Source organism: Paenibacillus contaminans (genome assembly GCF_003285015.1).
GTDB lineage: Bacteria > Bacillota > Bacilli > Paenibacillales > NBRC-103111 > Paenibacillus_V > Paenibacillus_V contaminans.
In genome coordinates, this window is sequence record NZ_QMFB01000004.1 from 288,358 (window position 1) to 346,028 (window position 57,671).

Below are 57,671 nucleotides of genomic sequence, written 5' to 3' on the forward strand. Positions count from 1 at the left end.
TTTCGAGAAAACGCCCACTGATTCGCACTCATGTTTTTGTCGTATATTGTCCAGCTTGCCGGCATACAAAAAAACTGCACGGGAAAGATCCCGGCAGTCTGCGAAAGTGCTCGTATTTTATTTATCTTGGCGTTAATCTGTGGTAGTGATCCAAGGAGACCCGCCCGAGCAGCTCGCCCCCTGTGCTGAAACGGTGCAGCTCGTCCACGATGAAATCGCAGAGTCCCCGTTTCAGCAAGCCGTGGAACCCGCCGATATGCGGCAAGCATAGAACGTTCGGCAGGGTCAGCAGTTCATGATCTACAGGCAACGGCTCCTGGTCGTACACGTCAAAAGCGGCAAGTATGCGGCCTTTGCGGAGTTCCTCCAAGAGGGCCGTTTCCTTCACGATCGGGCCGCGGGCCGTATTGACGAAGAGTGCGCCATCCCGCAGCCGCTGCAGCTGCTCCTCCCCGATCATCCCTTGCGTACGAGGCGTCCAGGTATTATGGAGAGAAACAATGTCGCTGCGCTCGAATAGCTCATTCAACCCGCAGAGCTCTACGCCGAGCGCGTCCGCTTCCTTCTGCGTGCAATAACTGGAGCTCAGCAGGATTTGGGCGCTAAAAGGCTGCAGCATTCGGATCACCTGCCTGGAAATTTCGCCGAAGCCGACAAGACCGATCACTCTGCGCGTCACACCGAGAACCGTTTCTCGGTTATTGCCGCTCCACTGGCCCAGTTTAAGCCTGGCGCTGTAGCCCGCGAAGTTCCACGCACCGGCGAACATTAGACCTATAGCACATTCTGCAGTCGAATGCGCCAGCACTCGATTGGCCGAGGTGACGGCAATCGACGCGGAGAACACGTCCTCGCTGACAATGGACGCTACGCTGCCAGCCCCATGCCCGATAAACTTCAGCTTCTCGGCACGCGCGAGCACTTCCGGAGTGAAAAAGGGCGAACCCCAGGAAGTGATGCAAGCATCGTACTCGCCTATTCGATTAGCCAAATGATCACTTGTAAACCTTTCATTTATTGGAATAAAATCAACCTCTGAGAAGCTCAACAGCTTGCTCAGCACTGGCTCCTGCCAAAACATGCCGCGCAGTCCGGCATCGGCGATCGTCACTAACGTTTTCATGTGCAAACCTCATTTCTTAAGAGATTTAAGGATCATACGCATAAAGTCCGCATAGGCTGGAAAAATGATCGCAGGCTCCATGCCGGGAACCTGCAGTTCCTTCCGCCACTTGGTTTCCCACTCCAACGAATAATAACCTGTATAACCTGCACTTTCCAGCATGCCTACTATTGAAGCGACGGGGATCTTCCCTTCGCCAACCTTCGTATACTTCCAGTTCAGCTCCATCTGATCTTCGAAGGGAACGCCGTCCTTTATATGAATGTGAACGCACTGCGATCCCAGTAATGCAAGGGTGTCTGCAGGCGATTCCCCCTCTTCCAGAGGGTGGATCAGATCATAAATGACAGCGCAGTTCGGACGGTCCACATCATCCAGCAGCGTGCGTAGTGCCCGGCCCGTGGAAAACTCATTATGCGTTTCGATCCATACCTGCACGCCAGTTGTCGCCGCATAATCACAAGCTTGCCGGATGTACGCTACAAGCTCTGCATAGGGTATAGCCGGAACCTGTTCGTCTCTGCGGTTTCTGAAATAACCGAGGAATATCCGCACTCCGCTAGCCTTCAAATCTTGCGCCAAGGAAACCACCTTACAAAAATGCATAAGCTGCGCGGCATCCCCCTCGCTGCCTGTCAAACAAACGCCGGAACCGATATCAATAACGCGCAGCCCCGCTTCCTCCACTTTTCTCAGAACAGCGCTTCTCTCGTCCTTTGTCATCTCGACAGAGATCCCCCAAACATTCCCTTCCCTGAGCTCCAAACCTTGAAATCCGTATTGCTTCGCCATATCCACCGTCTCGTCCAAAGACCAGCCGTCACACGGGATTGTACTGAAGGCTAAACGCTGCATGCCGCTTTCCCCATTTCCGTAATGATAACTTAGATTCATTCCCATTATGGCAGGCCGGTTTCGCGAGCGCTTTTCTTTTTCCGCGAATTCTTTGTACATTTACGCGAAACCGACTGAACTTTTATGCGAACTGAATTCCGGAAGCTTCCCGCCGTCATGTGGGAACAGAAGCCATCCCTTTTCCACATATACTTTGAACAATGTTGCGAATCCGTGTACCATTATCAGTAGAGACGAAGAATTTATGATAATGGCGGTGGACATGATTGATGTCTGATTATCCGATCTATGCTTACCGAGACATGCTCGACGAGTCATTTCCTTTTAAAATCGAGATCCGCAGGCCGCACTCGATGAATCGCTCCCTTCACGCACACGAGCATTTGCAGTTGTGCTACCTATTGTCCGGCAGTTGCCTTCATTGGGCGGCAGGCCGGCAGTATGTGTTGACTAAGGGAGATCTCTTCTCGATCCCGCCCTTTCACGAACATCGGTTGGACCCCCGCGATGCGATGGATTTCGTCATGATTCAGGTGGATTTTATGCCCCATGCGATTCACGATAGTTTTCGGGATCTGGCGCACATTCAAACGTTTGTTGATTTCGCCTATATCAGACCTCTTATTTCTGAAGCCGATCTGATGCCCAAAATGACGCTTCCCCCTCCCACTCAATCCGTGGTCGAAAACCTGCTAAACGTTATTCTCACCGAATGGGAGGGACAAGAAGAAGGCTATCGGTTGGCAATCAAAGCGGAACTGCTGAAGCTTCTCGTCATTACCTGCAGGCAATATAAGCGCTATTCGCATACTCAAAGTCAGCAAGAGCGTCAAAAGGTAACCCACCATCGGAACGCTTTTTATAAAGCTATCAACTATATGGTGACACATTACAATGAGGATCTCCATTTGGAAGAGGTAGCGTCCAAAGCGTTGATGTCGCCCTCCTATTTCAGCTATATGTTGAAGCTGGTGAAAGGGAAATCCTATATTGAGCTTTTATCCGCCACTCGTATTCAAGCCTCAATGGAGCTCCTGGCAGGAACCGACCTCAATGTGACCGAGATTGCTTCCCGAGTGGGCTATAACCATGTAAGTTATTTCAATAAAACGTTCAAGAAACATACGGGCTTAACGCCCGGAGACTATCGCAAGCATCACATTTAGCGAAAATGTGCATTATATGGTTTTGACAAGAACTTTATCCCATAAACACAAGAAGCCGCTATTTACGCGGCATTTAATGAGATTAAGTTCTTGTCACCCGACAGCCGAGTTCATCGTCGACGACAAGAACAGCACAGCCTATGTATCGCGAAAAAAACGATAAAAATTGAGGTAAATCGAGTCCCTCTCATTCGGCAATGGTGAGCAATCCATGTCAATAATTTGAAGTATTGCTTGATCATAGAGATTTTTAATCACAACAGAATCCATACAAGCATCCCCCTATCTACAAAAAAGGAACGAAATCTTTCGTTCAATCTATATAAATTATGGTCTCATCCCATTTGTTCTACAAGGATACAAATAAACAAAGCAGGTTACGCGGACCTGCTCTGTTTATTTATCTTTATTAAGTTATTTATGTAACCAGCTTAACTCACATACATGGCGAGAAATCGCTTCTGTATTTCCTCAGGTTCCAAGATTTCAAGTGTGGTTGAGATCATCCAATAATGTCCGAATGGATCCTTCACACTTCCCGCTCGTTCACCGTAGAATTGATCGGCTATCGGATTAACGATTGTCGCTCCAGCTTCAACCGCCTGATGGATCAACTTATCTGCATCGTCGACCAAAAGATGGATACCGACCGTTGTGTTGCCTATCGTTTCCGCCCCTAAAATACCGTATTCGGGATATTCTCCAGCGAGCTGTATGAGAGCTCCGCCGATTGCAATTTCAGCATGAGCGACTTTGCCTTCCGGCTCCGTCAAGCGATATTTCTCTACGGCATCGAAAGCCTTCTTGTAGAACTCAATCGCCTCCGCAGTGTTCTTGATCCATAGAAACGGGGTTACATTAACCATTTACATCCACCTCTCTTTTTTCACAATTTTAACCGCCCCTCAAACGAGGGTATAGTAAAAAATTGACCCTTTAGTTATGGACCGCAACATGATTGTGATGCCTGACTTGCGCCGAGAAATAATCAGTAGGATTAAGACTGGAGAAAGCCTGAAAATCCTTAATAAAATGCATCTGATCATAATATCCGCAAGCGATAGCAACATCCAACCAATTGACGCACTTCGTGCGGTCTAATCTATTCAATACCTCCTGAAAACGACGAAGGCGACAGAAGAGCTTCGGCGTCAACCCCACTTCTTCTTTAAAAATCTGAATAAATCTCCGTTGACTTAAACCGATTTGATCGATCACATCCGAAAGGGGTCTTGTATGCGGCAAACGCATAAACTCGTTAAGTGCGAAGCTTACTGCCGGATGTCGTATCAGTGGTCGGGAAGCCAGCTTGATCAGATTTGCTTCAAGTATTCGAAACTTATCAACCACCGTTTGTGATTGAAGCAGCATCTCACGCAGATCATAGGCGCTTGCGCCCCACAGTGCATCCAAGGAAACATGCGTATTATGTAGTTCATTCACTGGCATTTTAAGAAATGGGGAAATGCCGCCCGGTTTGAAATGTATGCCCAAAACTGTGGTCTCTGCGGAAGTATCGATAATGAAATATTCGGAATGCGGCCCGCAAATAACAGAGCTGCCGTATGTCCGCAACGGGTCCTTATACTCTCGGTCGAACAATTTAATCTTATCGTCATGCAGGTTGATCACGAGTTCAATCGAACCATCAGGCAGCGAAAGCTCCTTCGAATGAGGTGGTGCATATCCTTCAAAATACCAGAAATAATCCACAAAACCTGACAATGGCGCTTTTGGCGTATACGTTCGTATCAGCATGGCATATGCGCGACTGGCTTTATGGACGTGAAGTCCGCGGAGTCGCTCCGTCCTTTCTTGGGGTACTTTGCGCGTTTGGCAAGCCGAAATCATGAAGTATCATCGTTGTTGATGGACGAATTTGAGTAGGGTAGCCAGCCGCCAACGCTTAGGTCCCCTGCTGTACGAAGTGAAAACCTGCTTTGCGAAGCTCAGGTATTGCCTTCATGACGCCCTCGGCGGTATCCTTCTCCGGGTGTGGTCTTGAGGTACGAGATCATCTAGTCGTATATACATCAATTATCTGCTGTTTCTTTAGCACGGGAAAGGTCACTTGAAAAAATGTAATCCCATTCTTCGCCTTTCAATCGATCCGCTAGAGCACGTGCTTGTTTTCTACCAATCTCATTAAGCGGCACGTCACTTTGACCTTGAACTCGCTTTTCAATATTCCAATCTGTAATACCATGCCTTATTAATCCAATATGTGTCATAGATAACCCCCCATGTTTTCAATTCCTTTTTTAGTAATAACAAACGAGAATAATAAGCTTATTTTCTAATTTTAACACTACATTGGCGTCAATTGATTTTCAACTAACCTCCGGTTAAGAAACGGCAGCCGATCATTCTCTGGCCGGCTTCCGTCATGTATTTATTGAGCTCTTGTATCCGATAGTTTAATCATTCCTTTTCGTAACCAGTGGACCCATTTCTTTCAGTGCAGTACGACCCCACTGCTCTATGAGCTTAAAGTAACTATCGGAGTCATGCATTTGTGAGGCAACATCGGCGATCGTCATGGTCCAAGCAACCTTGGGTTGTGGTATTGCATTCAATGGTCTTCGAATACCCTTGGTGCTCCCTGGTCCTATGGCCATATCTTGACGAATTAACTCCGTGGGGTAACCTTCCTCCAGATGCCTCCGTAATGCGGATTGCACCCAGACATACATATCATCGCTGTAGCCTTCATGTTGAACCATGTACGAGGCAACAGTTAGAAAGTGCACTTGCCCGTAGCTAGGATCAGTGAATTCAAGTGCCATAAATTCATTGAATATCGATTCGCATGTATTCTCCTGAGAAAGTTCAGCACCACACTTAGCACAAATATCCAATACGATTACCTCCTATGCATCGTTTATTCTTTGGCCTTATTCCTAGCATATTTTTGGACGTAACCATTTAAATCACGCAATAAAAGTAAGTGATCCTTCGAATTTTGATTCTCCTTGCAGTTCTCCAAACGTTCTACAACATCAATAATGAGAATTACCATATTCTCAAGCTCTTTTACTAAGTCCAATAAAGGAAGATGTTCCAGACTTATGGTATGTTACGCAGTCCAGCGCTTGTTGATTTTGTATTTTCATCAAAAATGGAAAACCGGCTTAAATACAAGGCGGTTTATTTAGCTATCGTACCCGTCCCACGGTTTTAAGGGTTTATCTCACGTAAACTCAGTCATTCGCAGGATTTCGTCACCTTGGAATGCATAGATCTTAGAAAATGAAGTCGACATCCCCGTCCGGTCCCCAAGTTGGGCATGGGAAGATAAAAGAAACGTACGCTTTGGAACTTTTCCCCAAGTTATTCGTTTACTGCACGCATTCTCCACAATCTCCCTGGTAGTTTACCATCCCACGGCTCTACGGGTCTATGCCCTTACATTCCTTCGTTACACTTATCCAAGGCGTGGAGACCGATAGCGTTTAGCTGATGGGTCTGAGCCCTTATCGGGTACGAACTCGGTCCTCCGTGCTTTCTTTGTAAAATCCCACGAATGAGTCAATATATGTGATCGTTTAATCAGTCTTATGCAGCTTGAATGCATGTAGGGGCAGCTTTTTCAGGAGAAAAAGTCTCTCCCCGCCCAACAATGCCGATGATGATTCGTGCCAGTTTTCCAAGCAGTGTAAATACCGACTGTTGCTTTTTCATTTGCTAGACTTGAACATTATGCACATGCAGTTGACGGAACACAGGATGATTTCCAACGAGTTGGAGCGTAGCCAGATACAGATATTTTAGCAGCGTAGCATCGCCCCTTTTAGAAAGCACAATCTGTCCCTTGTGTTTCCCCGAAGTACTCTCGGCCATAAAAAAAGCGGACTGCCGCTGCAATCTGCTTCATTTCACTATTGTCCCCGTTAACTTCATGCTAACATCAATTGCGTGGTTGCCTAGAAATAACATTCAAACCATCTGCTCTATACCCATTTGTTCGATCCGCCCGAAAGGTAAGCTGTACTGTTTCAGAGCTATTACCTTTTATGACTATTCCTTCTATCATGAATTCAGATACATGGTGATCCGACTTTATTATCGGTAGCACAAAGCATCTATGAAGAGAAAATCTGTTTGATACCCTTCTCTCAAGACGCTCATAATTTTAGGATGGAGTTCTAACATTAAAGCTTGTTGCACTAATTGACACTGAAACGTTGTATTGGATTCTGAGGACGATAGTGCAATAAACATCATCAGGCAGGTTTGCAGGAAAGCGGAACTTCGAGGAAATTGGATGATAACCCAGAAACAGAGTGAATAAACTTATGAAGAAGGATCTATTTATCTCCAATGAAAAGGAGTACGGTAATGAAATTCGGTGACATAAACCATCTGCTCTTTTCTGTATCGAACCGCACTAACGACTACTTAGTGAGCTGCCCTGGATGCTGTCAGCTTGATCTAACAGTATTGCCTTCGGTTTTTGATGATTGGCCGTAAATTGAACAAACCAAATAAATAATGAAGCATTTCTTTAAAGAAAGGATCAGCGTTGATGACACATCATATTAAAACCTTTGATACATAAGGGGTCATACTGTTTATAATGTTAAAATGACAATATATTATATTATTATTACAAGGTGCACAAATCACAGGACATAGATAAAACAATATCCGTCACCAGAAAGGTGACGGATATCTCTCGATTGCGAACTTTAAATCCAAGGCCTGCCTAGAAGCTGTTATGAAAGAGTTTATGCCGGATAAAGTCCCGTCAAATATGTAGAGCCGAGAAGCCCCCGACCTCTAAACTACCATACTCACGAAGTATATTCACGAAGTGAGGTAGACAACGAAATATCCACTTGTTTTCCCGAGCGATTCCCTTATCATGATGATTAAACGGAGGTGGCGCTGTATCGACAAAATCAAAGTGATGCTAGTCGAAGACGATATCGAATGGCAGCGCGGCATATGTGATTTTTTGGGCGGTCATCCGCAAATCGAGATCGTGTGCTGCGTCTCCAGCAGGAAAGAATGCCAGACTGCTCTTCAAAATACCGCAATCGACGTTGTGCTGATGGACATTATGCTTGGGGAACAGTCCGGAACCGGCCTCGATGCTGCATTGGACATTGCGTATGAGCATCTGGCGGTCAAGGTGATCATGCTCAGTTCGGTTGATTACGATGACGAAGTGTTTTATGAAGCGTTTTTGAGCGGGGCGTACGATTTTGTTTACAAGAACGACTTCGAGCAGTTGCCCAATGTCATTGCCGAATCGCTGGAAAACAAGACGTCCAAATACGGCAGCCGCTTACGAAAGCTTGTATTCGACAAGAAGAAAGAACTGCTCACCCCTCACGACTCCGAGCTGCTGCGGCTTATTGGGCAAGGGCGGACACAGCAAGAAATCTCACAAATGAACAGTGTCAGCCTAGCCGCCGTCAAGAAGCAGGTAGGCAGACTGCTGGAAAAGTTCAATTGGTCCGGCTCCAGCAAGGAATTGGCGGACAAATGCTTGAAGTGGGGCTTGCTAGACAAACCTTGATACGCCCCCTATAAATCACCATCCATTGCCCGTTCATCATGGCAGTTGATGGTGATTTTTCCATTTCACGCATTTTAATATCCGGTAGACAAAATATTGTCCACTAGCCAGGCGGCAGTCAGGATAGTAGGATATACCCATCGACATAATCTGTCAGCATATAACTTTAGACCCATTCGGAGCGTGATACGATCAAATGCCATACTACTATTTCAAGGAAATATGGACACCGCTCAAACTGCTTGGCATCAGTATTTTTAAGGACGAAGAGGACCGGATTTGGTATAAGCTATGGAAGTACAAGAGAAGGCAGTTGTAGATTGGCAACAGGAGGAACCCGCGAGGTGACCGGAAGCAAAGCGCATTCACAGCATGCTCCATAGCCATACGAGACCACAGCTCCCTGTGCTCGTATGGCCATTCCTATTTCCGGATATGTTTCGGTAAATAAACACAAACAGATTGCCCAATATGAACTTTTCATGGTAAAACAAGGGAGACACTTCTATATGACTTTTGCATCACGGCGCGCGAAAGCGGCGGGGGAGGGACGAAACGATGATCGCCGTGATCTATTTGCTTGTGTTTGGCATCATGGTGCCGATCAGCGTCTATTTGCTGGCCAAGCATCGCCGAAGCAACCTCGTTTTCTGGGGCGCCGTCACGCTTTTGTGTGCTGGCTTGGGCGGATTGCAAGTAGCGCTTGAACGTATTGCGATCCCCTACTTCGCAGACAACGGCATGCCACTGATCCGGGTAGAAACGCTCATATGGATATCCGATAAGCTGAACAACACGATTCACTCGGTTCCTTATTGGTCCATTCTCATCTTTTTTCTGAATTACGCCGGATTTTCGAACAAAATCCTCAACTTGATATTATCCATGCCGGTTTGGATCTCCATTTGGAACGATAAAATTGAAGGTATTACGGAGCCTGTGATGAATTATCCCTTTATTTTGTCATGGGGGGTTCCTTACGCCGGTTGCTCGGTTTTGCTGCTCCTCTATGTGCTGTTCAAGGAAAGAAATTGGCCGAAAGCTCCTCGCCATCTGGGAACCGCCGCCATCTACCTGTTGCCCGAAACCGCCCTGATCTTGTATCAAAGCGATGGCTGGTATACCCACTTAGACGCGAATCTGTTGATTTATCTCTCCATCCTGTTACTGTTCAGCTCCTTGTTGGTAGTCACCTTGTACCTTAACCATACATTCCTGGGCGTTAATCGCGAAAACATGTCCGGCAAAATACAAATCGGAACGAGAATGATGCAGCACGCATTCAAAAACTCCGCAGGCAAAGTCAAACTAAACGCGCTCAATCTACGAAACAGTCTGAAACGCGGAAACTATGAGGATGCCGAAAGGCAATTGGACTATTTGCTGTCAGCGAACGATCATCTGCTCGGCATGATGGATAAGCTGTCCTACACGATGAGGAACAAAATCACGCTGAAGCCAGAAACCCATGATTTGCTGAAGATTGCGGAGGAAGTCGCAGCCCCGTTCAGCTTGCAGACAAATATGATCTTCCTGATCCCTTCAACGTCCGTTTCGGTCCAGATCGACAAAGAGCTCGTTATCGAATGCTTGACGAACATTATCGACAATGCCCTGGAAGCAATGGACGGCTCCGGCAAGATCGAGATCGGATTGCTGTGCAGAAAAACAAAAGTCGCTCTATCCGTTACCGATTCGGGAAAAGGGATGGATCGGATACAGCTTGCCAGTATTGCGGAACCATTTTATTCCACTAAAACGAAATCCGGACGCAACTTCGGACTGGGCATGTACTATGTCAAGAAAGTCATGGATGCGCATAAAGGAAAGCTGCAAGTATCTAGCCAGTTAGGCAAAGGGACATGCGTTACGCTGGAGTTTCCGGTTCGCCAAAAACGGCAGATTGACAGCTAAGCGCTGCCACAGCCGGATTCTGAGTATCGATGCGGTAGCCGTCCCTTTGACCCTGTTCACCACTTTCTAGTCCTCCTAAAGTGGTGATAGGGTCTGTTTTTCGTTATAGAACAAATTCGTTAGGGAGCGTCAAGAAGTTTGTGTATTTGGTTTTAGGTAGGTTATCCATCGGAACGATGGATGATAAATGGTTCTCAGGGGGTGGGGGTACCCCCACCGAAATTTTGGATTACATTTCCATTTTCGTTTCGTTTGGATTGGTGGTTTCATAGCGTTCCCGATACAGTGCTAACGGCTTGAAGAAGTTTCTTTCAGATTCGAACTTTACTGCCCGTTACTTCAATGAACATCAAAAAAAGAGCTGCCCTTGCGGCAGCCCCACACTAGCGTTCTCCGTTAGTTGAATCATTGCTCATATCTTCAAGGCTTATTTCTTGTAAAAATTCATCATCACCAACTATTTCGAGTATTGGTTTATCAAAAGCCTGTTTTATGTGGTCAATGTTGGATAATAGTTCATCATAAGAATACCTGTTCATTACGTTCTTATCCCAAATCCAAGAAGTTGGTTTATTGTCATCGTCATAGTAAACTTCACATACGGCAAAGGATGTAAAATCATCATTCCATTTCTTTTTGATAACTCTATATCCCCAGGAACTCATTGTTCCATCCTCCTTATTTTTCTTTCAACTATCGTACCCGTTAGCACAATGAATGCACTATAGTTATCGTTTTATTTCTTTTTTAATGTTAGATATTTAATTACGCCATCTTTACTATCCGCATTAAAGAACACTTGGTTATCTCCCGCCTCATAATACAGATACCATCCGCTTTCAATGTCGTTTAATCCTTCTTGTATTGGCTCACCAATAACTTTTTTCAATTCATCAACTGTATATTTCACTGTATCTCCGCCTACTCGAATTGCGCTGACACTATTATCCGAATTACCAAAGAAATAATAATAATCAAACCATGCAGAATATTGCGTTTGCCAGCTTCCTGTTTTTTGAGGCTCCCCCCATTTTTGCATGACTTCATTTTTGGAGGACATAATTCCAAATTCAATTCCTTTGATTTTGCCTTCTGAAGCATAGGAAAGAAAGTCTTTATCCAAGGGGAGTTTTTTGCTTAAATTCGTTTGTTCAATTGAAATCGTTCTGGTCGTGTCCTCATATTTAACAAGAGCACCCATGGACTCAGCTACAAAACGAACAGGTACATATGCATGACCGTTATAGTTCAATACCGTATATTCACTGCCGATTTCTTTGTTTTGTCCATTCACTTCGAATTTCGCTGGAAATAAGTATGCTTGAATAGTGTCTGCGGCATATACAGCAGTCGTAGCTGTCAAACCAACTCCGCAAATTAGACCTAAAACAAACTTTTTCAAAATTCATCACCCCTTTTTTTATTACAATAATTTACAGACGAAGTGATTAGGTAGTAAGTTTCGCCATTTTTTCAATTTTTATCAACTCCACTTACACGCAGGTATTCCACATAACTGCCCGTATAGCGGAACAAGCTGCCAATAGTGCCGGCATCGTTACCCATTAGTTCAGTCCATGGTCATCATCAATCATCCATGAAAACTCTTTAGCAATTAAGTTTGCAATTTCAGATATCGATTGTTCTAAAATATCATCTATATACGCCACGTTCCATGCTCGGTATATAATCGGGTTCAGACGCCCCCAGTGCACGCGCATAGACAGGAAGCCATTGTACTGCGGATGCAGACTCGTCATCCACTATATTGACCGGTCCGGAAGGCCATCCAAGCGCGTGCACAGCCGCGTTCGCCGCATCCTCCACATGAATGAAGGAGCTGATCCCATCGGTTGCCGGCATTTCCTTTCGCAGCACTTGTTCAGCTATATGCCCGGTGCGCTCGTACCATGTTCCCGGCCCATAAAATATTCCATAACGAAGAATCACATACTCCGGTAATGCCGTAACGGTTTGTTCTAACGTAGCGACTGCGTCTACCATCCTAATCCGGGGCTCAGGTGCGTTCAAATCCAAAGGAATATTCTCGGTTGACGGCCCATCTCCCGGTTCGTAGACCCACGAAATGCTTTGCGCGACGATGCGAGTTACCCCTGCTGCCTGGGCAGCTTCGACCAGATTTCGAGTACCTTCCTTTCGGATCCTGGAAGTCTCGGAAAAGTTCATATCGCTTAAAGAAGTGAGTTGATGGATAACCGCATCCGGCCGCACTTCGGCCATTGCCGCAATGATGGCTTCCCGGTCAAACACATCGGCTAGTAAAACGTGAGCGCCCATACTTTTCATAACATGGGCATTACGCTCGCTGCGGGTTATTGTCACAACCTCATGACCTACCTGCAGCAGCCTCGGAAGAAGCTGCCGGCCTACTGCCCCGGATCCTCCTGCAACAAAGATTCTCATACACTTACCTCCTGTCTGTTTCACATTTTTGAAGATACCTGCCCCATCCTCATATCATAGAAGACAATGAAGAGGATACTTTTGTGACAATACAGTAAAAAGGCATCTAAGTGTGCCATTTATCGAATGCCAGTATCCTGCCCGTTCAATCAACTTGATCCCCCATTATCCGCAGGAATCGCCCCCTTTAATTTCCTAGACAACAAAAAACGCCCGGATGATCAGACGATCATCGGGCGTTTTTCCCCCTGTAAATCAGGTATAAATCGTTATTCCCACATTTGCCGCAGAGACCCGATATCCGCTGTCAGAGCGGCTCTCGCCTGTGCGGAAATTTGGTTCTGATGCGCCGTGTTGTTCATATGCTTCATGAAATCGTCCAAGCTTTTCAGTGCTTGCGTCGTCCGGCCGGCATCCCAATGATGGACGGCTTGCATCATATTGTTGCGAAGCTGCGAAGCAATGGCATGGCTGAGCTCGCCCACCGCCTCGTAGGCGTCAATGAGCTGCGTGATGGAAGCCGGGCTTGTCGCAACTTGAACGGTTACCGTTTCCTGTATCCGGTTGCCGGCATGATCCTCAACCCATATGCCGATCGTATGGGTACCCAATAAACCGGCCCAATTCAGCGGCATCCCTTCCTGATACGCTTGACCGTCGACTGTCATCCCTTGCGAAGCTAAGCCGGATAGGCCATCGGTCGCCTGAAGAGTCAGTACGACCGGACGGCTATCTTCTACAACAGCTCCATTCGACAACACTTCACCGCCTGCCAGCAGCGTGAATGCAGGGGCCGTCTTGTCGACGCCGATCTCAAGCGTCTGCTCCGCCTCCGCGTTTCCGGCCCGGTCGACCGAATGGTACCGCAGCGTATATCGTCCTTCGCCGGCGGTAATCGGAGCGCCGTATGGCGCGGTCTCCTCGCCTTCCATTCCGCCCTGGCCATACACGCTTTGCGTTACGGACCATCCGTAATGCGTGGACTCGATTCCGGAATGGGAATCGGCGGCGTTCAACGCAAGTTGAATATCCGAAACATACCAGTCCCCATTCCCCTTAACCCCTGTAACGAAGGGGACAGTAACGGGCGCATCGTTATCCACTTTGACGGAGATGGAACGCACGGGTTCCGTTCTCCCTTCCGCATCCTCGGAACGAAAAGACAACGTATGCTCGCCGCTTGCCTGGATGACGATCGGAGCGGTATACGAATTCCAGCTCTGCCCGCCATCCAGACTGTATGTTGTCCTCGCTTCAGACGAAGAAGAGCTGCCGTATACGTTCAACTGAACCGAAACGTCGCTTGTGTACCAGCCGTTATGCTGTTCCCCGGCAACGGAAGCCTCCGTTTGCAAAAGGAACGACTCGGACGGCAGAGGGATCACGAACGCTGCTCCTGCGGCAAAATCATAAATAAATCCTAAGCTGAGGTTTCCGCTGTTCGCATAAGAACGGATCGGCGTCAAATCGCCTATGTCGAGCCGGTAATCGCCGCCGCCGAGCGAGGATATGCCTTTAATCTCGTACGAAGCGTTACGGATGCCGTCATTGGCGATATAGAGCCATTTGCCTATAAGATCCTCCATCCGCAAACCGGACAAATCCATCCGGACGTCGATATGATTGGCAAGGCTCAACGTTTTCGTGAAATCCGTTACCGTTCCCGTCACTCTCCCCGGAGACATCTCCGGCGAAGCGCCGATCGGCGCAATATGCGAACCGTCATTGACGTAGCCATACACCTGCCTGCCGTCCTTCTCGGCATACATCCCAAAAAATCCTCTGAACTCGATTTTGTCGTCGATCGTGTACGTTATTTCAGGATTCATGGCGCTGACGATGTAATCCGTTCTGCCGTTGGTCAGCTCCACTTTGACCGCTTTAACTTCCATTTCGCCGGCTACCGGCACTCCGTTCGCTTTGACGACCAGTGGACTGATGCTCTTGACGAAACGCTGTCCTTTGTACGGCTCAATGACCGATACAAAATTGCTTTCCAGATTCGTTCCTGCACGGTGAGCCAACAGGTAGCGGAGACTTGGCGGATTGCCTGGCTTGTTTCGGGGCGGCAAACCGTTCGCCAACGCGATATCGTCGACCGGTCCAAGCATCGTCAGCCGCAAATGAACATCTGTTAGCGCGCCGGCTCCATTTCCGTACACATTCCACGTATCCTTGACATTCCAATCGACGCTGAACAGCTCGCCCGGGTCGGCATCGCGCTCGACATCCTTCAGCCAGTGATAGCCGCTTCCTGCATAAGCGGCTCCGGCTACGTCGTCAATACGCTGACCCAATTCCACATTCGGCCCGGCATAAGTGCCGGTCGGCTGCGGCGTTAAGGTCAACCCTTCGGTCACGACGGTTCCGTCCGCCGAATGGAAGCTGAACGTATGGTCGTTACCGCCCTTCACCCGGAACCAATCGACCGAATACGAATTTTCATTATCTACTTGGATTACCGCCGTTGTACGCCTGTACATTTCCGTCTGGGGGTATACACGCGGTGCTTCCACATCGACCAGCTTCACGTAGCCGGAATCGTCGTAATGAAGCGGCAGTCCGACAATTTGATTCCCTTGCTTCTTCGCGTCGACGACAACCGTATTATGGCTGACGGTATTATTCACCCATTGATGCCTATGCATATCATCATTGTCGGCAAACTCCGGATACCCGAGATCGGGAGCCAAGTCGAGTCCAAACGCATGCATCCCCAAGTTCAACGTATCCCGATGGCCGTGACCGGTATTTCGACCGTAGTACAGCCAAGTGTCGCGCAGGGTATTGCGCTGTTCCATGACCTTGTCGTATTCAAGCGCCGTCAGCAGCTTCAGCTCGGTAACGCCCATTTTGTACAGGCTAGCGAGCGGATTTTTGCCTTCGTTCTCGAAGGAAATGACATGTGTGCCTGCGGTCAGCGGCAGCTCGGCTAACAGCTCCATATCTTTGGATGACCCGAAGAAGTCGATCTTTTTCACCCATTGCCCATCCAGATACACGTTGTAAATCCCGTAAGAGGAAGCACGAAACGGTTTTAGCATCACATGATACCGATCATCCCGCTCTACCGCGAACGAGAAGCCTATCGATTGGCCGGGCGCTGAAGCCTCAAGCTGTACCGTCCCGGAAGCTTCAAACGTCTTGTAAGACGTGGAGGCTCCGGTCACATGCAATTGCGGGAACAAGTAGGAAATGCCATATTGACTCTTATCATTCGTCCCGCTGCGAAGTCCGGTGAATCCGTAACCCGTCAGGTTCGTGCTGCCCAGCTCCAACGGTCCCATCGTTTCGATCGCCGCCTCGATTTTCTGAGCGACCTGCCCAGGCTCCGCCGAGAAAATATCGCCATGAAGACCTGCCGTGCTGTTGTTGTTCAAAAAGTGTACGGCCTGTGCGAACAGCGGCTCTTCATACACTTCGAAAGCCCGGATCAGCTGCATTTTATCCAGTCCCGTCAAGCTAGGGTTTCCAGTGATCTCCGAGTCGCCGATTGAGGGCATATAGTTCTCGGACAGCAGAAGCGGAAGCATAGCGGAAAACATGCTGCGAAATTTTACGTTCTCGTATAAATCCGCTGCTGCAACCTTGTCATAGCCGTACAACACATCGGCCACCAGCAGGAAATTGCCCAGCCATAACCGGTTGTAGCCTGGCGCTGCTTCGTCCGGCTGGCCGTCACGGTCGACAGCGTTCACCAGCGAAGCCAGCAAATTGCCTCCCGTGACTCTGTAAGGATTCGTAACCAGTCCACCTGCCTGATTGTTAAAATCCAGCCACGTCTTCGTATCAGGCAGCGTATCAAGTACGACGGCGGCGACCGCCAAAGCGCTCTGGTGCATGCCTACATTTCCGCGAATTCGGGCGGTTTGGATACCCGGGTAAACCTGTCTGACGATGCCGCTCTCCACGTTTCGTCTGAGCCCCGTGCCGGAGGTTTTATAGGACAGCTTATACTGCTCGCCCTTTTGGCTCAAAAATGCAAGGACCTCCGCATCGTCCATCGCCGGGTAGAAGGCGTCATAGGCGCTGATAAAATCCTTCACAAGCGTAGTCTCCCAAATGGAGCCCACCGCCTTGCCTCCACCCGTTCCTTGTGCGGACTGCAAATAAATGGCCGGATTGTACGCGAAAGCGTCAAGCTCCGGATATACGTCGGCGATACGGTCGAGCAGAACGATGCCTGACCTTGCGTAACGTACGTCTCCCGAATAAATATAAGCGTCGCGCAAAGCGTTGATCGCTTTATGAATGAGGCCCGTAGAGTACCACAAATACCAATGCGTATAGTATGCGATAAACGTATAGCGGTTGCCGTTCTCATCTACCCATCCGTTGCCGTCGTCCACACCCCATGTCGGGCCTTTCTCCGGGTATAGCGTATTGACGAGCAAACTTTTGTTTGCTAGCTCCTGGCGAAAAATGCCACGTTCATCAAGACCGCTTTGGTAATACGCCCCGAAGTCGTTCGTAGGAAAGCGATAATTTTTACCGCTATCGTCTTTGGCGCTCGGATCGATCAGTTTCCACGGTTCGTTCACCGGGTCCGCAAGGTACGGATAATTGCCGTACTTGTCGATTTCCTTTCCGCTGACCGGACTGCCCAGCGCCTGATTGACGCCGTAGCTTCTCGGCAGCGATTGGGGCGGCACGAGGTTCCACAAAAAATCGTAGCTCATTGCCGCATAAGATTCAGCGGTGGCGACTGCGGTGTCCCTGAGATTGTGAGCCCAATCGTAACGCTCGATATTGTGGCGGGCATTCGCCAGCTTCTGCGGCGTATAGATGGTGGATCTCGTCTTATCGCTTGTCAGCGGATGGACGACTACGGTCATGTCGGCCGTGCGGGTAACGTTCCCCTGCTTGACCGTTACGGTCAGAACAGCTTCTCCTTCGGCCAGACCCTTGTAATAGCCTTTATACATGTCAATTGCGACGACGGACGGATTATCGCTCGAATAGGTAACCTCGGCGTAATTTAAGTCGGCGGGTGTCCCGTCCTGGTTTGTGCCTTTTACCGAAGCCTTGGCGTACTGGCTGACCCGGAAATCCGACGCTGCAGGTGCCAGCTCAACTGATTCGAGAGGTTTTATCGAAACGACAACGTCGAGGGAACCTTCCACCGTCACGCCATTGAACGTTACCGCGGCATGAATGACGGTGCTGCCCGGCTTAACGCCGGTCGTAACCCCATTCCGATCCACGGCTACTACCGTCTCATCCTCGCTTGAGTAGACTGCGACTGGATGGCTCAAATCGGCAGCTGACCCGTCGGACAATGTTCCGTAGAGCGAGATTGTTGCTTTATCGCTCATATACAATACGCTCGGATGGAGCGTCACTTCGACCTGCTGAAGATGGAGAGCGGTCACTTGGATGGTAGACGTCCGCACTTCGGTCTTGCCGCCGGCTCTAACGGTCGTGGTGATTACGGTCTTGCCTGCGGTATGAGCGGTAATTAAGCCATTCGCGCTCACCGACGCAACCTGCGGCTGGGAGCTTGAATATTCGAATACCCGTTCGGCTATCTCCGTTCCATCGGACATCGTTGCAGCTGCTTGCATCTGCGTCATTTCGTCAGGCAGCAGGAGCGACTTGGCGGGAGCGGCGGTAAGCTCCAGCGTGCTGTCCCCCGACATAGGGGTTAAAGTCAGCGATTGAACGTACATGGAATAATTGCTTCTCGGCGCGGCGCTGGGGTTTAGTCCGATCGCCTTGATCCGCAGCGTATGGGTTCCGGCGGTCAGAAATACCGTTTTGAGCTTGACCGTCGGTCCCATCAGGCTGCCGGGATCGTAAAAATCGTAGGTGCCCAGTTTCTCGCCGTCCAGCGAAAGCTCGCCGATCGCCGCGCTCTTGTACAGGTAGCCCTGGAAGGATACCAGGTAGTACGCGGGTTGATCGACCATCAGCGTAAAATCCCGGAACTGATTTTGAGCCGTTGCGGCTATATTCGCTCCGTAAGCGCTGTTTTTCCGGATCGGCGGTACGTCCTCGGCATTGCCCACCATGCTGATGCTTCCTTCCGGGGAGAACACTTCTTTGAAATCGTAAGTCGCCGGCTCAGGAACGCCGCTCGCCACATAGATCGTTGCCGTTCGGGAAGCGCTTCGGTTCCCGGCCTGCACAGTAGCGGTAATGACCGTCTCCCCCTCCGAAACAGCTGTGATCAGCCCATCCGGACTTACCGTAGCAACCTGCGGATCGGAGCTTGAAAATCCGTAGACGGTATCCGTCATCGCACTGTCGTCGGACATCGCGGCAGACACTTGCATTTGAGCCGTTTCATTCGGTAACAGTACCCGTTTCGACGGTGTGGCAGTCATTTCCAATGTGACCGGCGTCAAAATCAGCTTGTTGGCGTACATGGAAAAGTTGCTTCTCGGCGTGGCGTTGGCATTCAGCCCGATCGCCTTGATCCGCAATGTCTGGCTCCCAGCTCCCAGTTCAACCGTATCCAACTCGACGGTCGGCCCCATCAAGCTGCCAGGATCATAGAAATCGTAAGTTCCCAGCGTCGCGCCATTTAACTGGAGTTGGCCGATGGCCGCACTCTTATACAGGTAGCCTTGGAAGGATACTCGATAACGCCCCGCCTCCGCGACTTGGAACGTAAAGTCGCGGTACTGGTTTTTCGCCGTGGCCGCTATATTTACGCCGTAAGCGGCACTCTTCGCAAGACGCGGCGTATCCGTCAACTCGCCCGCCGCTTGTATGCTGTCCCCCGCCTCCTCCGGGAACACATCCTTGAAAAAATACTCGACCGGCCGGGCGCCTTCGGAACTTTCGCTCGTGCCCTCCGCCGAGGACAGCGCGGGAAGCGTCGTCATCAACAGGCTTACAATCACCATTAAGCTTATATGCCGCCATAACGGATTCCGACGGGGTTTGCTGTAATCCGAACGCATATGAATCCACCTCTCTTTTTATGGAATCCACCACCAACGTACATGTACGTTTAAAAGCAGAGTAAAACATACATGTACGTTTCAAAACACTGCCTGTCGCTTCGCCTCACTCATTACACTTGACTCTGCCGCACTGGAACATACATGTACGTTTCAGTGCGAAAGGCATGTCGCCCTCCTTTCCAGCTCGCGAATAAAGCGCTTCCATGTCAATAAAAATGTACTTCAAGCAACCTGCATCAACAAGGTCTTTTATTGGTCTTTATATACGGAACAGTTCGTCGATCCGTTCGCAAACTTGCTGCGGCTTCTTGATTCCGGCCCAGGCATAGTGCAGCTCGTTGGATATTTGCACAAGTTGCAACGGCTTCAGCCCCATGTCCCACAAAGTCGCGGCAAAAGGCAAAATCTCCCGAAACAAATTGTAGTTATACGGATGAATTTCCGGATTGAGCAAACTGTCATCCTCGGCCACCGACTTCAGCATCGGGATCGTGCATCCATTCTTTTTCAACAAAGTCTGGGCTTCCAGGCCCGTCATAAAATCGACCAATTGTTCAGCCAATGGAACGTTGGAACCTGAATTGTTGACGGCAATTCCGCTGCCCATAAGCAAGGCGCCCTTTTTTCTTTGGCCGAATGCAGGCAGCACCTTCCACTGAAGCTGTCGATTGCGGAATTGGTTCATGTAATAATATGTGGTAAGAATCATCGCGGCGTTCCCTTCGGCGAACAGCTTTTCCGCGAATCTCGGAACGCCATCGGAAAACATGGGAGACACCTTGTGCTTATAAATTAAATCCACGCAAAATTCCAATGCCTCTACAACACGCTCGTGAGTAAACGTCATTTGATTATGTTCACGGGACACCAATTGTCCTTCATTTTGCAACACAAAAAGTTGCCAGCGCTGCATCATAGTAGAGAAACAGAAACCGTATTGCTCGACCATCCCGTCCTGACCTTGCTTGGTGCATTGCAGAGCAATTTCGAGCAGATCGCTCCAGTTTCCCAGCTTCCGCTCCGGGTCTACGCCCGATTCGGCCCATAGTTTTTCATTGCATACCGCCACCACCGGCGAAAAAGCGAACGGCATCGCTCTTAGCTCCTCTCGAAGCGTGAACATGTCGAATACAGCCGGGTAACTGTGCTCCTGCACATCCCGTTCTTCCCTTCGAAAAAGCTTCAGCATGTCCAGCTTGCCGAACCGCTCAAGCGCGCGAATATGCGAATCCGACACATGGAATACATCCGGCCCGCTGTTCATCTCCAGCAGTTGGTTCAGGAATCCGACGTAGTCCCCTTCCGGAAGCGTCATCAATTTCACCCGGATATGAGGATTCCGAGATTCGAAAAGCCCGATTATCTCCTTGATAATCGGCAGTTCATGGGAAGACTCGAACCAGGACAAACAGATCGTTTCCGTTACCTGCTTCGTCTCTCGAGCCCTCACGCGGTTGCCGATCCCTGGAACTTTCTCTATGTACCCGTCTTTCACCAGCTGAGCTAGTGCGTTCCTCACGGAAAAACGGCTCAGATCGTACCGCTCGCTCAATGTATTTTCGGGCAAAGTATAATCGCCCGGCTTCAAGCTGCCGTCCATAATCGCTTCGCGAATATCGTTCTGCAAATCGCTGAATCTTTGTTCAAAAAACGCGCTTCTTCGTCGCAATCACTTTCACCTCTGATTTTATTGCATTGCTCCTAAATTATTACCTGAATCCGTGACCATGCTACACCGAGTCGTTTAAGAATTGCTCGTTTGTGCCCATCATATCAACACGTGAATGCATAATCAACAATTCTGACACAAATTCAAAATATTATCGAATTCCAAACGCGCCGCCGGGACTGGGTTAACTTCCTGCTGAACTACTATTATCCTTTCGACTGGAACAAGGTAGAAGTTCTTTACCAAGGACACTAAACGTGTTTAAAGACAAAGAAGACGGAAAGGATAAGTTGCTTATGGAAAGTCTAAAATTAAGCCTTCAAGAGAGTTTTAAAGTTCGATACGATGGACATGTTGAACTGTCTGTATTTGGATCTATTGAATCTTACTCAAGTCCATTTATTCAAATAGCTGATCTTTTTACCGGCTGTGTCGGATGAAAATTGAACTACCGGGAAACGAACAAGCATAAGGATCTATTAGCTGATTACTTTTTCGAAAAGTTTGAAATTAACAAAGAAACATTCCGGGCAAAAAATCAGATTTTGTAAGTATTCAAATCCCTTAGAAAAATACCATTTTGGCCCACATCAAATTGCCTCCACCCATTTCCAATTGTTCTTCGGGATGAGCCAGCTCTTGACACCTGATAACATTCTTGTTCGTGAATCACATCATCCTCTGCATCATACTTTTGTGTGTTCGGCAATCGGACTATATTCTTGTCACAAATCGGCATTCGGAACATATTCTTGTCATTCGTTTTTGACAAGAATATGTTCCGATAAAAAAGAAAACCCTCTATTTAAGCGGTATTTAATCGGACTATATTTTTGTCACCCGACAGTTTTTTTGTTGTATTTATTTTGATTCTTTTTTCACCTAAGGCTTGTGTCACAAACATTTTTGTTTAGTTTTTTCACTCCGCAGCCTACCATTGTGCATTGCCCTTCTGCCCATACTTCAATAAAACAAGCAGCCGAACATTCTAGCCGGCTGCTTTAGCTATCGTACCCGTTAGCGGAATGACCCAGTACTTAATTCGCAAATCAAGGTTGCCATATTTCCAACAGATTCCCTTCCAAATCAGTAAAACTAAAATTAGGTCCACAAGGTCTACCTTCTGGAATCTCGGTTACGATATTCACCCCGTTTTCCTTGAAACGATTGTACATTTCTTGGATACGAGGAGTAATGAAACAAGCTACGGGTTGTCGATATCCGTTGTCATATGTAAAGCCATAACTTCCTGCAGCTCGCGTTGCCCCTCCTCATCCTCCCATAAGAAAAATAGCGGGTACTTTTTGTCTCATACCGGCTTCTGGGAACTTGCCATTCTGGTCGGGAAATCTCAAAATAGCAATTTCCATCCCCAGGTTTCACTTGATTGTGGGCTGTTGGTTGACACCCCAAGATTTTTTGATACCACTTAATAGACTCTTAAACGTCATTCACCGGGATGTATATACACGTAATTCCGGTGATGTCCTCCATTTTTTCCTCCAATGTAATTTCTTCATTCAGAAGCCTTCGTCAAACAAACCGTCCGAAAGCTCACTTGGCTTATCCTAACATTAGAACACACCTACATCGTCCTAATCCCCTCCCCTAAACAAAGAAGACGCAGCTTTTAAAAAACATACAATCTACTGCTAGTTTCGTGTTTCATTTTTATGAGTGCGTTACACATCGAGTACACGGCTGTTTTGACCGTACGAGCTAAAATAGAACTGTCCCCAAAGGAAACGGCAACAAATAATAGCTGTCCCGCGCGTCTAATCAGAACATGGATATAAACTGCTTTGAACGGGATCAAACAAGTAAGCCTTGAAACGCAAAAGCGCCTTTCAATGAAATCATGTTCTTTGTCACCTGAATAGTCCGAGCGTGCGAGCAACTATCTTATGCGGAGCCTCAATTGGACATTTTCCAGCCTCCTGTTTGTTGCTGCAAATGCCAAAGCCGAGCGTACAAGCCTCGCTGTGCCAGCAAATCCGAATGGGTTCCTTGCTCAATGATACATCCGTTGTCTAACACGACAATGTTATCCGCGTTTTTTACCGTTTTCAGCCTGTGGGCAATCGCGATAACGGTTCTGCCCCTTACCAGCCGATCGATCGCCTGCTGAATTTCCGCTTCGTTCTCCGGATCGAGCGAAGCCGTGGCCTCGTCGAGCAGCACGATCGGCGCATTTTTCAGAATTGCTCGGGCGATGGAGATGCGCTGTTTTTCGCCGCCTGACAAAGTGCTGCCTCCCTCTCCGACTAATGTATCGTATCCGTTCGGCAGTTTTATGATGAAATCGTGACAGCGAGCTTGCCGCGCCGCTTCCTCCACTTCCTGCTGCGTGGCGTTGCTGCGGCCGAATCGGATATTGCCTGCGATCGTGTCCTGAAACAGATAGACGTCTTGAAATACCATGGACACTTTCCGCAGCAAGGCTTCCGGCTCCATTGCCCGTGCATCTTCGCCTCCAAGCAGCACCTTTCCGTCGCCGGGATCGTAGAACCGGGCAATAAGCCGGAGAACGGTGCTCTTGCCGCTGCCCGACGGACCAACCAGCGCAGTGAACGATCCTACCGGCAGCTTCAAGCTTACGTCCTTGATGACAGCCTTGTTTTGATATCCGAATGTCACGTTCTTGAATTCGATATCATGTCTTTCGGGTGGCATTCGATCGCCGGTCATTACGGGCTCCTGCAGCAATTGCACGATCCGCTCGCCCGCTTGCTCGTGATAACGGAACTCCGCATAATTGACCAATGCCGCTGTCAACGGGTCGAAAATCCGCGTCCCTACGATTAGAAACGAAACGAATACGATCACGTCGAGGCTGCCGCCTAACAGGAAGTGGACGCCGACCATGACCATAAACGTGAGGCCTGCGCGAATGAAGGCAATCGCACTCAATACAATGGGACCGAGCAATCCTTCGATCCGTATACTGTGTCTCATCAGTTCTTTGAACGAACGTTCCAGCCTAACGAACCGTTCGCCGGTTAAATTGTACGCCTTGATGACGCGTATGCCGTTCAAGTACTCCTGAAGACGGTTGGCGGCGGCGATCTTGGCCCGCATATGGGCGGCGCCGAGCTTACGCTGGATGCCGGAAGTAAGCAGCACAAGCGCAACCGCGAGCGGAAACGCCGCAAACAACGAAAGCGACATGCGCCAATCAAGAATCGCCAAGCCGGCCAAAGCAAGGATGGGCATCGTTAACGCGCCGATCATCTGCGGCACAAGATGGGAAATGCCATGCTCCACCATCGTAAAATCGCCCATCATCATGTTGGCCAGATCGCCCGGATCGCGTTTGTTCAAATAACCGAGCGGGAGCTTCCGCAAGTGCTCCGCAAGACGGGAGCGGCCATCCGCCGCAGCGCGGTAAGCGCCGCGAAATTGCGAACGGTATGCGGGAATTTCGCAGATATACAAGAGCAGCAGCGAAGCCGCCATACCTCCGCAAACCCACCAAAGCCTCGCCGTATCCAGCGTCCCACCGGTGTGGGCAAACGGCTCGAAAATAAGACGGGCCGCTTCCACCAGCAGCGCGAACGGAATAATCCCGCATAAATTCGCCAGCGTAGTGTACAAAACCGGCTTAACCAGCATTCGAGGGTTACCCGCCGTGATATTGCGAAGCATGTTCATCAGCTTTCCCCCCTTCCCTCTCCATACCGAGCTGCCACCGTTCCGCATCCGTGTATGCTCGCCACATTCTGGCATACAACCCGCCGGCAGCAACCAAATCCCGATGACTTCCACGTTCGAACAATTTCCCATCGTTCAAAACAAGAATTTGATCCGCATCGCGAATCGTTGAAAGCCTGTGAGCGATAACGATTACCGTCTTGCCTTCCATCAACACGTTCAACGCTAGCTGCATTTCATATTCGTTTTCTGGATCGGCAAATGCTGTTGCTTCGTCCAGAACGAGGACCGGAGCATTTTTGAGAATCGCCCGCGCTACGGCTATGCGCTGCTCCTCTCCTCCTGACAAATAAACGCCGCCCTCGCCGATCGGCGTATCGTAGCCGTTTGGGAGCTTGCTTATGAACCCGTGGCATTGAGCGGCTTGCGCCGCAGCGTATACGTCATCCCGTGAAGCGTCCGGCCGACCGACCGCAATATTGTTAAACACCGTATCGTAGAACAGGAACGTCTCTTGGAAAACGAACGCAACGGTATTCATCAAGTCAGGCGCCGCCATGTTCCGAACGTCCACCTTGCCGATTCGAATCGCCCCGTCCTTTACGTCCCAGAATCGCGGCACGAGATTGGCTACTGTCGATTTACCGGCTCCCGAGGGACCGACCAAAGCCGTCACCTGCCCCTGCGCAGCCGTAAACGAAATGCCGGACAACGCATCGCCGCTTGAAGAATCCGTCCCGTAAGAAAAGCAGACGTTATCAAAACAAACCTCGAATGTCTCCGGTCTTTGCGGATGCTCCGGCTCCGGTACGGGCGGCTCCGCGAAGATGCGATCGATACGCTCCACGCCTTCGTTAATATCCCGTAGCGTCGAAGCCATAAACATGATTTTGAACATCGGGGCGGAAACGCCCGGCGCCATGACTAGAAAGAACAGCAGGACCGAAGCGAAAGCGACGCTTCCCGGATCGCGGCTTAGCAGAAATACGCCGACCGGCAGCACGAATGCAGCAAACGAGCCGAGAATCACTTTAAAAATCAAGTAGCCGTTCTGGAACCGGTCGGTATACTTCGCGCAGTAGTCCCGGTAATGAATCATATCGGCATAAAATTTACGGAAAGAATGCACCGTCTGCCCGAATACTTTGACGGCGGGGATGCCGCGCACATATTGGACGGCCGAGCCATTCATCCGTTCCAGCGCATCGTAATACTGCCGGATGTTTTCCTTCGTCTTCGTTCCGGTCATCATCAGCATTTGGATCCCGATACCGAGCAGGATCGGTACGATGCAAGCCAGTGCCAGCCATACGTTCAAATACAACATAACCGTAATCATCAGCGCCGTCGTCACGATTACATGAACGAGATCGGGGAGCTGGTGGGCGACGAAGGTCTCTACCTTTTCTACGTTTTGTTCCAGCGTCTTTTTGACCGCTCCCGTGGAAGTGCCGTTCAGCCAGCCAAGCGGCAGCTTTCCGATATGGGATGAAAGCTTGACGCGCAAGCCGTACAAAATGCGGAATGCGGCCATATGCGACGCCAGCCCTCCCGCATACATCGTCAGCAAGCTGCCGATGAGCCCGAGCAAAGCAACCGTCCCCCACCGGATCATCATGGCGCCGTCGGCTTCGGCAGGGGCAGCGGCATGCTCCAGCAGCTCGCGTAAAATGAAATATACCGATGCATAAGGCACCAGAAGTCCGATGGCACTCAGACCCGATAGTAAACCGGAGACGGCCAGCAGGCCGCGTTTCTCCCCTGCGATTTGCAGCAAACGGGACACGCCTTTTTTTGAACTCATTCGATTCCCCGCCTTTCTCCGGAACAGGCGTTCCGGTTCGAAACTTATAACCAAGACATTTTCCGCTCCGCCGTTGTACGTGCCCTCGGTTTCGGAGCCTGATCGAAATATCCCATGTAGAGCATGCCTGCAATACGTTCATCGCTTCGAATGCCTATCTTCGTGCCAAATGACAGGTTTCCGCACAACGTGTCGTCGATCGACCAGATCATCCCGATTCCCTGCTCCCAACCGAGAAGCTGCAAGTTCTGTATGAGAGCGCAGGCTGCAGCAAAGTCTTCATCCAACTTCAGCTTGTTCTTCTCTTCCTTTACCACGACAAATAATATCGCAGGAATTTGAACTATTTTTTCTTTGTATACGTTTTTGATTTTACCCGGAATCCATTTATACCTTTTCCGCTCCGACAAGGCCTCGATGACCCAATCGGCCAGCTTCTCCTTCGATTCACGCACCGAAGCACCGATAAAGCGCCAAGGTTCCCGCAGTCCGTGGTTAGGCGCCCATACGGCGTCATTCAGCAGCTCAAGTATGGTTGACTCCGCCAATGGCTTGTCGTTAAAGCTGCGGATCGTCCTGCGATTCCGGATTACTTCCGATATGCTCATATTCAGCCCTCCCCTCTCTTCAATCGTAAAGTTTCAAAAAGGATAATCGTCCCATCCATCCGGCTTGATGGACGGCCGCAACCAGCATAGCCATCGTTAGCCAATATGCGGCCAGAAACAGCCAGTCGCGCAGAGCAAACGCATAGTTGCGGAAAAAGGTGCGAGTCCCGGTCGTGCCGAAACCGCGGGCATCCATCGCGTAAGCGGTACGTTCCGCACGGCGAATCGCTGCGGCCAGCAGCGGTACCATATACCGCCGCACTCGTTCCGGCAGGCTGCCGTTACGCCCCCTCCCCGACATGCCTCTCACCCGATGCGCCGCTTGGACCGCTTCAAGCTCACGGCGCAAATCGGGGATGAACCGGAATACGGCAAGCGTCGCGTAACCAAACCGATCGTTAAGCCTACACTGCTGGATCATCGCGCGGATAAGGTCGGAGGAGTCTGTCGTCATCACGAACACAAGCGTAACGCCGAACATCGCGAACAGCCGAAGCGCGGTCGCCGCACCGTATGCAGCGCCTGCTTCATACAGCTTCACAGCGCCAATCGTCAACCATACCGGCGAACCTTCCGTTACCCGAGAACTTGCCAGTAGCGAATAAGTCAGCGCGATGCCGAAGGAGATAACCAGCATCGGGATGCCGCTTCTTACGTATTGCAGCGGAGAAATGCCGCCCAGCACAATCATCAGCGCTCCGTTGACGGCAATAAAAGCAATCGGAATCCACGGGTCGGTGACCAGCGTCAACAAAAGAATCGCCGGCAGAACGGCGACCAGCTTGATAAGCGGATTCAACCGATGGAGCGGAGCACGACGATGCAAATACAATCCCTTCATCAATGCCGTTCTCCTCCCGCCGGGCTCATTCCTGGCGATCCCGGCCGGCGGCTCGTTCGCTGTTCCATTGTGATTGCGGTCTTAGCGCATTCAGGAGGAATCAAGTCGGCAAGCCGGCGGGAAAGCTCTACGGCCGGCGGCCGCTTCAATCCTCCTCGGGCAAGGAGCTGCGGGTCTGAAAACAACCTATCGACCGGACCGCTATAAAGTATCGCTCCACGGGACATTACCGCAGCGTATTCGGCATACTCGGCAACCAGCGTCATATCATGCGTAATCATCATGATGGTTCGACCAGCACTCTGCAGCTCCTTCAGCATCTCCATCAACTCGGCAGTATGGCGCCTATCCTGCCCGAAGGTAGGCTCATCCAGGATGAGGAGCTCCTGACCGACCGCGAGCATGACCGCTACGCTCAGCCTCCGTTTCTGTCCATGGCTGAGATGGAACGGGTGGGAATCCGCATAAGCGGACAAGCCGAAGCGCGACAACAGCCGTTCTACCGTAAGGACCACCTCATTCTTCGACATGCCCAAACTTTTCATCCCAAAAGCAATTTCATCCGAAACCCGCTCGGTCACAAACTGATGCTCAGGATTCTGAAAAACGTAGCCGATCCGATGGGCAAGCTCCTGCGCCGAATATTCCTTGCAATCACGTCCGTCGATATACATAACGCGAGGCCGTACCGGAAGCAAACCGATCAGATGCCTGGCCAACGTCGTTTTACCCGCTCCGTTTTCTCCGGCAAGCGCCCAGAACTCTCCTTTCCGCACTTGCAGGTCGAGCGGCTGCAGCCATCCGCTGCGGAGAGACGGGGAAGAAGTCGGACGGATGTCCAGCAGAATTGGCTGAGGCTCGGGAACGGATTTACCGGCAGACGGCGAGCAAAGTGCCGTGATCGTCCTTTCCATGTCTCCCGCTGGTTTCGAAAGTACGCCCCTCCGTAGCGTTTCGGCCAATTGCTCGATCGTTACCGGCCTGTCGTCGATCGGTATACCCGATCTACTCAGCTTTCTCGCTATTTCCACGGCTTTGGGAACCCAGACCCCAAGTCGCTCGAGTTCTTCCGCCCAATCGAAGAAAACTGTGCCCGGCGATCCGCTGCAAACCAGCTCCCCATTCCGGTCAATGACGGCAACACGATCGACAATCTCCATCAGTTCGTCCAGCTTGTGCTCGATCAGCACGATCGTATGCCGACCCGACGATTTCAATTCCCGCAATACTTCGAACACTTCCCCTGTTCCAGCCGGATCCAGATTGGAAGTCGGTTCGTCGAGCACGAGCACGGCCGGCTTCATCGCAAGAACGGAAGCCAGCGCCAGCCGTTGTTTTTGCCCACCGGAAAGATTGTCGACTTGCGAGCTACGATGAGCGGATAAACCTGTCGAACGCAGCGCTTCAGCGATTCGCCCCTCCATCTCTTCTGACGGTACGCCGGTATTCTCCAATCCGAAAGCGACTTCATCCTCTACACTACTCATGACGGCTTGCGCTTCCGGATCCTGAAACACCATCCCCACCGTTTTGGCCAGCTCCGCGGGTTCCGTTAACCGGGTATCGATACCGTCGATACGCACCGTGCCGCTCATCTCCCCGGCAATGGCGTGCGGAACGAGACCGCACAAGCAAAGCGCAAGGGTACTTTTTCCCGAACCGGAAGGACCTAGCAGCAATACGGTTTCCCCGTCCGCAATCGTCAAACTGAAGCCGTCGCCCATAACCTGCCGATTTCCCGGATACGTAAACGAAACCTTTTCCCATACGACCTTCATGCGTCATGTTCTCCTTCGATTCTAGGTTCTAGAGTGGGAATAACCAGACAGAAGCCCGGTCCGAAGCAGCGAATCGGTCAGACGCTTGCATAACCAGCCGCAAATCGCACCGCTGATTGCACTGGTCGCCAGAATAGCGATTTGGACAGGCAGGGCTAAACCGCCATAACCCGACGGACCGAATTCAAGCAGCGTGTAGACGATACTAAGTACGCACATCCCTATCGCCAAGATAGGGAACGAGTAATGCTTGTAACGGGTAAGGAAAAAGACGAGCTCGGTAAGCAGACCGTTCACCAATGCGCCGAATAAGATCATAATCCCGAATGGCGTCAGAGGTGTCATCACGATGCCTGCGATCGCTTGCGAGATAAAGCCGATCCCTGGCTTTCGTATGATCGACAGCGCCATGAACCCGGACATGAACCAGAAGCCGTTCAATAATCGGGCATAAACAGGTCCAACGGACGCTGAAGCAGCCATAAACGCGTAGGTGATGCCAAGCTGCACAAAAGCGAAAACGACCGCGATCATTCCGGCTACGAGAATATCCTTGGTGTTCCATCTTCCTTTTCTTCGATGTAAAAAGGCGCTTGTTACTTGCTTCGCGGTTGAGTATTCCTTCATGTTTCTTCCTCCAATTGTACGGAAAGTTTCTACATGAGAAAGATTATCATTACCATTGAAAAAAGTCCGCCAAAATACGTCGCTTTTCAGCCAATCGCGGGCGAAAAGCTTCCGAAAATAAAAAAAGAAACAACCTTATTCAAGTTGTTTCTTCGTGCACTTCGATACTTATTCGCCGTTCTTTCTCCACTCGCTCGGATTTAAGCCAAACTTCTCCCGAAATACCGAGGAGAAATGGCTCGGATTGGAATAACCCGTCGCAATGGCCGCTTCATATACGCTGACTTGTTCTTTTTCGAGCATAACGAGCGCACGCTCCATCCGCTTGTCGCGCAAATAGCCGAACACCGTCGTATCGAACAACTCCCGAAAACCCGCTTTCAGCTTGTATTCGCTGAGACCGGCCATCCGCGACAATTCGGGCAAGGTCGGTGGCTCGTCCATCCGCTCGACAAGCAGTTCTGCCGCAGCACGAACGGAATCCAGATCGGTTCGGCCGAGCCTCTTTCCTTTTCGTCGAGATAATTTGATATCGTCGAACAGATGCAGCTGCATATAAGCCGCAAGCAGCTCCATCGCTTTCCCTTCAAAGTACATGTTTCGCAGCGCCGGAACATAAGGGCAGTCCAACAGCTGACGAGCGCGCAGTTGGGCCGACGGCTCCATCGTTTGCTGAAATACGCGAATCGGTTCGGCAGCCATCAGCCGCTTCAACTCCATATTCATGTCGCCGCCAAAAGACTCGACCATCCCCAGAAATACAGACTCCTCCAGCCTGACTTCGCAAGCGAGCATGGCTTCCTCGCCTTCATAATTCATCTTTGCATCCAAATGCCGAGAAAAGGCAAGCTGGCTTTGATTGCCGCTTATGTGAAGGGGCTTGCCCGACATTTCGATATCGCTCTTCCCGCTAAACCAAAAGCTAAGTTCTACCATCGGGATATCGGATTGAAACCCGAGCGTTCTAGACTGATGCAGTCGGCAGTCCGCCACGACGAGTTCCATACCCGGTCGCAGCTTTGTCCGAACAATAGTCCCGCTACCGAAAGACTCGGGAATCCGTATCCGATCTGTAGAAGGAGGATTGTGGTCGTGAACATTCAGAATGTTCAAATAGCTGTTGTAATAACGGTGAAACTCCTCATGATTGTGCGCTTGTATCTAAGCACCTCCCGTAACACAGTGCAGTATCCCCTTTTCACAACCGTACTCCCCTAAACAGATCGGAGGAGAACTGCCGTATCCAGTCTACTTCGGGATTTATAACAATGATATTCATTCTCATTATATAAGATTACCGTACGAAAGAAAATGGACGATAGGGCAAAACTTGCATTTCTCCATTACAGTTGCATTTTGTGTGCTAGACTACTCTGTCCAGACGATCACCCTGCTCGCCATCCCAGCCGACAACCGATCAGTTGTTTCACTTACAAACCACAACGGCACCAGGATATAGCCTGGGTAGATAAATTCCAAGTCCCACAAAAAATTTCGAGTCGCATCCTAGATGCACCGTACCCATAAACCGCATCAAATTTTGTATAAATTGCATCCACGTCAGTTTGCCCTGGATAACAAATACAGAAAATACGGGGTGCTTAGGATCGTTATGACTATACCGGTTGGCACATCAGCGCCAAAGCTGATCGTACGTGTGATTGTATCAGCCAGCAGCACGACAACCGCGCCGATCAACCCTGATACCGGCAACACCCACTTGTGGTTGCTCCCCACCAGCCTGCGCGCCATATGCGGTGCGATCAGACCGACAAAGAAGAAGTTTCCGCCCAGCGATACGCTGCCCGATGCCAGTGCAATCGCCGCGATCGACAGTGACAGAAACTGCGGCTTGACAGCAACACCCAGACCCGTCGCCATCTGATTGCCAAAGTGGAGTGCGTTGAGCATTCGTGATTTATAGAAAATATACAGCGAAAATAACAGTACCCACGGAGCCAAAATCGCCAGATAACGCCACTCGACTCCCCACAAGCTGCCCGCACTCCAGCGCAGCACGAAATTAATCTGGTCCTGATCTAGTTTCATCGTTAACAGGAGTGTCACCGCGCCATAGCCGCTTCCGAGCGCCACACCGGTCAATATCAGACCTGTAGGAGAAAATACTTGTTCTCTTCTATACGCAATTAGAAAAATAAGCGCCGTCGCTGTAAGCCCGCCGATAAAGGCCAGAAGCGGGAGCGCGTATGCAGCGTACGACCCTACTGACGAAAACAATACAATATAGAGCAGCACAAACAAGCCGGAGCCGGCACTGATTCCGAGCGTACCAGGGCTTGCCATATCATTGCGCAGCAACGTCTGCATCACAGCACCGGAAAGGCTCATGCCGATTCCGACCAAAACAGCAAGTACGATCCGCGGCAACCGGAATTCCATCACTACAGTTTGCTGCCGCTCCGTCCCCTCTCCTAACAACACCTACAGCACTTCGAGCGGAGTCAAGCTGATTTTGCCAGAGTTGATGCTCAGCACGGAAAGGGCGGTCATAATTGCTGCCAGACTAATCAGAACATAAAGACTTCGTCGTATCTTCTTTGGTCAGTCATCAGACAGAAAAGCCGAGGTCTCCCCCGGCTTCTCTCTTATGAACACTTGCTATACCCGCAAGTACTGCATGTTTTGCAGCCTTCGGTGTTGATCAGCGATGCCGATCCGCAGGACGGGCAAAGATCCTTGCTCTGCCGCATCGCGATTGCTCCCGCCGCCATAGGCTTAACCGCCGGCTGCTCCTGAGGTGCTGCGAGCGCCGGAGCTTCGGCCGCCGCGGTGACGTACGGCTCGCTGCCGGATACTTCGATGTGCATCTCCAGTGCCTTGGCGACGGCGTCGGCGATCGATTCGACGCGGTTCGGGCCGAAGCCGATTGCGCCGGAGCCGCCGATGCCTTTCAAGTGCTTGACCAGAAGCTGCACTTTGTTGCCGTGATCGCCGTAGCGAAGGAAAAGCGAGCAAACACGGCCGAGCGCCTCGGACATCGCGAATACGTCGGAGCCGGCTTTTCCGACATTCAAGAAGATTTCGCACGGTGTGCCGTTCAAATCGTTAATCGTAATATACGCCATCCCGAACGGCGTGTTCAGCTTATAGGTCGCGCCGCGCAGTACGGACGGACGGCTTTTGTACTGTTTGTCGAACACCGGCTCGGCCGGAACCGCTTGGGTCGATGCCAGAACCTCCGCGGAATGCTCGGCGGCGAGCATCGCCGTACCGGCATTTTGCTCATCGGCAGCATTGTCGACTGGCGTTTCTGCCGCTTCCGTTTGCGCTTCCTTTGCGTCTTCTTTCTTCTCGGTCTGAAGCACCTGCACGTCCCTGCTGCCGTCGCGGTAAATCGTAACGCCCTTGCAGCCTAGATCGAAAGCAAGCTCATAAAGGCGCTTCGTCTCTTCAACCGTGAAATCCGCCGGGCAGTTGGCCGTCTTCGAGATCGAGCTGTCGACCCATTTTTGAATGGCGGCTTGTGCTCGAATATGATCTTCTGCGGACAAGTCCATCGCGGTCACGAAGTGCGGCGGCAGCGATTCGCCCGGATGCTTCTCCATCCATTCCTGTGCGATCGGCACGAATTGCTTGTCGAAGCCGAGACGGCTTTGACGGTAATATTCGAATGCAAAATACGGCTCGATACCGGTCGACGTGCCGACCATCGTTCCCGTGCTGCCTGTCGGCGCTTGCGTGATGACGGTGACGTTCCGCATGCCGTTGGCGCGAATCGCTTCGCCCACTTCCGGGAAGGCGTCGGTCATATGCTTCATGAAGCCGCTTTGCAGGAACGGCTCGGTCTCGAATTTCAGGAACGAACCTTTCTCCGCCGCTATTTCCGCCGATGCCAGATACGCTTCCTTGGCCATAAAGCCGTACAGCTTATCTAGGAATTCAAGCGATTCCGGGCTGCCGTAGCGCACCTCCAGCTTGATCATCAGCTCCGCCAGACCCATGGTACCTAACCCGACACGACGCTCGTTTTTCTGATTCCGCTCGTTCTCTTCAAAATGATACGGCGTTCTATCGATGACATTATCGAGGAAGCGCACCGAGTGACGCACGGTTTGCCCAAGTTCGTCCCATGCGACCTCGTGACGCTCAGCATCGTAAAACTTCGACAAGTTTACGGCCGAAAGGTTGCAAACGCCCCAAGGAGGCAGGCCTTGCTCGCCGCAGTTATGAACGACAAATCCGTTCGCGACTAGCGAATGCGTAACGGGCTCCGTAACATCGTATACGACGACTTCTTCGCCACCCTCTATTTGGACGACTTGCGAATGGAACTTTTCGCTTTTTCTCGACATTCTGGCGATCCGCTCCAGCGCTTCCTGCTTGCGGGAAACGAGGCCGAAACCGACTTGCTCTTTGAACGTCAACAAATTGTTGCCGCTTATGATGAGCTCATAAAACTCGTGCGACTCGTAAACCTTTACGTCGCCGTCCATCGTTTCATAAGTGAATAACGCTTGGTTTTGTTTGGTTCTTAAATAGATCTTTCCGTGGATGCCAAGATTGAGCAGTAGCTGCTGCACGTCTTGGAGCAGTTTTTTGGACGACGAAGCAAGGCGAACGGTACGATGCATCTCGTCGTTCTCGTAAACCGTTCCGTCTGCGCTGAACAGTCCCTGCAAGAAGGCGGCCACCGTTTCCTTGGTCGATGTAAAGATCGCGGCAGGCACTTCCTTCTCGAAAGCGCGCACTGCTTTAACACCGAGCTCCTTCAAACGTTCGACAAACGCTTTGCGCCACCAGTTTAATTGGAACGTCCCGTTCTCGCGTTCATAAACTTTCCCTTCGACTCCGGTGAGTTCTTTACCGATCTCGACCATCCGCGGGATGACCTCCGCATCGTCGCGTCCGAAAACCATGCCTACGTCCCCGCGCTTGGACAACCAGCCGTCGCCTGTCAACCAGCCCAAGTAGTGGCCCCATGCTTCGCCAAGCTCGTCGCGCGCCGCAAATCTGCCTTCGCCGGATTGAATGTAAACGTAATCGTCAGGCGTAAGGTCCTTCGCTTCTTTCCAGCCCTTATCCGTAAAAATGCGATGATCCCGCGTAACCTTCAGCTCCATGCCGTTATTCAGAGTGACGCGAACCGTCTTTTTGCGCCCCGTCGGAAACACCGTAGCCGTCCGCATAACCGTACCCGGCACCTCATAAGAACGGCCGTTAACAACCTGCATTTGGTTCACCAAACGCGAGTCGGTTGCAGTAAGAAAGGTTTGCCGTCCCATTTGCTTATATAAATCTTCGATCCGAATCAGTCCGAACTCGGTTGAAATTCGCGTATCCGGATGGAAGCACGGATTCGTCGCAATAATCGGATTGAAATACCAGCTATTAGACATCTCATTGTAATACTCCATAAAAACGACGCCGGGTTCGGCCGATTTCCATGCCGATTCGATGATCGTGTGCCAGACGTCGCGGGCGCGCACCGTTCTGACGACTTTAACCGGCTTGCCGAGCTCTTTCCACTTGTTCAGGTTGCCGTCCCAAAGCTCGTCGTACTCCGGATCGGTCGTGTCCGGGAAAACAAGATCCCAGTCTCCGTCTTCCTTGACCGCCTTCATAAAGGCATTGCTGACGCAAACCGACAAGTTCGCGTTCGTAATTTGCCCCATCGTTTGTTTGACGGTAATAAAATCCTGCACGTCAGGGTGCCAGTCGTTCATCATGAGCATCAAGGCCCCTCGCCGGCTTCCTCCCTGCTCGATCAAACCCGTGGCATAACTGAACAAGCCGCCCCAGGAAACGGCGCCGCTCGACGACCCGTTCACGCCGTGCACGATCGCCCTGCGCGGACGAAGCGACGAAAGGTTGATGCCGACACCGCCGCCGCGCGCCATAATTTCGGTCATTTCGGTCAGGGTGATCATAATTCCGCCGCGGCTGTCCTTCGGAGAAGGGATGACATAACAATTGAACAGCGTCAATTCGTCGCTGGCTCCAGCGCCGGCAGCGATACGTCCGCCCGGAACGAGCTTCCAATCGTCAAGCAGCCGGCGAAATTTATCCGTCCATTCCTGCTGCTTTTCGGGTGTCGCTTCTACCGATGCCATCGCTGCAGCCAGTCTGCTCCAAAGCTGCTCCGGCGTATATTCCTTATTAAGCGTCAGCTTTTCGATCGTCGATTCGACAATGTCGCCGCTGCGGAGTTTTACCTTTACGCGCTGCCCGTCGCGTTCGATCACTTCGCCGACTTCCTTGGCCGGAAACTTCGGGTCGTCCTTCGTCAGTACGAGCACGGTATCACCGACGACTGTATGTGTAGTATCCGGATTTTTCAGGGCATACCGGTCCAAAAATATTTTTTCGCTGAGTCCTTCAAGCCGAGTTCGTTGCGCCGTTTCCACTTGCATGACCTCCAATACGGGATTAAATGGTTTGTCTTCAATCATCCGCACATAACCATTATCTGTTATCGTTCACAGAAAAAACCGCCGGCAAGGATAAAATCGAATTCGAACGATCACGTCTTAGGACATAGCCGAATAACACCCGCTAAGCCATACGTAAATCGTCGAGGCTTGGGCATGTCAAGGCGAACGATTCCGCACTGCGGAGTTCGCTGTTCTGTGATGTCGATGAAGCCGAATCGACCCGAAAAGGCTTTGCCCGGCTGCTGCATCGAGAATGATGTAGTCTGCTTTCGTTAACAGAATCGGTTTGCGTGATTGATTCGAAGACTTACGGATACGAATTTCGAAAGCGGAACGGCTGCCTGCATGAGGAGTGGCAATGCTTCCGTTCATTACGAGTAGGGGTATATATTGGGTGTGAGTTCCATTATACAACACTATATATGGTGTATCTAATGAATAACAGAGCATTTTACCCGTATTTTGCTCAATAAAAGCACAATTGCTGTTTCTTTCGCTTTCGGTCTCTCTTTTTCGTGGACAGGCCTCTCTTGACTTCCTGCCTTTTGAAAGTTACAGCCTTCCGGCGCTATAATAGAGTCATCAAGCAACCGACCTTTAGCCGTTAAAGTTCTTACGTTGCGCTGCACGGCGCTGAATGTCCGTACCTCGTTCAAAACTAGCGTTGGAATAGGAGGAACCGTTCATGATGCTATACAAAAACCGAATCGTAAACGACCATGAAGTCGCTATTTCCCCGTTTGACCGCGGCTATTATTTCGGTGACGGCGTGTATGAGGTGTTTCGCTTTTATAACGGAGCCCTATTCGAAAAGGACGCGCATTACCGGCGGCTCGAACGGAGCGCCGAGCAGACGCGCATTCCGCTTCCTTATCCGATCGCCGATATCGACGGCAACCTCGCGCAGCTGCTTCGAGCGGAAAAAGTGACGGAAGGCATCATTTATTTGCAATTGACCAGAGGTGAAGCCCCTCGCGGACACGCTTTCCCGAAGCCGCCGGCGGAATCCGTTTTGCTGGCGTATTGCAGCGAGGTCGGAAGACCGCTTCAGGCTATACGAAACGGCATACGCGTCATCGTCCGCCCGGACATCCGCTGGCTGCGCTGCGATTTGAAGACGCTGAACCTGCTCCCCAACGTGTTGGCCAAGCAGGAAGCAGTCGAGCTGGGCGCTGAAGAAGTTTTTTTTCACCGCAGCGGCATCGTCACGGAAGCCAGCTCCTCGAACGTGATGCTCGTCAAGGACGATGTGCTTTACACGCATCCGGCCAATCATTTGATCTTGCATGGCATCACCCGCGCAGTTATCCTGAAGCTGGCATTCCGGCTTAATCTTTCGGTGCGTGAGGAGCCGTTCACGCTGGACGAGCTGCGGCATGCCGATGAAGTCTTTATAACGAGCACAACCGCGGAGGTCACGCCCGTTATCGAGCTGGACGGCGTCCCGGTCGCCGATGGCAAGCCCGGACCTGTAAGCCGCCGGCTGCAGGGAGCATTCGAAGAATATGTCGGAAGTTTAAATAAATAAACAACCAACCTCCCCCAAGGAACACGTTACTGCAGCGAAAAACTGCGCAAAAAGATCGTACTTTCCCCTGGCGGTACTAAATAACAACCGTCGATTGTGCAAACCAGCAAACAAAAAAGCTTTCAAAACCGCCTCAACAGCGGGTTTGAAAGCTTTTTTGTTTATCTTGGGGACCGGACGGACTATTCCGCCGCCCAAAATCATGCCTTATCGGCGAAGATTCCACTCGTCCGTCCCGTACTTCTCGGCGAGCAGCTGCGCGGCGAGCTCCTCCTCATACGCTGTCGGCGCGGATTGCTCAAGGGCGATGCCCATTCCTGTGGCGAAACCCGTGCGGAACGCAGCCTTTGCCTCTTCAAGCGTTGCCGGCGGCTGTCCGGTTACCGACCGCAAATCGTTGACGGCTACGGCCTTATCCTTGAACGAAGCCATCAGCCGCTCCTTCAGCGCCTCGCTGCGAAATTTCAGCACGGAAAAAAGCTGCTCCGTATCCAAATCAAGCAGGATCGAGCCGTGCTGCAGCACGACCCCTTTTTGCCTCATTTGCGCGCTGCCCGCCACTTTGCGACCCTCTACGACAAGCTCGTACCAAGACGGCGAATCGAAACACGCGGAGGAACCGATCGTCGCATACTTCTGCTTTTCCTCCTCGGACGCAAGCGTCACCATATGCGCATCGAGACCGAGCCCGCGAAACCCTTGCAGCAGCCCCTCGCTAAGCACGCGGTAAGCTTCCGTCACGGAGCTCGGCAGCCCCGGATAACTCTCCTCCACGATAATGCTGTACGTCAGCTCCTTATCGTGAAGCACCGCACGGCCTCCCGTCGGCCTGCGGACGAAGCCCAGTCCTTGCTTCGCAAGCTCCTCGAAGGACACCTCGGCTTCCGCCTTCTGAAAATATCCGATGCTGAGCGCAGCCGGCTCCCAGCCGTAAAAACGCACCGTCGGCGGCGCTTTGCCTTCGCTGTGCGCGATCAATATCGCTTCGTCGAGGGCCATATTCGCCGCCGCCGAACGTAAACCGGAATCGATAAACCGCCAAGTCACCATAAACGCAAACCTCGCTTTCTTCTTTTTCTATAGTAGTCGAGATCGCCATCTCCGTCAAAACGTCCGCATCCCGCTGGTAAAGTTATGAAATGCCGCCGTTTGGTTCATACTAACGACATACAGGCTGAAAATAGCGGCTCTACGAACGGCATGCTCAGTCGATAGCAGCACGCTGCAAAACAACAACAACAGAGCGGGAGGGATACGATGCGCAATTCTGAACCGACGGACGTCACTCGCCCGTTAAACGAGCGGCTGAACGTGCATTTTGACCGAAGCTGGCTGGAAGACCTGCAAACGCGCTCCGACAAAAACGGCCCATGGGACGATTGGACGCTGAGCCAGCTCGCACTGGAGGCGGAGCAGTCCCGTCAGGTCCGGAGCTTCGACGAGCTGCAGTGCTTGCTTCATACGCCGCAGCTTAAACCGATGGCGCATCAGATCGATACCGCCAAAAAAGTGCTGACCGAAATGCGCGGACGCGCCATTCTCGCCGATGAGGTCGGTCTCGGCAAGACGATCGAGGCAGGCCTTATTTTGAAGGAGTATATGGTCCGTGGGCTTGTGCAAAAAGCGCTCATCCTCGTGCCGGCGTCGCTGGTGCTGCAATGGGTGCGCGAGCTGAACCAGAAGCTCGGCATATTGGCCGTCGCTCAAAAGAAAGCGTATATGTGGACGCAGTGCGACGTCATCGTCGCCTCGATCGATACGGCCAAGCGCGATCCGCATCGCGATACCGTACTCGGCATCGACTACGACATGCTGATCGTAGACGAAGCGCATAAGCTCAAAAACAAAAAAACGACCAACTACCAGTTCGTCGGCCAGCTGCGCAAAAAATATTGTCTTTTACTCACCGCTACCCCCGTTCAAAACGATATGGACGAGTTGTATAATCTGATCACGATTTTGAAGCCCGGGCAATTGGGCGGACAAGGCAGCTTCCAGGCAAACTTCGTCGTGGACAAGCGGATTCCGAAAAACGAGCAGCTGCTGCAGGAGCATCTATCCAAGGTCATGATCCGCAACAGGCGGAGCGACGGCGGCATCTCGTTTACCAAACGCATCGTCAAAAACATTCCGCTCGACCTATCCCCCGAAGAGCAAGCTCTTTATGAAGGAGTCACGGATTTTGTCCGCGGCCGGTTCAAAGAGGCGGGAGGCGATTTGAGCAGCATTTTGTCGCTTGTGACGCTGCAGCGGGAAGTTTGCTCGAGCCGCGACGCCGTGTTCGTCACGCTCGTCAACCTGTTCAAGAAAACGGCCGAGGACTCCCCCGTCCGTCCGAAAATATGGGAGCTCGTCGAGCTGATCCGCAGCATTCAAGCTAACACGAAGGCGGAGAAAACGATGGAGCTGATCCGCGAAATCGGCGATAAAGCGATCGTTTTTACCGAATATCGGGCGTCCCAAGAGTATTTGCTGAAATATTTCCGCGAGCATAACATCGTCGCAGTCCCTTACCGCGGCGGCATGAACCGGGGCAAAAAAGACTGGATGATGGATTTGTTCCGCAACCGGGCCCAAGTGCTTATAGCGACGGAAGCTGGCGGGGAAGGCATCAACCTGCAGTTTTGCCACCATATGATCAATTTCGATCTGCCCTGGAATCCGATGCGGGTGGAGCAAAGAATCGGGCGCGTGCACAGGCTCGGTCAGACGGAAGACGTGCGGATTTACAATCTGTTTACGAAAGGCACGATCGAGGAGCATATTTTGGCGCTGCTTCATGAAAAAATCAATTTGTTCGAGCTCGTCATCGGCGGTCTGGACGTCATTTTGGAACGGTTCGAGCAGAAAACGTCGCTTGAAGCCCAGCTTCTGCGGCTTGCCGTGGAAGCGAAAGACGATCGGGATATCCGCAGCAAGCTTGATGAGCTCGGCCAGTCGTTCAAGACGATACGCGAAACTGTCGGGGACGAAACGGACGAAGCGCTCCCCCTCGCCGCAGTCGTGGACGCCGTCGGACAAAGCGTTCCGGTCTACGACACGGGCATCGCTTCGCAGCAAAGACGATAACTCTACCTATCAGAAGAGGTGACGACGGTTGAACGCTAAGCAGGTGCAAAAATATGTCATGCGCTTTTTGGAAGCGACCGGCTGCCAGATCATCGAGAAAGGAACCGCCCACGTCACGGTCAAGCTTTCGGTGGAAGCGGACAAAGCCCTGACGAACCGCCACTACTACTGGAGCTTCGTCGAGCGGACCGGCGCGCCGCCGGAGACGATGGCCTACACATTCGTGTTCGACCCGGAAAAAGAAGCGGCAGGCCCGGCACCGCAAACACAGCGGCAAGCGGCGGACGGCGCCGGGCCATCCGGCGGTGCAGCCTCCGCAGCAAATCGCGCCGCATCGGCGAGCGCCGCTTCCGCGACCGCCGGCGGATCGGCGTCTACAGCAAGCAACGCACCAACTGGCGCAGCAGGCTCTCCTGCGAACGGCCAGCAGCAGGACTCCATTCTCGGGCGTTACTTCGGCGTCGTCCCTTCCACACCGACAGGACGCATTCCCCGCGAGGAAGTCGCCTTCGGCAGCCGCAGGCTGGAGCAGCTATTCGCCGCAGCGCAAACTCGCGGCCGTTATGTCCGCTTGTTCGAGCAGCCGGCTTCGACCCGCCAAAGTGCGGCGAGAGCCGAGGATAACGCACAGCCGTCATATGCGGGCGGCGGCTCCGCCGACCCGGCAACGGGCCAGCCGACCTCCCTCCGGCAGCCTGCGGCGGCAGCGCGTACCGGCTCGCGCGTCCTTCAAGCCGCCTATTCGACCTGGTTCGGCGTCAATTTCAAGGTCGAGCTCGCCTGCGATTTGAAGCGCGACGAAATCCATACGCTCGGCATCGATCTCGCGACCGGAGAAATACATGACCATTTCATGCCGCTCATGGTTCAGAAGAAGCTGTCGCCGAAGCTTCCCGCTAATATTTTTCTGCAGCCGACCAAAATCGGCTTGAACAGAGCTGTTACGATACTGGAAAACACTTTGTTCTCCAAGCTTAAAGCGCTGGATCACGGCTGGGCGGATAAAGCCGACGAAAGACTGCAGGAGGAGCTGGCCAGAATCGACGACTACTACATCGACCTGCTTAAAGGCCTCGAAGCCGAGGCGAAGGAAGAAGCGGAAGCCCAATACCGCAAGCGCCAGCAGGAAATCGAATGGCAGCACCGGCCCCGCGTTCAGGTATCCGTCATTAATTGCGGTTTGTTTCATTTGGAAGCGGGTTCTCTTTCACGAGCCGACGCATCTCGCTAAAAGCCCACAAAAATAGCCGCTTAAATTACTGCGGCCGCCAACACATTCTAACAAACTTTTCAAGTCATATTCGTTACAATTAGTGCATAGAATGGAAGCCACAACATCGGCAGGTGAATCATGAAAAAGATCATGCTATGCTTGACGCTTCTCGCTCTCGGCTTGAGCGATTTCGTACTGCTCCCTCCCCGTCCTCAACACGGCCAACAGGTCAAAGCAGCCGAACCGGAACAGGCCGATAGAAACGACAAAGCCGCTTCAAGCAGCATCACAGCACCGGACGTTTCTTCGGCAAGTTCGACGGAAGCCGATTCCTCGGATCGTTCCAGTCAGCTTGACGAGCATATTCGGGATTGGATCGCCATGCTTGCTAAACAGCCTGCCTTCACGGAATGGAGCGATGCGGAGTATGAAACCTACCCGCTCGGTCCCGGTACGCACAGCTGGGTCGTTCTATTGATAAAAAACGGAAATGAAATCGGCTATTTGGTCGTTACCTCGGATAAAGACGGACAGCTTTCCTTATCCGAATACGGAGCCGGCGACAAACCGCTGTTCAGTTTGCAAACGCTGTATCAATCCATGATGCAGCGGGAAATCATATCGAATTATACGTTATCCGAATTCGCCGCGGAGCCGCTTTTGCAAAAGGAGCGTTATTATGAAGGCCCGCTGGAAAGCTTCTGGAAGGTGACGTTGCGTCACGATACGTTCTTCTTCGACGCCAAAACCGGCGAACGCATGCCCGTACTCGAAACGATTGCCGAGCGACAACATGCCGAACCTGCAGCTTATGGCGGTTTGACGGTGAAGCAAGCCGCGATCGAGGAGCAAACGGCCGTAACCCCCTTCGACCCGAACGAGAATCCGACATGGATAGCAGGAACTCCATTGTCGTTCACGACAATAGACGATCTAAAACGCGAGCTCGCACAAACCCAGGAGCTCACGTACAGCGCCAAGCTGCTTGGCGGGCAAGCGATTTATCCACTTGCGGTAACCGGCTTTACGATTTACTCTGGCGGCGTCGCCTATCTCGCAGTCGATCATGACGGCGACAGATACGTACCGTATCAGCATATGGCGGCGTTAGGGCATTTCTTCCGTTAGGTTTTTCTCCTCTCCTCCTATATTGGGGAAACTCCGGCCGCAATCACGATCGCGGCGGTGGGGTTTCCTTCTTTTTTCGTTTGCCGTCCGCCCACATTTTTAACGCAAAAGGAAGCATACCGAACCAGCGATGCTGCCATCTTTCCTTCATTTTGACGCCCCGCTCCTGTTTGCGGACTTCTTTCGGCTTATCCAAATATTCGGTTACCTGCTGGGCAATATATTTAACGAGCTCGTCTCCTTTGGCCAAGTAAAGCTCCCTCCTTTGCGTGCTGAAATCGCGTTTCATTGCTATGTCTGTACACAGTATTTCCCGAAACGCCTCGCTTCAACCTCGCCACGAAATGGAGAAAACCGCCTTGCGGCGGCTTTGGTGTTCGATATACGTTTGTTCGTTGGTAAACGCTGCAGTCCGATTTTGCCCACTTGAAATCGAGTACGGTCTCCTTTCCCCGCCTCTAGTCCGAAAACGCCTGCTTGCAGCGGGTATATTACTCGGCACATCGGTAAATCCATACTCCAAGCCGGTAAAATCGGACTCCAGCGTAGGGCGAATCCCGATTCCTTACTCCAAGCGGGCTAATTCGTACTACAGCATATCGAGGAGTCAGACGGTCCTTCACGTGCGAAGCATGACCGCCTGCGTACCGAAGGAGCATCATCCAAGAAATACTAATACAAAGACTTTCCCTTGAAGCCTTCGCTTCCTTGCGTCTATACTGGCAGCGAGCGAAAAATCACGGTCCGGTTGGTAGTCCGGATGCGCTGTAAACCCCATATCGGCGTCATATCCTTCCCCCTCGGGATGTCCATCGCTCCGTAAATCGTTACGGAGGGGAAATCATGAAGCTTACCATTTATTTTGCAGGAGAGTACTGGGTTGGCGTCGTCGAGGATCAAGCTGATGGAAAGCTGCGCGCTTGCCGCCATATTTTCGGCGCCGAGCCGCATGATGCGGAGGTTTTGGATTTTGTGAGGCACGCCATGCTGCCATGTCTGGATGCGACCAGCCAATCGGTAGCACAGGCCGATTCGTTTACGCGCAAAGTCAGCCCGAAGAGGCTCGCTCGTCAAGCGGCGGCCGAAACGGCGCGAAACGGCGTGTCGACATACGCGCAAGAAGCGCTCAAGAACGAGCTGGCGCACCGCAAACGCGTTCGTCAAGTGGAATCGCGCGAGGAACGCGAGCTGCAGCGGGAACGAAAACGCGAAATCGCGCGCCGGAAGGCGAAAGAAAAGCATCGCGGGCGATGAGCTTCTCTGCCGTGCCGGCCAGGCAGCGCTACTAACTTCCGTGAAAATAACCCCGCGCATGTGCCTAACTCCCTGCACGGTGGCCCGGTACGCGCCGGCAGTTTAACCTCATGCCTCCAAACAAAAACCGCCCCGTCAAGCATATACGCTTGACGGGGCGGTCTTATGATTCGCCGTTACATTTGTGCCGGCGCTTCGAGTCCGATGAGCCGCAGCCCGGAACGCAAAGTCGTTTGAACGCTTTTGAGCAGCGTCAGTCTCGCCTTCCGAACCGCTTCGTCTTCGACAAGAATGATACTGCTTCTATAGAAGCCGTTGAAGCTTTGCGCAAGATCGACCAAATAACGCGTCACGATCGACGGCTCCAGTTTTTCCATCGCCTGCTGCACCCGTTCAGGGAACAGATACAGCTGACGAGCAAGCTCGATCGCCTCCGGATTCGTCAACTGCGCCGCATCGATCGCCGAACCGTCAAAGCCGAGCTCGATGCTGTCGCTGCCGTTCGCTTTCCGCAGAACGCTGCAGGCGCGCGCATGAGCATATTGGACATAAGGGCCGGTTTCTCCGTCGAAGCTGAGCGCATCCTCCCACGAGAAGACGACGTCCTTGATCCGGTTCGCGCTTAAATCGTTAAATACGATCGCGCCGACGCCGACCTGACGGGCCACTTCTTCTTTGTCCGCGAGCTGCGGATTTTTCTCTTCGATAATAACGCGCGTTTTCTCGATCGCCTTGTGAAGAAGCTCCTCAAGCTTAACCACATTGCCCTTGCGCGTCGACAAGCTGGCGCCTTCCAGGCTGACTTGTCCGAACGCCACGTGCACAAGATCCTTCGACCATTCGTATCCCATCAGCTCGATGATTTTGAACCATTGCTGGAAATGCAGGTTTTGCGCGTAGCTTGTCACATAAATCGCTTTTTCAAAATCGTACGTTTGCTTCCGGTAAACCGCCGCCGTCACGTCGCGCGTATGATACAGCGTCGCGCCGTCTTTCTTCACCATAAGCGCCGGAGGCATGTTGTAATCGTCCAGTCTGACGAGCAGCGCCCCATCGTCCTCTACGAGCAGATTTTTCGCTTTAAGCTCCTCGATGACAGGCGCCATTTTATCATTGTAGAAGCTTTCGCCGGCATAAGAATCGAAACCTACGCCAAGCAGATCGTAAATTTTTTGGAACTCCTTCAGGCTGATTTCCACGAACCATTTCCACAGCTTGTTCGCTTCCTCGTCGCCCTGCTCCAGCTTGACGAACCAGCCGCGCGCCTCATCCTCAAGCTCCGGCGCTTTGTCCGCTTCCTCATGAAACTTCACATACAGCGCAAGCAGCTCCTCGATGCCGTTCGCTTCGACTTCCTGCGCGCCGCCCCATTTCTTGTAAGCGACGATCAGCTTGCCGAACTGCGTACCCCAGTCGCCGAGGTGATTGACGCCGACGCAATCATAACCGAGATAGGAAAAAATCCGGTACAGCGCATTGCCGATCATCGTCGAGCGCAAATGCCCGATATGGAACGGCTTCGCAATATTCGGCGAGGAAAAATCGATGACGATCTTTTTGCCTTGTCCGATATTTTGCGCTCCGTACCGCTCCCCGGAACCGATTACCTCCGATACGACCTCGCCTACGAAAAACGCTTTATTATAATAAACGTTGAAATACCCGGAAACCGACTCGATCCGCTCGACGGCCGGATGCTCCGGGAAAGCTGCTTTCAGCTGGTCGGCGATTTGCGCAGGCGCTTTCCGCATCGTTTTGCTCAGCTTGAAGCACGGCAGCGACAAATCCCCCATCTCGGGATTCGGCGGATATTCGAGCATGCCTACGATCGTCTCCAGCTCGACTCCTTCCATATGCGGCTTCAATTGCTCGGCAATCACTTGTTTAAAGTTAATCATAGCGTAAACGTTCCCCGTTTCATGTGTTCTATAGTTTTTGATATATGTAAACTATACGATCGCGCGTACCGGCATTTCTAAAACAAAGCACCCCGCTCCGGGGTGCTTTCGTAAATATAGCATATTACATTATATAGCGAAATTTTCTGAAAGTAAAGAAACCCGCTCTCCCCGCTGCTTAGCGGCGGTCAGACCACATGCTCCGCAATGACGCATATGCCCGGCACCGGCTTCAGATCGCCCTCAATTCTCTTCCGCTTTACCTGCCAGCAATCTGCTGTACAAGCGCATTGTCGACTCGAGCGGCGCGATGCTCAGCTCCTCTTTCAACAGGGCGGTAAACTGCTCGTAATGCTTGATCATCGAACCGCGGTCGCCCATGCGGGCATAGAGCGTAAGCATCATTTCATTGGCGTCGTCGAGAAAAGGCTCTTTTTGCAAGAGCTGCCGCAGATACATCAAAGCCGTTTGATACTTCCCGATCGACAAATAGTAGGACGAAATTTTTTTCAAAAGCAGCAGGTAAGCGAGCCTCAGCTCCTCCTGCTTGTCCATCGCCCAAACGTAACCTTCCATATAGTCGCCTTTATACAACCCCGCGGCATATTCCGCCTCGTTGATGTTCTCAGCGTCCACATCGGGCTCCTTCGCCGAAAATTTCTCAAAAAGCTCGGCGTCGCATACCATGCCCGTCATATCGAGACAGTAACAGTTGTTTTTAAATTCCAGCACGTTCGCATAGCCGCGGCTTTCGAACTTTTTCCGGTTCGTGTACACGCATGTGTGCAAAAAGGTTTTGGCGTATTCGGGTATCGCGTCGCTCCATAAATCGTCCATAATTTTTTCTTTGCGGATCCATGTATTCCTGTTATGGACGAAGTAGGCAAGAAGCTCGCGTTCTTTGGTCGTTCTCCATTTGAGGCTTCCCTCGTGCTCGTTCCCTAGCCGCCATTCGAAAGAACCGAAGCAGACGAAGCGTTCCTTTTTACGGTCCGGCTCCGTTTTTTTGCTGCGGTCCGCTTTTCTAGCGGTCAGACGCGTAATCGTTTTGTTCAGTCTCGTTTGCGTGATCGGCTTCAAAATATAATCGATAGCGCTAAGCTCGAATGCGTCCGTCGCATACTGGTTATAGGCGGTGGCAAACACGATTTCGACGCCCGGGCAGGCGCCCGCAAACAGCTCCGCCGCCTCCAGCCCGTTCCGTTCCGGCATCTCGATATCTAGAAATATCACATCGGGCCTCGTCTCGCCGATATGGAGCAGCGCTTCGTCCGCCGATGTATACGTGCCGACAAGCTCGATTTCGCTATAGACGGATAACAGAGTCTGCATAAGCTCGATCGCCGGCTCCTCATCGTCAATGATTATCGTACGCAGCATCGCAATCACCTCTTTTCCAGCTTCCAGCTGATTTTCGTCCCGACGCCGGGAACGCCTGAAATTTGCAGCCCTTCTCCGTATAAAGACAGCAGCCGCTTCTGGATGTTGGATAGGCCGACCCCTCTTGTAGCCGTGTTCCTGTAAATCGCCTCGATCGCCTCCGCAGTAATGCCGGGGCCGTTATCCTCGATGTCGATCATAATCATACTTCCGTCTATCCGGATGGAAATGGTTACGGTACCGCCTTCCGGTCTCTTCGTCGCGCCGTGTCTGACCGCATTCTCGACGATCGGCTGGATCGTGAGCGGCGGAACAAGAAATTGCATCTGCTCGTCGTAACTGCGCACGATTTGAAGCCGGCTGCCGAAGCGCGCCTGTTCAATATACAGATAAGAATCCACAAGCTCCAGCTCGCGACGGATCGGGATAAGACGCTCCAGATTTTGAAAATCGAAGCTGCCTCTTAAATACTGGCTTAACTCGCCGAGCAGCTGCTGCGCCTTCTCGACGTCCTTGTAGCTGACAGCCATTATCGTATTCAATGTGTTGAACAGAAAATGAGGCTTGATCTGCGCCTGCAAAAACGCCATTTCCAGCCTTACCCTTTCGCTTGCGGATCGTTTCATTTCCAGCAGCGTGCGAATGCGCACCTTCAGCTCGACGGCATCGACCGGCTTGCCGAGAAAATCGTTGATTCCCGCGTTATAGCCGGCGATCCGATCGTCCTGCCAATTCCGCGCGGTCAACATGACGATCGGCAGCGCCGACAGCGTGAACCGCTCCCGGATCAACCTGCTAAGCTCGTAGCCGGACATGCCCGGCATCATCAAATCGAGAATGACGAGGTCGATCTCCGGCCGCCGCCCGAGCTCCTGCATCGCTTCCGCCCCGCCCGGCACGGCCAGCACGGAGTAATTGTCCACGGACAGCAGGTTGACGAGCACCTGACGGTTCGCCGGATCGTCGTCGACGACGAGGATCGTATATTCTCCCGTCTGCTTCAGCTCGATTCGTTCGGACGCCCCCATGCCGTTCGCCGGCTTGATCCGTTCCGTCAAGCGTTTATCCATGCCCCCGCGCTTCTGGCTTCGCTCGCGCGAGCGGTCGATCGTCATCGTAAACGTAAAAGCGGCTCCCTTTCCTTCCTCGGAAGAAACCGAAATCGTACCGCCGTGGAGCTCGACCAGCCTTTTCGTGATGCTGAGCCCGAGACCCGTACCGCCGTATTCGCGGGCGATGTCGCCGCTGCCCTGCTCGAACGATTCGAAAATAAGCTTCTGCCTGTCCTGCGAAATGCCGATGCCCGTATCCGAAACCGTTATATGCAGCCAATCATTGTTCGCGGCCGCGGAAACGGTAATGTCCCCTTTATCCGTAAACTTCAGCGCATTGCCCAGAAGATTAAACATCATTTGCGAAAGCCGGTCTTCATCGGCCACAATGTAAAATTCGTCAGGCTCCAGAAGGTTGACGAACCGCACCGGCTTGTTTCCCGCCATGACGCGAAACATTTCGAACATGACCTGTACGAATGCATGAAGCTCGACCGGCTGCAGCTTAAGCGCGACATCCCCGTTTTTCAATTTTGAAAAATCGAGAATGTCGTTGATCAGATTGGCCATCCGCTTGCCGGTCGCCACGATCAAATCCATATTTTCGGCTTGCTTCGGATTAAGCGAACCCGCCGCCCCTTCAAGCAGCGATTGCGCGATGTTGATGACGCCGTGCAGCGGCGTTCTCATTTCATGCGACGTATTCGCTAGAAAATCATCCTTCACCTTGTCCATCGACAGAAGGCGTTCGGACAAACGCTCCACCGTCGAGAACGCGTTCGTAAATCGCCCGGATAACAGCAGCACCTGCGAGAACAGCAAAATCATCATGACGGCCGGCATCAGCCAAGGCTGCAGCTGAACGCCTATCAGATTGAAAAAATAAAGCACCATTATCGCGAGAATCGCCGCCGCGCTGACCATCATATACCCCGATCCTTCAAGCTTTCTGGCTGCTCCTTTCGCGAGCACGTATAACAGGTACAGAAGAATCACAATCGCAGCAAGGTATAATATATCGAGCTTCGAATAAATGCGCGCGGGCGTAACCAGCGTTAATACTGCCCAGCCGATCACGATCCCGTCAGCCGCTTTTTTTACGGCAGAATGAAAAATTTGCGAGAAAACGGACCGCGTATAACACAGGACATAATAGGTAGCTATCGCGCCGGACGAGTATTGAATTTTCGTAATCCACTCATAGGAAAGCGAAGGTAAAGCCATTACGATAAGCTTCTCTCCCTGACTGAATATATAGATGCTGCCCGTCAAGCAAAAAAGACCGAAATACAGCCATGACCGTTCCCGCGAGCGCATCTGAAACAGCGCAAGGAAATAAATGGCGAGCATAAATACGCTCATCCCCAAAATAAGATCAAGCGTCACGGACATTTCGCGCTGCTCCAAAATCTGCTTCTGCTCGCCCAGCCAGATCGGATGCGTTATTCCTCCTTTGGCCAGTCTAAAGTTGGCCACCTGCAGAACGATATCGAGCTCGCCGGCCTCCGTCGTAAAGAATCGGACGTATGGAACGTTTTTGGATACCGTGCTTTCGAGCGTCGTGCCCGGCTGCCCGGAGGAAGCCATTTCCTTACCGTTCACGTACAGCCGGTTCGACGTCTTAATATTCGTTGTTCGAATGCCAAGTTCCTTCTGCTCTCCGGGCGGCAAAAGGACACGCAATCGAAACGTACCGTACCCGATCGCCGACATATCCTTATCGCCCAAGTCGTAGCGGCCCCACAGCGACGGCACGCGGACGAAGCTCGAGCCTGACGCATCGCCGCTTAGCTCCGGTCCCGGACCGCCGGGTTCAGGCACAAGCAATTGCCCTGCGTGAAACGTCCATTCCCCGTTCAAGCGAACGGCGCCATCCGCCGCGAAATTCCATTCGGATAAATCCAGGATTCCTTTGGAAGCTTTAGGCGCATGACTGCTCACACCGCTTCCGGTAAAGAATATAAGGCCTGCCGTTAAGAGAACGATGCATATCATCGAGATAACCGGCGTTAGTTTGCTGCGCATCACATTATTCTCCTTCTATCAGTAAATCCGCAAGATACGGCTCATTGCCTTATTTCGATAGCCAAATCCCCCATTTCCATCATAAAAGGATAAAGCAAATTCGTATACCAGAAAAAAGTGCGTATCTATCGGCATCATATACCGAAATGCGACAAGAAGAAGGTAGCATATCCCGCTATGCAAATACTGAACAGGAGAACCGCTATAAAACGCAAAAGCTCTGACTTCGTCTCCAAAAAAACAGGGCTGCCCCAGGTCTATTTTGACCTTCCGGGACAACCCTAAATCCAAATTATGATTCCAATAAGCTTTGACCGATATATTGTCCTTCCCGCAATCCTCCGGGGCATGCGAACAGCCCGCTGGCCACATGAGAGGTATATTCGTTTAGGGCATCCTTGGACTGCATTAACTTAAGCATCGGCACGAGCTGCTCTTCCGGATTTTTCTGGAAGCTTATAAATAGCAGGCCTGCGTTCACGTTCCCCGTTCGAGGATCGATGCCGTCCGAATAGGAATAACCTCTTCGGTGAATGAGACGGCCCGCCTCCTTCGCCAGCCGCACATGAGCCGTTGCCGGCATCTTGGAAGGATCGGCTTCGTCGAATTCGCCTTTCCTCCCGTAGGAGGCTCCGGATTCCTTATAACGGCCGAACGTGTCTTCCTGGTCGGAAAGCGAAGCCCGATCCCAAATTTCAAGCAGCATGCGCACTTTTCGATAGGCCATGTATGTCCCGCCCTTCATCCATGCCGGCTCGTCGTCGCCCGCCCATATGACGTCCTTGTATCCTTGCTCCGTCTGATGAAGGCCGTTTGCCGTACCATCCTTGAAGCCGAACAGGTTGCGCGGCGTTTGGCCCGAGCTTCCGCCGCTTATAAAACCTTCCTGCATCCAATTCACCGTAGCGGAGCCCGTAGCCAGACGAATAAAGTTGCGTACGGCGTGAAAAGCGACTTGCTGGTCCTCCGCGCAAACTTGAATGCAAATATCGCCGCCCGACAGCAAGGGATCGAGATTGTCCTTGGGCATGCGGGGGATATCCTTTAAAAAGCGGGGCATTTTGCCGGCAATGCCGAATCGGTCTTTCCCGTCCGCGCTAAACAGCGTAGGTCCAAAGCCGAAGGTTACCGTTAATCCGGAAGCCGGCAAATCAAGCGTTTCGCCCGTATCGTCCGGCGGAAGCAGGGGATTGCTCCCCGTTTTCATCGTCCCTCCCGCCGTACTCAAATCGCAAAATTTCGTCCAGCTTCGCAGTAAGCTCGTCAAGCCTGCCCGATCCTCCGCCGTAATGCGGAAGCTGGCCAAGTACATATACCTCTGCTGCGGAGTGATAATGCCCGCTTGATGCTCGCCGTACATCGGAATTCGCTCTTCCTGCGGTTCATTGCCTGCTCCGGCTGGCGCCTCGGGAGCGATCGTGTTTTCCATCGCCGCCATTCCGGTTGCTCCGATTGCCAAACCGACCCCGGCCGTTGCCGTTATTCTCAAGAAATCGCGCCGCGACATCCCATCACGATTGTTCTTCGTACTCATCGTCCTCGTCCCTTCAACTGCCTCAAAGGATGCTTGCCGTTTGCGACATCAAGTTGGATAGCTGGCTGATCTGATCGCTGATTTGACGGATTTGCTCCGTGCTCAATTTGTCGTAAGTCACGAATTGGCCGTTGGTCTGGTGACTGCGGAGCGTTTCCTCGAGCAGCTGGAACTGTTTATCCAATTTGTTTGCCAGGTCCGGATTTTTTTCATTGAGCGCCGGAATGATGGCCAGGTATACCGATTTCGAACCGTCGACGTTTGCCGCGAAATCCACCAAATCCGTATGGGAATAAATCTCCTCTTCGCCCGTAATCTTGGAAATTGCCGCTTCGTTCAGCAGCTCCATTGCGCCTGCAACCATGGCGGCCGGCTCTAACTCGACGGATTTCACGAGCTTTTGGAGCTCTTCCGTATCTTTGATCAATTGATCGGCATAAACGTTCATACCTTGCAGCGATTTGTCCTGCCACAGCGCTTTTTCGATCCGGTGGAACCCAGTCCATTCGTTCTCGTTCTCCACATCCGCAAGCCGGGCGTCGATTTTAGGATCGAGATCGCCGAAGCTCTCCGCAATCGGCTCGATATTCTCGAAGTAGACACGGGATTTCGTATATTCCAGCTTCGCCTTTTCCATATCGCCTGCCTTAACGGCCTCGACGAACGTTTTGGTTTGGCTGGCCAGTTTATCCCCTTGCTCCGCCACATAGGCTTTGTAGTTGGCTACCGCTTTCTTCATAAGCTCCGATGTGCCGCCGGTCGTTTCCTTCGCATTCAGCAAAACGTTCAGCGCTTCCTGCAGCTTGGCCGCCGTACCTTTCAAGCTGTCGAAATCCACCTTGTCGTAGGCCGAAGCCGAGTAAATCGGCATTTCATATTTTTCGACTTCAGTATATTCCAGCGGAAACGTTTGGCGGACCGTATTTTCAAACGTCAGCCAAGAATCGTTTAGCGACTTTCCGAGCCGTTTGACTTCTTCCGCATTACGGCTGTCGATCGCCTCTTGCAGCTTTTTCGTTTCTTGCTGAAGCTTGACCGTTCCTTCTTGAATGACCGTTTTATTGCCGTTCGAATCTTTCGCTTGCTGCGCTTCGGTCCCTGCCGACGCCTCTTTGTCATTCGCTTTGCCGCATGCGCTAAGCGCTAAAGCCAGCGCAAGGGCCGAAACGACGCCGGTTATTTTCATTAATTTGTTCATTTTTCCGCCTCCGTTTATTAAACATTTTGATAGGCATTCCTTTTGTTGCGGGCGTTTCTTTGGTAAACGACTGCCGCTGCGGCGATCACGATGAAAAGCAATTGCGGAAGCGTGCTGTACCATGACGGATACAAGCTGAATGTCGCCGCCTCCGGCAAATAATCCTGAACCGTGGACGGAACCACTCCCGCCATTTGCAGACTATGAATGCCGGAGCCCATAAACTTAAAGCATAAATAAAACACGATTACGCTGGATACCAGAAATACGGGGCGTACGGGAAGCCGCGTGCCGAGTTTGATCATGACTGCGGCGCATACGGCAAGCACGCCGAAACCCGCGGCGATCCCTCCGGCCAAATGGCCTCCCGGCATTTTGCCTGCCATGCCGACCAAGAAAATAACCGTCTCCAAGCCCTCCCTCATAATTGCAAAAAAGGCGAGAAGCGCCAGCGAGATCATTTTTCCGCCTGTTAACGCCTGCGAACTTTTGAGCTGAAGGAATTGATTCCACCGTTTCATATCCGCATTCCGATGAAGCCAGTAGCTGACATACAATAACAGCACGCTGGCAAAAACGCCGGTCCAGCCGTTGATCAATGAATTGTTATGGCCGAAAGCGCTGGACGAAATCAGAAAAGCGACTGCCAAACCTACCGCTATGCATGCTATCGCTCCGGTGAGAGAACCCCCGATGACCCAGCGTTTTGCCGAAACGGAGTTCGATCTTTTTGCATACATGAGCAAAGTCCCTACGACAAGCAATCCTTCTATCCCTTCGCGGATAGGAATCAAGGCGGCATCCCACCAAGAGTATTGCGCGCCGATAAAGGGCGTCAACGAATCGATCAGCCGTTCGATAACCGGAAGAGCCTGCGAACGCTTATCCGGGCTCGACAAGTACGCGTCCAGCAGAACGAGATCGCTCTCAGCACGGTTGTAAACGGTTTGCGATTGACTGACGATGTCTCCTTCAACCGACAGCCACTGCCGCTGCAGCAGTTTTACCTCATTTAAAGCTTCCGGCCAAAACTCCCGCTTCATCAGTTCTGCGGCTTGCTGCAGCTTGACGACATAAGCGCTTAATGTCATTCCGGAATTCCCTTTGTTATCGGTATAAGCGCCGTCCGAATAATTTTTCAGCGAGAATTGAAGCGCGCCGGCTTCATCCTTCGCCGTCCGGACATCTTTGTTCAGAATCGCGAGCGAGAGATTCGCGATCTGGCGGTCGATCTCCAGCGACATTTCCAGCGAGTTTTCTTTGACTGTCTTCTTATTGGCGGTCCACCATTTCTTAACGGCAGAGAACGCTTCCGAAGAAGACTCCAAATTGCCGGATTCCAGCCCTGCGATCATCGATTCGACTTGCGCGATTGCGGTTCCGATCGATTCGTCCTTGTCAGCCGCCCTCGCATTAGAAGCGAAGCTGGACAACGGAAGTACAATTAGAACAAACGTGCATATCGCCAAGTAAAGAGACTTTACTTTCCGTTGGCTTGCAATGGCCAATCAGACCTCCTTACTGCTGATGTTTAACGCACTGATAATGATAATAGTTCTCATTTTCCACTGAAAAATTATATTCCTGTCAAGCCAACCTGTCAATGATATTTATCACACCGCACATGCAAACGCATGACTAATTCCTTGTAATAAAAAAACTCTTCGTCAGAAGAGTCAAAAGCGTAATAGGCGGCAACGAGCCGCCTCTATTTATTCTTATACCATTCGTTGACTTCCTGGGTAATCAGATCGCCGCCCATCGATTTCCATTCCGTCACGAATTGATCGAACTGCTCGATCGGGGCCCCTGTGATGATCTTGATCATCGTCTCCAGCTCCATTTTGTCCAGGAACGTTCGTTTCTGCACCATGGCGGACGTGGGGACGCCGATGAATTGATCCGGCATGAACCGGTTGTTTTTCACATATTCGCCGATAATGTCTCCGGCTCCTCCGATCCCGTTCCGGGAGTGGTACTTCCAATAGCTTTGATCGCCTGCTTTGTATTTCTGAATAAAGCCGTAATTCAGTCTCTCCTCCGGCGTCAGCTTGCTAAGCTCCTCGGCGCCTGCCGGTTTGCCGCTTTGGAGAAGCGGCGCCAAATGGGCGGAAATCTCCATGTTTTTGAACGATTTATAGATTTGGACCGGCGCCTGCGTAAAAAAGCCGATCTTCTGATCGCTGTTATACGTTTCATATAGGTCATCGTCCTTATTTTCGTAAAACAGCTTCAGCCATACGTCGGCAAGCTTGAATAACGCTTCCGGACGCTCCATCCCCTTCCTGACCACCCAGAACCCGTAATTGATATTCAGCGCATGCTGGAGCAAAGCAGGTTTGCCGTCAATCGAAGGCAGCGGATAAGGCCTCCAACGGACGCCGGGAGTCAGATCGGCAAGCGTATAACCGCCCGTCATGGAACCGAAGTAAATGCCGATGGCGTTGCGGCCAATGCTTTCCAAAACCTTGGCCGAATCCTTGACGCCGAACTCTTTATCGATCTGCCCGGATTTGTACAATTCCTGCATCTTCGCCAATGCGGTTTTCGCTTCGGGCTGCACGCTGCCATACGCCAGATTGCCGTTCGAGTCTTTGATCCAGATGTTCTTATATGCATGATAGCCGTTAAACATCGCTTGAAGAAAACCTAAATGTTTGTCGAGCGGCAGCCCGTACGTGTCCGCCTTCCCGTTTCCGTCCGGATCGCGCTCCGTAAACGCTTTGGAAATGGCCAGCAAATCATCCATCGTTTTCGGTCCCGCCAGCTTCAGCTTGTTCATCCAATCCTCGCGAATCCATACGATCGTTACGGTTTCCTTCTGGTACCCGGTAAAGGGCAGCGCCATCAGCCGGCCTTTGATCATTGCCGCTTCCAATGCTTCTTCCCCCGCTTCCGCAACGACATCCTTGACGTTTTGCGGAGCGTAGTCTCTGTATACATCGGTCAGATCCTCGATCATTCCCGCTTTGTTCAACAGAACGAGCTGCATCGGCGTAACCAGGAAAATATCGGGGATCTCTCCGGTCGAGATCATCAAATTCGTTTTTTGTTCAAGCTGGTCCCAGGGCGCGTCCCAAAGCGTTTTGACCGCGATGCCGTAAT

The 57,671-nt window shown here is 51.6% G+C and carries 37 protein-coding genes and 1 pseudogene (1 of these 38 running past the window's edge); 9 read left to right on the plus strand and 29 right to left on the minus strand.

Annotated elements, in window-relative coordinates; all coding sequences use genetic code 11:
* Window positions 1-121: 121 nt before the first annotated feature.
* Together DQG23_RS09995 and DQG23_RS10000 are read right to left on the minus strand one after the other, a co-directional pair.
* Window positions 122-1,123, minus strand: a complete 1,002-nt coding sequence (locus tag DQG23_RS09995) for a hydroxyacid dehydrogenase (protein WP_113030675.1) — start codon at window positions 1,121-1,123, stop codon at window positions 122-124.
* A gap of 9 nt (window positions 1,124-1,132) precedes the next feature.
* Window positions 1,133-1,978 (minus strand): sugar phosphate isomerase/epimerase family protein, encoded by an 846-nt coding sequence (locus DQG23_RS10000; RefSeq protein ID WP_158560380.1) that lies wholly within the window; start codon window positions 1,976-1,978, stop codon window positions 1,133-1,135.
* Window positions 1,979-2,247: 269 nt separating this feature from the next.
* On the opposite strand from DQG23_RS10000, the gene DQG23_RS10005 reads away from it, so the two are divergent.
* Window positions 2,248-3,144 (plus strand): helix-turn-helix transcriptional regulator, encoded by an 897-nt coding sequence (locus tag DQG23_RS10005; RefSeq protein WP_113030677.1) that lies wholly within the window; start codon window positions 2,248-2,250, stop codon window positions 3,142-3,144.
* Between the two features lie 431 nt (window positions 3,145-3,575).
* On the opposite strand, the gene DQG23_RS10010 is transcribed toward DQG23_RS10005, so the two are convergent.
* From DQG23_RS10010 to DQG23_RS10025, 4 genes and pseudogenes are all read right to left on the minus strand, one after another.
* Window positions 3,576-4,010 (minus strand): VOC family protein, encoded by a 435-nt coding sequence (locus DQG23_RS10010; RefSeq protein ID WP_113030678.1) that lies wholly within the window; start codon window positions 4,008-4,010, stop codon window positions 3,576-3,578.
* A 70-nt stretch (window positions 4,011-4,080) separates the two neighbouring features.
* Window positions 4,081-4,902 carry a helix-turn-helix domain-containing protein gene (locus DQG23_RS10015; RefSeq protein ID WP_113030811.1) on the minus strand — a complete coding sequence of 274 codons (822 nt, stop codon included), beginning with the start codon at window positions 4,900-4,902 and terminating at the stop codon, window positions 4,081-4,083.
* 281 nt (window positions 4,903-5,183) lie between these two features.
* Window positions 5,184-5,375: pseudogene (locus DQG23_RS10020) on the minus strand (histidine phosphatase family protein); the annotation flags it as partial.
* A gap of 186 nt (window positions 5,376-5,561) precedes the next feature.
* Entirely contained in the window at window positions 5,562-6,002 is a 441-nt protein-coding gene (locus DQG23_RS10025; protein ID WP_113030680.1) for a DUF5946 family protein, read from the minus strand.
* Window positions 6,003-8,008: 2,006 nt separating this feature from the next.
* Between DQG23_RS10025 and DQG23_RS10030 the strand changes: the two genes are divergently transcribed.
* From DQG23_RS10030 to DQG23_RS10035, 3 genes are all read left to right on the plus strand, one after another.
* Window positions 8,009-8,668, plus strand: a complete 660-nt coding sequence (locus DQG23_RS10030) for a response regulator transcription factor (protein WP_113030681.1) — start codon at window positions 8,009-8,011, stop codon at window positions 8,666-8,668.
* A gap of 196 nt (window positions 8,669-8,864) precedes the next feature.
* Window positions 8,865-8,987 carry a hypothetical protein gene (locus DQG23_RS43410; RefSeq protein WP_272949041.1) on the plus strand — a complete coding sequence of 41 codons (123 nt, stop codon included), beginning with the start codon at window positions 8,865-8,867 and terminating at the stop codon, window positions 8,985-8,987.
* A 239-nt stretch (window positions 8,988-9,226) separates the two neighbouring features.
* Window positions 9,227-10,582, plus strand: coding sequence for a sensor histidine kinase (locus tag DQG23_RS10035; protein ID WP_113030682.1), 1,356 nt, complete (start codon window positions 9,227-9,229; stop codon window positions 10,580-10,582).
* A 383-nt stretch (window positions 10,583-10,965) separates the two neighbouring features.
* On the opposite strand, the gene DQG23_RS10040 is transcribed toward DQG23_RS10035, so the two are convergent.
* The 14 genes from DQG23_RS10040 to DQG23_RS10105 form a co-directional block, all read right to left on the minus strand.
* On the minus strand, window positions 10,966-11,247 hold the full coding sequence (locus DQG23_RS10040; RefSeq protein WP_113030683.1) for a hypothetical protein: 282 nt from the start codon (window positions 11,245-11,247) through the stop codon (window positions 10,966-10,968).
* Window positions 11,248-11,318: 71 nt separating this feature from the next.
* The gene (locus tag DQG23_RS10045; RefSeq protein WP_113030684.1) at window positions 11,319-11,984 is read right to left on the minus strand and encodes a stalk domain-containing protein; all 666 of its coding nucleotides are present in this window, start codon (window positions 11,982-11,984) and stop codon (window positions 11,319-11,321) included.
* Between the two features lie 251 nt (window positions 11,985-12,235).
* Window positions 12,236-13,006, minus strand: coding sequence for an NAD-dependent epimerase/dehydratase family protein (locus tag DQG23_RS10050; RefSeq protein ID WP_113030685.1), 771 nt, complete (start codon window positions 13,004-13,006; stop codon window positions 12,236-12,238).
* Between the two features lie 269 nt (window positions 13,007-13,275).
* Window positions 13,276-19,914, minus strand: a complete 6,639-nt coding sequence (locus DQG23_RS10055) for an Ig-like domain-containing protein (RefSeq protein WP_113030686.1) — start codon at window positions 19,912-19,914, stop codon at window positions 13,276-13,278.
* Between the two features lie 262 nt (window positions 19,915-20,176).
* Window positions 20,177-21,586 (minus strand): extracellular solute-binding protein, encoded by a 1,410-nt coding sequence (locus DQG23_RS10060; protein WP_113030687.1) that lies wholly within the window; start codon window positions 21,584-21,586, stop codon window positions 20,177-20,179.
* 1,914 nt (window positions 21,587-23,500) lie between these two features.
* A complete protein-coding gene (locus tag DQG23_RS10065) occupies window positions 23,501-25,237 on the minus strand; it encodes an ABC transporter ATP-binding protein (RefSeq protein WP_113030688.1) in 1,737 nt (578 codons plus the stop codon).
* Window positions 25,206-27,041, minus strand: coding sequence for an ABC transporter ATP-binding protein (locus DQG23_RS10070; RefSeq protein WP_113030689.1), 1,836 nt, complete (start codon window positions 27,039-27,041; stop codon window positions 25,206-25,208). Before DQG23_RS10070 ends, DQG23_RS10065 begins: the two co-directional genes overlap by 32 nt.
* Before the next feature lie 44 nt (window positions 27,042-27,085).
* The gene (locus DQG23_RS10075) at window positions 27,086-27,649 is read right to left on the minus strand and encodes a nitroreductase family protein (RefSeq protein WP_113030690.1); all 564 of its coding nucleotides are present in this window, start codon (window positions 27,647-27,649) and stop codon (window positions 27,086-27,088) included.
* A gap of 19 nt (window positions 27,650-27,668) precedes the next feature.
* Entirely contained in the window at window positions 27,669-28,490 is an 822-nt protein-coding gene (locus DQG23_RS10080; protein WP_113030691.1) for an energy-coupling factor transporter transmembrane component T family protein, read from the minus strand.
* Entirely contained in the window at window positions 28,490-30,268 is a 1,779-nt protein-coding gene (locus DQG23_RS10085; RefSeq protein ID WP_113030692.1) for an ABC transporter ATP-binding protein, read from the minus strand. The genes DQG23_RS10080 and DQG23_RS10085 overlap by 1 nt, the downstream gene beginning before the upstream one ends.
* 21 nt (window positions 30,269-30,289) lie before the next feature.
* Entirely contained in the window at window positions 30,290-30,895 is a 606-nt protein-coding gene (locus DQG23_RS10090) for an ECF transporter S component (RefSeq protein WP_113030693.1), read from the minus strand.
* A 168-nt stretch (window positions 30,896-31,063) separates the two neighbouring features.
* Window positions 31,064-31,900 carry a helix-turn-helix transcriptional regulator gene (locus DQG23_RS10095; protein WP_113030694.1) on the minus strand — a complete coding sequence of 279 codons (837 nt, stop codon included), beginning with the start codon at window positions 31,898-31,900 and terminating at the stop codon, window positions 31,064-31,066.
* 555 nt (window positions 31,901-32,455) lie between these two features.
* On the minus strand, window positions 32,456-33,337 hold the full coding sequence (locus DQG23_RS10100) for a FecCD family ABC transporter permease (protein WP_238177827.1): 882 nt from the start codon (window positions 33,335-33,337) through the stop codon (window positions 32,456-32,458).
* A 164-nt stretch (window positions 33,338-33,501) separates the two neighbouring features.
* On the minus strand, window positions 33,502-37,260 hold the full coding sequence (locus DQG23_RS10105) for an LAGLIDADG family homing endonuclease (protein WP_113030695.1): 3,759 nt from the start codon (window positions 37,258-37,260) through the stop codon (window positions 33,502-33,504).
* Window positions 37,261-37,972: 712 nt separating this feature from the next.
* On the opposite strand from DQG23_RS10105, the gene dat reads away from it, so the two are divergent.
* Complete coding sequence (gene dat / locus DQG23_RS10110) at window positions 37,973-38,815, plus strand: D-amino-acid transaminase (protein ID WP_113030696.1); 843 nt, start codon at window positions 37,973-37,975, stop codon at window positions 38,813-38,815.
* Between the two features lie 207 nt (window positions 38,816-39,022).
* On the opposite strand, the gene DQG23_RS10115 is transcribed toward dat, so the two are convergent.
* Window positions 39,023-39,865, minus strand: coding sequence for a lipoate--protein ligase family protein (locus tag DQG23_RS10115; RefSeq protein WP_113030697.1), 843 nt, complete (start codon window positions 39,863-39,865; stop codon window positions 39,023-39,025).
* 207 nt (window positions 39,866-40,072) lie between these two features.
* On the opposite strand from DQG23_RS10115, the gene DQG23_RS10120 reads away from it, so the two are divergent.
* The 3 genes from DQG23_RS10120 (at window position 40,073) to DQG23_RS10130 (ending at window position 44,225) form a co-directional block, all read left to right on the plus strand.
* A complete protein-coding gene (locus DQG23_RS10120; protein ID WP_113030698.1) occupies window positions 40,073-41,884 on the plus strand; it encodes a DEAD/DEAH box helicase in 1,812 nt (603 codons plus the stop codon).
* A gap of 28 nt (window positions 41,885-41,912) precedes the next feature.
* Complete coding sequence (locus tag DQG23_RS10125) at window positions 41,913-43,115, plus strand: YqhG family protein (RefSeq protein ID WP_113030699.1); 1,203 nt, start codon at window positions 41,913-41,915, stop codon at window positions 43,113-43,115.
* 120 nt (window positions 43,116-43,235) lie between these two features.
* Complete coding sequence (locus tag DQG23_RS10130) at window positions 43,236-44,225, plus strand: hypothetical protein (RefSeq protein WP_113030700.1); 990 nt, start codon at window positions 43,236-43,238, stop codon at window positions 44,223-44,225.
* Window positions 44,226-44,268: 43 nt separating this feature from the next.
* On the opposite strand, the gene DQG23_RS10135 is transcribed toward DQG23_RS10130, so the two are convergent.
* The gene (locus DQG23_RS10135; RefSeq protein WP_113030701.1) at window positions 44,269-44,475 is read right to left on the minus strand and encodes a YqzE family protein; all 207 of its coding nucleotides are present in this window, start codon (window positions 44,473-44,475) and stop codon (window positions 44,269-44,271) included.
* 593 nt (window positions 44,476-45,068) lie between these two features.
* Between DQG23_RS10135 and DQG23_RS10140 the strand changes: the two genes are divergently transcribed.
* Window positions 45,069-45,479: a YjdF family protein gene (locus DQG23_RS10140; protein ID WP_113030702.1), complete on the plus strand. Its 411-nt coding sequence runs from the start codon at window positions 45,069-45,071 to the stop codon at window positions 45,477-45,479.
* Window positions 45,480-45,655: 176 nt separating this feature from the next.
* Here the strand turns inward: DQG23_RS10140 and argS are convergent, their stop codons facing one another.
* From argS to DQG23_RS10175, 7 genes are all read right to left on the minus strand, one after another.
* On the minus strand, window positions 45,656-47,374 hold the full coding sequence (gene argS, locus DQG23_RS10145; protein WP_113030812.1) for an arginine--tRNA ligase: 1,719 nt from the start codon (window positions 47,372-47,374) through the stop codon (window positions 45,656-45,658).
* 246 nt (window positions 47,375-47,620) lie between these two features.
* A complete protein-coding gene (locus tag DQG23_RS10150) occupies window positions 47,621-48,757 on the minus strand; it encodes a response regulator (RefSeq protein WP_113030703.1) in 1,137 nt (378 codons plus the stop codon).
* A 5-nt stretch (window positions 48,758-48,762) separates the two neighbouring features.
* Window positions 48,763-51,834 carry a hybrid sensor histidine kinase/response regulator gene (locus DQG23_RS10155; RefSeq protein WP_113030704.1) on the minus strand — a complete coding sequence of 1,024 codons (3,072 nt, stop codon included), beginning with the start codon at window positions 51,832-51,834 and terminating at the stop codon, window positions 48,763-48,765.
* Between the two features lie 292 nt (window positions 51,835-52,126).
* A complete protein-coding gene (gene efeB / locus DQG23_RS10160; RefSeq protein WP_113030705.1) occupies window positions 52,127-53,368 on the minus strand; it encodes an iron uptake transporter deferrochelatase/peroxidase subunit in 1,242 nt (413 codons plus the stop codon).
* Between the two features lie 22 nt (window positions 53,369-53,390).
* Entirely contained in the window at window positions 53,391-54,566 is a 1,176-nt protein-coding gene (efeO, locus tag DQG23_RS10165; RefSeq protein WP_158560381.1) for an iron uptake system protein EfeO, read from the minus strand.
* Between the two features lie 17 nt (window positions 54,567-54,583).
* On the minus strand, window positions 54,584-56,074 hold the full coding sequence (locus DQG23_RS10170; RefSeq protein ID WP_113030707.1) for an FTR1 family iron permease: 1,491 nt from the start codon (window positions 56,072-56,074) through the stop codon (window positions 54,584-54,586).
* A gap of 200 nt (window positions 56,075-56,274) precedes the next feature.
* Window positions 56,275-57,671 carry the 3' portion of an extracellular solute-binding protein gene (locus DQG23_RS10175; protein WP_158560382.1) on the minus strand. It continues 265 nt past the right edge of the window, so only the last 1,397 of its 1,662 coding nucleotides appear in the window; its start codon lies beyond the right edge, outside the window; its stop codon occupies window positions 56,275-56,277.

Coding starts and splice junctions, on each gene's coding strand:
- DQG23_RS09995 (WP_113030675.1), bottom strand. CDS start 1,123: ATGAAAACGTTAGTGACGATCGCCGATGCCGGACTGCGCGGCATGTTT.
- DQG23_RS10000 (WP_158560380.1), bottom strand. CDS start 1,978: ATGCAGCGTTTAGCCTTCAGTACAATCCCGTGTGACGGCTGGTCTTTG.
- DQG23_RS10005 (WP_113030677.1), top strand. CDS start 2,248: ATGTCTGATTATCCGATCTATGCTTACCGAGACATGCTCGACGAGTCA.
- DQG23_RS10010 (WP_113030678.1), bottom strand. CDS start 4,010: ATGGTTAATGTAACCCCGTTTCTATGGATCAAGAACACTGCGGAGGCG.
- DQG23_RS10015 (WP_113030811.1), bottom strand. CDS start 4,902: ATGCTGATACGAACGTATACGCCAAAAGCGCCATTGTCAGGTTTTGTG.
- DQG23_RS10030 (WP_113030681.1), top strand. CDS start 8,009: ATGATGATTAAACGGAGGTGGCGCTGTATCGACAAAATCAAAGTGATG.
- DQG23_RS43410 (WP_272949041.1), top strand. CDS start 8,865: ATGCCATACTACTATTTCAAGGAAATATGGACACCGCTCAAACTGCTT.
- DQG23_RS10035 (WP_113030682.1), top strand. CDS start 9,227: ATGATCGCCGTGATCTATTTGCTTGTGTTTGGCATCATGGTGCCGATC.
- DQG23_RS10040 (WP_113030683.1), bottom strand. CDS start 11,247: ATGAGTTCCTGGGGATATAGAGTTATCAAAAAGAAATGGAATGATGAT.
- DQG23_RS10050 (WP_113030685.1), bottom strand. CDS start 13,006: ATGAGAATCTTTGTTGCAGGAGGATCCGGGGCAGTAGGCCGGCAGCTT.
- DQG23_RS10055 (WP_113030686.1), bottom strand. CDS start 19,914: ATGCGTTCGGATTACAGCAAACCCCGTCGGAATCCGTTATGGCGGCAT.
- DQG23_RS10065 (WP_113030688.1), bottom strand. CDS start 25,237: ATGAACATGCTTCGCAATATCACGGCGGGTAACCCTCGAATGCTGGTT.
- DQG23_RS10070 (WP_113030689.1), bottom strand. CDS start 27,041: ATGAGTTCAAAAAAAGGCGTGTCCCGTTTGCTGCAAATCGCAGGGGAG.
- DQG23_RS10075 (WP_113030690.1), bottom strand. CDS start 27,649: ATGAGCATATCGGAAGTAATCCGGAATCGCAGGACGATCCGCAGCTTT.
- DQG23_RS10080 (WP_113030691.1), bottom strand. CDS start 28,490: ATGAAGGGATTGTATTTGCATCGTCGTGCTCCGCTCCATCGGTTGAAT.
- DQG23_RS10085 (WP_113030692.1), bottom strand. CDS start 30,268: ATGAAGGTCGTATGGGAAAAGGTTTCGTTTACGTATCCGGGAAATCGG.
- DQG23_RS10090 (WP_113030693.1), bottom strand. CDS start 30,895: ATGAAGGAATACTCAACCGCGAAGCAAGTAACAAGCGCCTTTTTACAT.
- DQG23_RS10095 (WP_113030694.1), bottom strand. CDS start 31,900: ATGGAACTCGTCGTGGCGGACTGCCGACTGCATCAGTCTAGAACGCTC.
- dat (WP_113030696.1), top strand. CDS start 37,973: ATGATGCTATACAAAAACCGAATCGTAAACGACCATGAAGTCGCTATT.
- DQG23_RS10115 (WP_113030697.1), bottom strand. CDS start 39,865: ATGGTGACTTGGCGGTTTATCGATTCCGGTTTACGTTCGGCGGCGGCG.
- DQG23_RS10120 (WP_113030698.1), top strand. CDS start 40,073: ATGCGCAATTCTGAACCGACGGACGTCACTCGCCCGTTAAACGAGCGG.
- DQG23_RS10130 (WP_113030700.1), top strand. CDS start 43,236: ATGAAAAAGATCATGCTATGCTTGACGCTTCTCGCTCTCGGCTTGAGC.
- DQG23_RS10140 (WP_113030702.1), top strand. CDS start 45,069: ATGAAGCTTACCATTTATTTTGCAGGAGAGTACTGGGTTGGCGTCGTC.
- DQG23_RS10150 (WP_113030703.1), bottom strand. CDS start 48,757: ATGCTGCGTACGATAATCATTGACGATGAGGAGCCGGCGATCGAGCTT.
- DQG23_RS10155 (WP_113030704.1), bottom strand. CDS start 51,834: ATGCGCAGCAAACTAACGCCGGTTATCTCGATGATATGCATCGTTCTC.
- efeB (WP_113030705.1), bottom strand. CDS start 53,368: ATGAGTACGAAGAACAATCGTGATGGGATGTCGCGGCGCGATTTCTTG.
- efeO (WP_158560381.1), bottom strand. CDS start 54,566: ATGAACAAATTAATGAAAATAACCGGCGTCGTTTCGGCCCTTGCGCTG.